This window comes from Streptomyces sp. HD (genome assembly GCF_028369295.1).
Classification (GTDB): Bacteria; Actinomycetota; Actinomycetes; order Streptomycetales; family Streptomycetaceae; genus Streptomyces.
The window spans coordinates 111,180-168,850 of sequence record NZ_JAQMYP010000002.1 but is presented as its reverse complement, the minus strand read 5'-3'; the positions used below and the strand labels follow the sequence as shown (position 1 = coordinate 168,850).

Genomic DNA, 57,671 nt, shown 5'->3' with positions numbered 1-57,671 from the left:
GACCGGCGCGGTCGCCCCCGTCCGCTTCCAGTCCACGTGCGCCGCCGGGATCTCCTCCAGGAAGCGGGACGGCGGGTTGTACGACGGCTGCCCCCAGGCGCTCCGCATCGACGAGCGCGTCAGATACAGCCGCTCACGCGCGCGCGTGATGCCGACGTACGCGAGCCGCCGCTCCTCCTCAAGCTCCTTGGTCTGGCCGAGGGCGCGCATGTGCGGGAAGACGCCGTCCTCCATGCCGGTGAGGAAGACGACCGGGAACTCCAGGCCCTTGGCGGTGTGCAGGGTCATCAGGGTGATGACGCCGGAGCCGTCCTCCTCCTCGTCCGGGATCTGGTCGGAGTCGGCGACGAGCGCCACCCGCTCCAGGAAGTCGGAGAGGCCGCCAGGGGCCTCGCCCTCGCCCGACTCCTGCTCGAACTCCAGGGCCACGGCGGCGAGTTCCTGGAGGTTCTCGATACGGGTCTCGTCCTGCGGGTCGGTGGAGGCCTGCAACTCGGCGAGATAGCCGGTCCGTTCGAGCACCGCCTCCAGGACGGTCGCCGGTCCCGCGCCGGACTCGACGATCGTACGGAGCTCCTCCATCAGCGTGTTGAACCGCTTGACGGCGTTGGTCGACCGCGCGGCCATCCCGTACGCCTCGTCGACGCGCTTCAGCGCCTGCGGGAAGCTGATCTTCTCCCGCTGCGACAGGGCGTCGATCATCGCCTCGGCGCGCTCACCGATGCCGCGCTTGGGCACGTTCAGGATGCGCCGCAGCGGCACGGAGTCCTCGGGATTGGCCAGCACCCGCAGGTAGGCCAGCACATCGCGGACCTCCTTGCGCTCGTAGAACCGAACCCCGCCGACGACCTTGTAGGGCAGCCCGACGCGGATGAAGACTTCCTCGAAGACACGGGACTGGGCGTTGGTCCGGTAGAAGACGGCGACGTCGCCGGCCTTCGCGTCCCCCGCGTCCGTCAGTCGGTCTATCTCGTCGGCGACGAACTGCGCCTCGTCGTGCTCGGTGTCCGCGACATAGCCGGTGATGCGCGCGCCCGCGCCCGCGTTGGTCCACAGGTTCTTGGGCCGGCGGGATTCGTTGCGCTCGATGACCGCGTTGGCTGCGGTCAGGATCGTCTGCGTGGAGCGGTAGTTCTGCTCCAGCAGGATCGTCGTCGCGTCCGGGTAGTCCTCCTCGAACTGGAGGATGTTGCGGATGGTGGCACCCCGGAAGGCGTAGATCGACTGGTCCGCGTCACCCACCACGCACAGCTCGGCGGGCGGGACGTCGTAGTCACTGGGCGGCACGTCGACGGGGTGCTCGCCGGTCCCGACGAGCTCGCGCACCAGCGCGTACTGGGCGTGGTTGGTGTCCTGGTACTCGTCCACCAGCACATGGCGGAACCGTCGGCGGTAGTGCTCGGCGACGTCCGGGAAGGCGCGCAGCAGATTGACCGTCGTCATGATCAGGTCGTCGAAGTCGAGGGCGTTGGCCTCCCGCAACCGCGACTGGTACATGGCATAGGCCTGAGCGAGGGTCTTCTCGAAGCCGTCCGTCGCCTGGGCGGCGAAGTCCTCCTCGTCGATCAGCTCGTTCTTCAGGTTGCTGATCTTGGCGCTGAAGGACTTGGGCGGAAACCGCTTGGGGTCGAGATCCAGATCACGGCACACGAGCGCCATGAGCCGCTTGCTGTCGGCGGCGTCGTAGATCGAGAAGGAGGAGGTGAACCCGAGTTTCTTGCTCTCCCGCCGCAGGATGCGCACGCACGCGCTGTGGAAGGTCATCACCCACATCGCGTTCGCGCGCGGGCCGACGAGCTGCTCGACGCGCTCCTTCATCTCGCCCGCGGCCTTGTTGGTGAAGGTGATCGCGAGGATCTGCCCCGGATGCACATTCCGCTCGGCGAGCAGATGGGCGATGCGATGGGTGAGCACACGGGTCTTGCCGGATCCGGCGCCGGCCACGATGAGCAGCGGGGTGCCGGAGTGGACGACGGCGGCACGCTGGTTGTCGTTCAGCCCTTCCAGCAGCGCGGCGGCGTCGATGACCGGCCGCGGGGCGCCGTCGCGGTAGTGGCCGTCCCGGTCCGGTGGCACGTCGAACTTCCCGCCGAACAGATCGTCCGGAACCGACTCCGGAGCGTGATCGTCCTCGGGCGGCGGCGGGGGTCCCTCGTCATGGCCGCGGGGGGCCTGGAGGTCCGCCAGGAAGCTGTCGTCAAAGAGGCTGCTCATCGCTCTCCGAGTCTAGGGCGCCCCACTGACAGCCCGCGGCCACCCCGAGAACATCGCCCGTTCCAAACCTCGACGATCTTCGACTCCCGCCCACCGAGCCACCCCCTCGCCCTCCAGAACCACCTGGTCACAGTCCGCAACGCTCTCCCGAGGCACACCACCGACCGAGAACCCCATCTCTCCGAAGCCCGAAAAGAGACGCCCGAAGATCACTCGAAGATCACCCACCCCGCCCCGCCCACACTCCCCCCTTAACTGAACGGAAACCCCATCTGCCCCAAAACACCCTCATCCCCCAAGACCCCACAGAAACCCATGAATAGATGACCTCCCACAGCGCCCTGACTCAAGGTCACGAAAATGTATCGGGCATATCGAACATCAACCTTCACAGGGGCCACACGAGTTGGCTACCGTGCCGGACAGGCCGCACGACCCCCACCGGCGAACGACGCCGGGCCGCGCGGCCTCCGCCGAGTCCGGTACGCCACCGCGCAGCCGGAGCCGGGGACCCACCGACCTTTGGGGTGAATCGGCCCGGACCCGCCCAGGGACCGGCCGTAGGGCAACCCTTCCGGACCACCCGCCCGAACCCGACAGCTAACTCGGTAGGCGGAGCACGGAAGGAGTCGCCTCTCTTGGCGTCGCACCGCAAGTCGCGCCCCGCGGGGACGCGCGTCGCAGGCATACGGACCCCCGCCCTCGCCACGGCGGCCCTCACGTCCGTCGCCCTGCTGTCCCAGACGGCCAACGCGAGCCCGTCCACGGATGACAAGCCGAGCCTCGAAGAGGTCGAGAAGAAGGTAGACGACCTCTACCGCCAGGCGGAGACGGCGACCGAGAAGTACAACTCCGCCAAGGAGAAGACCGCCAAGCAGCGCAAGCGCGTCGACACCCTCCTCGACGACGTCGCCAAGCGCACCCAGGAACTCAACGAGGCCCGCGAGGAACTCGGCCGCTCCGCCGCCGCCCAGTACCGCACCGGCGCCGCGGCCCCCGACACGGCGACCTTCCTCCTGTCCGAGACCCCGCAGGACTACTTCGACCAGACCCAGCTGATGGACCGTATGACCGGCCGTCAGAAGGAAGCGGTCGACGACTACTTCACCCAGCAGTCCGCGACGATGAAGAAGCGTCAGGAGGCCACCCAGAGCCTCGAAACGCTCACCGAGTCGCAGAACGACCTGCAGACGGCCAAGTCCACGGTCCAGACGAAGCTGTCCGACGCCCGCGAACTCCTCTCCAAGCTGACGGCGGAGGAGAAGGCACGCCTCGCCGCGATCGAGAAGCGCAAGCAGGAGGCGGCCGCCCGCAAGGCCGCGGAACTGGCCCGCCAGCAGGCTGAGGCAGAGGCCGAGCGCAAGCGCCAGGAAGCCGCCCAGCAGCAGGAGACCACCCAGCCGCCGGCCGACTCGGGCTCATCCTCCTCGGACCCCTCGTACGCCACCAAGGCCGAGAAGGCCCTGGCCTTCGCCCGCGCCCAGATAGGCAAGCCGTACGTATGGGGCGCCACCGGCCCCGACTCCTACGACTGCTCCGGCCTCACCCAGGCCGCCTGGAAGGCCGCCGGCGTCGACATCCCCCGCGTCACCTACGACCAGGTCAACGCCGGCACCACGGTCTCCCTCGCCAACGCCAAGCCCGGCGACCTGGTCTTCTTCTACGACGACATCACCCACGTGGGCCTCTACATAGGCAACGGCATGATGATCCACGCCCCGAAGCCCGGCGCCTACGTCCGCGAGGAATCGATCTACTACGACGGAGAGTCGGCAATCCACAGCGTGCTCCGCCCCGCCTGACACACCCACACGCGCGCGTGGCCCAGAAATCCCCCACGCGCGCGTACCCCGCGCCCGCACGCGCGTGCCCGCCACACCTCCGCGGCGCCGCACCCGCGCACGGCGGGAAGGGGACGTGCCGGGGGGTGTCCGCCCGCAGTGGCCGGCGTCAAGAACACAACCTCCAGGCCAGGTCCAGCCGCCGGTCCGAGGACGGACACCCCCCCGGCGCGGCCCCGACCCACAACACACCCGCAGGCGCTACACGAACCCCCACCGATCACCAGCAGGCCGCCGCAGGCATGGACGCGCACCCCCACCACCCGCATCCCGGCCCAACCGCCGGAGGCACCCGGCGCGCCCCACCCCCAACCCCCACCCCGCTCCCTAGCATCGGCCCCATGCCCGCCAGCACCACGACCACCCCCACCTCCCTCTTCCGCACCTGGTGGTCGCAACCTCCCCCCACGGCCGGCGCCGCCGTCATGGCGACGGGCATCCTGTCGGTGGCCCTGCACCAGACGAACTACGAAACCCTGTCCCGGATCACCCTCGCCCTGGCCTGCGCAGCCTGGCTGGCACTCGCCGGAGACTTCGCCGCACGCCTCCTCTGGGACCGCTCCAGATGGCTGAAGGAGGCGGCCACCCCGGCCGCCCTGACCGCCATCGCCGCAACGACCGTTCTCGGCACCCGCTTCAGCGACCTCGGCCGGCAACACCTCGCCCAGGCCCTGCTGGCCCTCGCCGCACTGCTCTGGCCGGGCCTGCTCATCGCCGTGGTACGCCACTGGCACCGCCACATGCCCGGCGCGGTATTCCTCGGCTGCGTGGCCACCCAGGGCCTGGCCGTCCTCGCCGCCACTCTCGCCGCGACCGAGTCCACGGCATGGCTCGCACACGCCGCACTCATGCTCTTCTGGCTGGGCCTGGTCCTCTACGTCATCGCCCTGACCTGCTTCGACCTGCGCCAGGTGACGCAAGGCTCCGGCGACCACTGGGTGGCCGGCGGCGCCCTCGCCATCTCCGCGCTCGCCGGCTCGAAACTCATCGCCGCCGACAGCCCCGGCCAGTACCTCTGGAACGACGACGACAACGGCGTCCTGCACGCGGTGACCGCAGCCCTGCTGGTACTCGATCTGGCCTGGTACGCCGTCCTGACCGTCGCCGAGATCGGATGGCCACGGCCGCACTACGACGTACGCCGCTGGGCCACGGTCTTCCCGATGGGCATGACGGCGGCGGCGACACTCTCCGTCTCCACCGCCATGGACGTCCCGTGGCTCAGGACTCCGGGCGAAGTACTGCTCTGGATCGCGGTGGTGGCATGGCTGGCGGTCGCCGCGGGCGCGGTGCGGACCTACCTCGACGTCACGTCCACAAAACGGCGATGAAGATGTTCGCCATGGTCAGCAGCCCCACAAGCCCGAACAGCCGCTTGTCCACCGCCTCCTCGTCCCGCTGCACATAGACGAGCCCGAGGATCACGATCAGCAGCGCCAGCTTCACACCGATCTTGATGTTGTTGACGGGCTGATCGTCCGCCTGGTTGAGCCCGACCAGGATCACTCCGGTGACCAGCATGGTCAGGGCACCATGCAGCATCGCGGGGACGAACCGGGCGGTGCCCTGGCCCATCGCCTTCATCTGGGTGAAGAACCCGCCGAGCAGCGCGGCGATGCCGATGATGTGCAGGCCGACGAAGAGATGGATGAGTACGTCCATGGACCGGGAGCCTAATCAGCACCAACCGCACCCCTGACAGCAGCCCCACTCCACCCCCCTCCCCGATCTTGCATATATGCGCCCCATAGCACCCCGGCGTCCCCGCGAAGCCCGAAACCGCCACATCGGTCATCACCCCGCGTGAACACGACGCCCCCATTCCGGGATCACGCTCACTTACGGTCATCTCGCGGTCCGCTCCCGGCACTTCCGCACAACGCGTTACCGACCAGACACAGTGAGGTTTAGCGTCCTCCACCAGGTGACCGGCTCCCCACCGCCGCCCGGGCCAGGGGCGGCAGTCGGACACCACCGCCGAGAAAGGTCCGGCGGCGGCCCGCTCCCCCTGTGTGGGCCGCCGCCGGACGCGTAACCCGCCCCGGGGCGGTCGTACGTCCGCTCCCCCCAGGCGTTCCTACGGTCGCCGCTCTCCCGGGGCGGTCATACGCCCCCTGCCCCGGCGGACTCAGCGGGACCAGGCGGTCGGACGAAAGGACGTGCAGTCCAGGTGGCAGCGCACCGAAAGCCCCGTCAACGCTCGCTCGGCGGCAACACGGCCCGCACGGCATGGACGATCGCCCTGGCGGGCGCGGCGAGCGCGACGGGCTTCGACGGCACCGGCCACGCCGAGCCGCAACTGACCCCGGCGCAGGTCAAGGCGAAGGTGGACAGGCTGTACCAGGAGGCGGAGGTCGCCACCGAGAAGTACAACGGCGCGAAGGAGCAGGCGGACTCGACCGAGCGGCGGATCAGGACCCTGCAGGACGAGGCCGCACGCAGGACGGAGAAGCTCAACTCGGCACGGGAGGCGCTGGGTTCGATGGCCGCGGCACAGTACCGCGACGGCGGGATCGACCCGGCCGTCCAACTCGCCCTCTCGAACGACCCCGACCGCTACCTCGACGGCGCGGAGTTCGCCGAACGCGCCGGCAAGCGGCAGGCGACGTCCGTCGCCGGCGTCCGCCGACAGCTACGGGAGATCGAGCAACTGCGCGGCGCCGCACGCATCGAACTGGCCTCGCTGAAGTCCCGCCAGGCCGAACTACGGCAGCACAAGACCACGATCACCGGCAAGCTGGACTCGGCCCGGGGCCTGCTCGCCCGGATGACCGCCGAGGAACGCGCCCGGCTCCAGGAGAGCGCGGACCGCGCCGCACGCTCCTCGACAGGCACCCGCGACGCCCTGACGACCCCCGGTTCCGCAACCGCCCAGGCCCCCAACTCCCGAGCGGCGTCGGCCATTTCGTACGCCTACTCCAAGCTGGGCAGCCCCTACGTCTGGGGCGCGACCGGACCGGACGCCTTCGACTGCTCCGGCCTCACCCAGGCCGCCTACCGGTCGGCCGGCCTCTCACTGCCCCGCACGACGTACGCCCAGATCGACGCGGGCCGCCGCATCTCCCGCTCCGAACTGCTCCCGGGCGACCTGGTGTTCTTCTACTCCAGCATCAGCCACGTGGGCCTCTACATCGGCAACGGCCAGATGATCCACGCCCCGAACCCCTCGGCACCGGTCCGGGTGGCCCCGCTCGACGAGATGCCGTTCGCGGGGGCCACGCGAGTGGTGTGACCCACCGGGTCTGAGCCGGAACCGGGCCCCGGCTCAGACCAGACGCCGGGCCGTCGCCCACCGTGTCAGCTCATGCCGGTTCGACAACTGGAGCTTCCTCAGCACCGCCGAGACATGCGACTCGACCGTCTTCACGGAGATGAAGAGCTGCTTGGCGATCTCCTTGTACGCGTAGCCCCTGGCGATCAGCCGCAGCACCTCCCGCTCGCGCTGGGTGAGCCGGTCCAGGTCCTCGTCCACGGGCGGCGCGTCCGTCGACGCGAACGCGTCCAGGACGAACCCGGCGAGGCGAGGCGAGAACACCGCGTCGCCCTCCTGGACCCGGAAGATGGAGTCGACCAGATCGGTTCCGGTGATCGTCTTCGTCACGTACCCGCGCGCACCACCCCGGATCACGCCGATCACATCCTCCGCCGCGTCCGAGACGGACAGCGCGAGGAAGCGGACGGGCTGCTCGGTGTCCGCCATCAACGGGGCGCAGCGGCGCAGCACTTCGACCCCGCCGCCACCCGGGAGGTGCACGTCGAGGAGGACGACCTCGGGCCGGGTCGCGGTGATGACCGTGACCGCCTGGTCGACGTCCGCGGCCTCGCCGACGACCTCGACGCCGGTCTGCTCGGTCCGGCCGATCTCGGCCTGGACTCCCGTGCGGAACATGCGGTGGTCGTCGACGAGGACCACGCGCACATGCCGCTCGGCCGTGCTCCCGCCGGTCGACTCCACAGGCTCGTTGGCCTCGGTCGCGTCGCTCATGACGTCTTCTCCGCCCTCTCCATCTCCAGCTCGACCTCCGTGCCGCCGTCGGGTACCGCCCGAAGCCGGGCCGTACCGCCGTTGCGCTCCATGCGGCCGATGATCGATTCTCTGACGCCCATGCGGTCGGCGGGTATCGAATCCAGGTCGAAGCCCGGACCGCGGTCCCGGACGGAGACGAAGACGGTCTTCCCCTCCACCTCGGCGTAGACCTGCACGGCGCCGCCCTCGCCACCGTACTTCGCGGCGTTCACCATCGCCTCGCGCGCGGCCTGCATCTGCGCGCCGATTCTTTCGTCGAGCGGGCAGTCGCCGACCACCACCACCTCTATGGGGACGCCGTGTTTGTCCTCGATCTCGGCGGCGTTGCGCCGGACCGCTTCGGCGAGGCTGGCGGGTTCGTCGGCCTCGTCCTTGCCGGTGCCCTCGGGTTTGTAGAGCCAGGTGCGCAGGTCGCGCTCCTGGGCGCGGGCGAGGCGGCGGACCTCGTTCGCGTTCTCCGCGTTGCGCTGGATCAAGGTCAGGGTGTGCAGCACCGAGTCATGGACATGCGCGGCGACCTCGGCGCGCTCCTGGGCGCGGATGCGCATCAGCCGCTCCTCGGAGAGGTCCTGGGTCATCCGGACCAGATACGGACCCGCGAGGAGCGTTATGCCTACGAGGACCGCCAGGGCCGCCTGCAGGACGGAGCCGAGGTGGGCGGCGGAGCCCTGCAGGACGAAGATGCCGGAGACGCCGGCCGTGACCAGCACGACGCCGCCCGCGGCACGCAGCAGAGTAAGGGTGCGCCGACGCCGCCCGGCCTCCATCCAGCGGGCCCGGCGGGCGTTGTCCGCCTGTCGCCAGACCAGGGCGACGCCCGCGCCGACGAGCACGGCGGGCAGGAGGTAGGCCTTGGCGCCGTTGCCCAGGTCCACGCTGCCGACGAAGACCATCGCCACGACGACCATGAGGAGCAGCGCGACGATCTGGCCCCTGTCCGGCTTGCGGGCGACGAGTCTGCGGCGGCCGTCGGACGCGGTCTCCGTGGCGAAGGGAGACGGCCGCTGCGCGTCGACCCCGCCGACGCCGAGCGGCACGAAGAACCAGAACGCGGCATACAGCAGCGCCCCGAGGCCGTCCGCCATGAACAGGCCCACGAAGACGAGCCGCACCCAGATGACGGGCAGCCCGAGATGCCCGGCGAGCCCCCGCGCCACGCCCCCGAGCCAGCGTCCGTCGCTGCTGCGGTAGAGCTTGCGCGGCGGCCGCGGTTCGGCGAGTGGCGCTGCTGCGGCTTCCGGCATGCCATCGATGTTCACACGCCCGGACGACCAGGGCATCAGGGTCGACCCCCGAGACTCCCCTGATCTTCGAGGCCCGCCGCCTCGAACGCTTCCCCCGTCCCCGCCTCAGGGCCGATATCAGGGTCCGACCAGGGTCATTCCGACTCCCGCCGAGGCGGCCCGCCCGTCACCATGGACACATGACTGATCACCAGCACGCCGCGGACTCCGTGCCCGGGCCGGACGGCGTGCCCACCGCGGGCACCCCGTCCGGCCCGGCACCCGCGAGCGCCGCGGGTGAGGAACCGCGCGCACCCGCGGGCGCGGAAACAGAAGCGTCCGCGGCAGCGGGCGTCCTCGACCCACCACACAAGTTCCGGCGCGACCGGCGGCACAAGATGCTGGCCGGCGTGTGCGCCGGGCTCGGACGGCAGTGCGACATGGACCCGGTGATCTTCCGGATCACCCTCGCCGTGCTCTCCGCGACCGGCGGCATAGGCCTCATCTTCTACGGCTTCGCCTGGCTCTTCGTCCCGTACGACGACGAGGAGCAGAACGAGGTGCGCAAACTGCTGACCGGCCGCGTGGACGGCCACGCGCTGACCGCGGTGCTGTTCGCGCTGGTCGGCTGCGGCGTGTTTCTGACACTGCTGAGCAACGGCGGCGTGCTGGCCTTCGCCGTCGTCCTCTCCCTCCTCCTCGCGGGCGCCGGCTACTGGTCACGGCACCGCAGCACCCCCGACCCCGACCCACTCGCCGCCCAGGCCGTCGCCGACGCCCCGCCCGAGGCCCAGGCCCCACCGGTCCCCGCCGCCTACTCCTGGTGGCGCGACCCCATCGTCAAGGACGGCACCCACGAGGGCGGCACAGGCTACCTCTGGGGTCCCCGCGACTCCCAGGACCGCGACATCGCGGCAGCGGTCAACATCGGCCTCGGCACCAGGTGGACCAGCCGCGAGGACATACGAGGCCACCGCCCCCAACAGCCGAAGCAACGCGGCCCCCGCTGGATCGGCGGCTGGGTCTTCCTGCTGGCCCTGCTCGCGGGCGCCCTCGGCACCGGCGCGACCTGGGAGGACCACGCCCTGGGCACCAGCCTGCAGATGGGCCTGTCCTGCGCACTGCTCGTCCTCGGCCTGGGCATAGCGACCAGCGCGTTCCTGGGCCGCACAGGAGCGGGCTCCGTCTTCCTGGCGATCATCACCGCGGGCCTGCTGGCCGCCTCCGCGGCACTGCCCAAGGACATCAGCGCCCACTGGATCGAGAAGGACTGGCGTCCGGCGACGGCAGCCGACGTGCAACAGCACTACGACCTGGGCACCGGCGTCGGCACCCTGGACCTGACCGGGGTGAAGTTCACCGAGGGCCGGACGGTGACCACGAGAGCCGACGTGGGCGTGGGCCAACTGAAGGTGATCGTCCCCAAGGACGTGACCGTGAAGGCGAGCATCGACGTGGGGGTGGGCGACATCCAGTTGCCGGGCGACGACGAGCAGGACGTGGACGTGGCACCGGGCAAGCACAAGGAGCTGACCCTGAAACCGGCCACGGGCACCAAGAACACGGGCACGCTGGACCTCGACCTCAGCGTGGGTGTGGGACAGGCGGAGGTGAGCCGTGCTACGTCATGAGTTCCAGCCCGGCAGACTGATAGCCGGCACCTTCCTGACCCTCGCGGGCATCATCTACGCCGGCGACGCGGGCGGCGCCTGGGAAACACCGTGGTTCGCGGTCATCCCCCTACTCGTGGTCGGCCTGTTCCTGGCCGGCACGGCGGCGGCGATAACGCGCGGCATACGCAAACGCCACCGATCAGCCTCCAAGCACACCCCTGCCAACCCCACCACCCCCACCAACCGGAGCTAAGGGAGCTAACGGAACCAGCGGAGCCAACGGGGTTAGCGATAGCCCCCCAGCCGCTGCCGCCGCCGCGCCCGAATCGCAGCGTCCACGGAAAACATGGAGGCACCCGCGAGGACGAGGGGCAGCCAGGCCATCAAGTAGGCCAGGTCATTGCCGTAGTAGTAGGGATCGGAGGCCCAGCTCACCGTCAGCCACAGACTCAACGAGATGAGCGCACCGCCGAGCGCCGCCAGACGGGCGAAGAGCCCGATGAGGGTGCCGATACCGACGGCCAGCTCGCCGAAGGCGATGGCATAGCCGAACGCGACCGGGTTGTTCAGAGCCATGTCGACCATCGCCGGGATGGCCGACGAGTCACGAACGGCACGCATCATGTCGCCGATCGACCCCGAACCGGAGTCCTTCATGAAGGCGCTGTCGGTGAGTTTGTCCAGGCCGGCGTAGATGAACGTGACGCCGAGAAAGACGCGGAGAGGGAGCAGTGCGTAACGGGTGGCGGTATCTCGCCAGTCCCGGCCGCCGTCGAGGTAGGGGGAGTGCGTGTCCGTGTGCATACCGTGAGTCATCGCCCGTAGCCGCCTCTCGCCCGCCGTGCCGTGACCCCTCGAAAACGATACGTACGCATTGCCTGCGCCGCTCAATCCAGCCCCGCCCGTATTTTCTGACCCACCCGCCCTGAGCGGAACCCCAAGGGGTGATTGCGTCGCCTGAACCGTCCCACGAGTTGGCCGTCTGCTGCGGCAGGACCCGGCGTCGGTGCCGGGCGGGCGTGGGTGCGCAGCCCGGCGCGACGGGGTGCCGCCGCGCCTCACCCACAAACCGCAGGGGCTACATGCACCCCCACCGGACAGCAACATGCGGCCGCAGGCATCCCGCCCGCCCAACGGCCGGAGGCAACCGTCACTCAGTCACGTCAATCGCATACCGATTCGTCTCCACCCCCACCGCAGTAACCACCTGCACCTCCACCCGGCCCGGCTCCACATCCGCCGGCACAGGCACCCTCAACACCGCATCCGTCGGATTGCTGAAGCCCCCGGCCACCGGCACCAACGGCACATGCGCATGCACCGCCCCGATCCGCACCACCATCCGCGACAACCGGTCCGCCCCCTGCGCCCCGGGCGGCACGAACCCGGCCCCCCGGATCTCGATGTCGTCCCCGGTACGGATCGGCGCATCCAGATCCCCGGCTTCCCGCGCCCGCACCACGGACAGAATCACCGGCCGCCCCCCTTCCGCATACTTCCCGGCCACATAGGTCGCCGCAGAAACCAGCACCACCACCGCCAACCCCCACGGCAGATCCGGCAACTGATCCGGCCGCCGCCCCAACCGCACCGCCGCGAACAACAACGCGACCCCACCGATCACGACGTACTGAATGTCCGCGAACGTCCCCCGCCCCGCGTCATCCGTCAGCAGATCAGCCGCCCGAGGCCGATCCGCCCGCACCTTCTGCAGCCGCTGCCCGAGCACCCGCACCCCGACGACCCGCCGCACCAGCACAGCGATCGCGCACACCACGGCGAGCACGGTCACCACACCGGCCCCCCGCCCGAGCTCAAGCCCGGCAATCAGCGCATCGCGCTCCGCGTGCCCGGACGCCGCCGCGAGCCGCCCCACCAGGACCAGCACCGCGTACGCGACGAACAGCACCCACGCCCCGGCCACCGCCCGCGACGTGGACAGCCGGTTGTCCTCGCCGATGACCGGGGCAAGCGCCCCGCCCCGAGCCCGGTGGAACCAGGACGCGGCGGTCAGCGCACCGGCCGTCACCAGCGCCGCCAGCAGCCCGGCCGTACGGGCCACCGTCCACCCCGCCCCGATCGCCGTGAACGCCTGCACCAGCAGCAGCACTACGACCAGAGCCCAGACCCCACACGTCGTACGCCACCACAGCCGCGCCAGCCAGGCCGCACCCTCGGCCCGCCCACGCTCGGCGACGGCCTCCGCCGACTGCGTCAACTCCTCGGAGACCCACTGTCGGGAGGCCGAGGCCGAGTGGGCGACGGCCGCGGGCAGCCCCTTCCCGGCGGCGAATTCGTCCCGTTTCAGCAGGAACTCGGCGATGGCCCGCCGATGCCCCGCAAGCGCCCCGTGCAGACAGTCCCCACAGGTGCAGCCGCCTCCGTGCGCGCCCACCATCGCGCTGCCCTGCCCAGCCTCCTGCACCGCCACGCCCGATGCCCGCCTTCCAAGTGACCGAATGCCCTCAAGGCCTTATGACCTCAAGGCTTTATGACCTCAAGGCCTTATAACCCCACCAGCCCACGACCGGCAGTGGTATCTCAGATACCGGCCACCACGGATTTCGGACACCGCGCCGGCCACCCACCACTGCCGCCGCAACTCCCTTACGACGCAGGCGAATTGTGCCGCACACGTCCCGCCACCCAACGACCGGTCCCGGTCGGCCCGGGTGATGAGCGGCCCCCCGTGTTGACCCGGCTGCGAGAATTTCCCTATGGCCGAGATCATCCAGCGCGACGGGACCTGGGCCTTCGACGGCACAACGGTCCGGATCACGCCGGGACTCCACCGCTCCGTGCCACTGTTCCGGCAGACGTACGGAGAGATCGCCGTGCCCCTCGAAGCCGTCGCGAGCATCGTCTTCGAACCCGAACGCAAGCGCGGCCGGCTGCGCATACGGCTGCGGGAGGGCGCCGACCCGCTGCTCCAGGCGACCGGCGGCCGACTGCCCGACACGGCGGACCCGTACCGGCTGACGGTGGACGTCGACCGGGCCGGGGTCGCCGAGTACGTCGCCGAGGAGATCCGCCACGCGCTGCTCCTGGACCAGATCCCCAAGGAGCCGACCAAGGCCTACCTCCTCCCCGGCCCGCCGGTCCCGGTCTCCGTCCGCTCCTCCGACGGCATGGTCTCCTTCGACGGCACCCAGGTGCGGATCGACTGGTCCGACACCTCCGACCGGGTCAAACGGGCGACCGGCCCGCGCATCATCCATGTCGGCGACCTCGTCCAGGTGGAGTGGCTGCCCAACTCCGGCTACGAGGACGGCTTTCTGCGTTTCGTGACCCGGGAGACGGTGTTCTCGAAACTGCCGGCGGAGAAGGACCCGTACGCCCTGGACCTGTGGGGCAGCGCCCGCCGCGACCTGCTCACCGCCCTGGTCGCCACCGCGGTCACCGCCCGTCTGCCGCACCCGTCCACCCGCACCGGCGTCGACCACGCCGACCGCCCCCGGCTGACGGCAACCGTCCCGCCCCCGGCCGACCACCACGACGTACTGCTGCGCAGGCTGCGCGAGTTGGGCGAACTGCACCGGGACGGCGTCCTCACCGACGAGGAGTTCGCCATGACGAAGGCCGTGGTCCTCCGAGGCTTCTGACCACGACGCCACCGAACCGTCCGAACCGTCCGAATCCCCCGCCCCCCGAACCGTCCGAACCACCCGCCCTCGAACCGCTCGCCCCCCCCGAAACGCTCCGACCCCTCCGAACCGTCAGCTCAAGAGATCCGGTTCACTCCGGCTGACGTCCTGCCACAGCGGCTGATAATTGATCCACCCCACCAGATCCCCGCCCAGCTGCTCCCACGTGGCCACCGCCTGCCGATGCTCGATGAGTACCGGGCGCCCCGCCGCCTTGGCGGTCAGCTGCACCTGGCAGGACCGTTCCATGGACACGAACCACCAGGCCGCCGCGTCCACCGAGTCGCCGACGGTGAGGAGGCCGTGGTTGCGCAGGACGAGGGCCTTGCGGGAGCCGAGGGCGTTCGCGATCCGGCGGCCCTCCACGGCGTCGACGGCGACCCCGGAGTAGGCGTCGTAGAGGGCATGATCCTCGTAGAAGGCGCAGCTCTCCTGGGTGATCGGGTCGAGCAGCTCGCCCAGCGCCGCGAGCGCGCGGCCGTGCACGGAGTGGCAGTGGGCGACCGCGACGACGTCGGGGCGGGCGGCGTGGACCTGGGAGTGCACGGTGAAGGCGGCCTGGTTCACGTGGTAGCGGCCGTCGATCACCTGCCCCTCGGAGTTGGCGAGGACCAGGTCGCTGACGGTGACGTGCCTGAACGGCATCCCGAACGGGTTGACCCAGAAGCAGTCGCTGAACTCCGGATCACGCGCGGTGATGTGCCCGGAGACCCCGTCCTCGAACCCGAGCCGCCCGAAGATCCGCAACGCGCCCGCGAGCCGTTCCTTACGGTGTCGGCGCTCGTCCTCGACCGACTCGTGCATCGGCGGCATCGCGAACTGCAACCGGTCGGTCGGCAGCGGTGCGGGCGGAGTGGGCCCGAGGGGCGTCCCGTGCATGTGTCCTCCAGCACTGGGTTGCTTACGGGGCGGAAGTTACCCTCGGTCAGCGCAGGAGAACAGACATGTTCTGTAAAGATCCGACGCCCACGCACCCGGAAGCCGGATGGAATCCGGACAGCGGATGTCGGGTATCGGCGCGACACTCACCGTATGACAGCGAACTGGGCATCGTTCACCGAGGCCGAACCCGACCTCGCCCGCACCACCGAGGAACGCTTCGGCGCCTTCACCCACCACATCCTCGCCACCCTCCGCAAGGACGGCTCCCCGCGCACCACCGGCCTGGAGGTCCGATTCCTGAACGGCGAGCTGTGGCTCGGCATGATGCCGAACTCGCTCAAGGCCCTGGACCTGCGCCGCAACCCGCGCTTCGCGCTCCAGGCGAACCCCGGGGAGGGACAGTCGATGGGCGGCGGTGACGTACGGATCTCGGGGCGGGCGATCGAGGTCGAGGACCCGGCGCTGAGGGCCGTGTACGCCGAAGAGGTGGAACCCCCGGAGTCACCGGAGCCGTTCCACCTCTTCCGCACCGAGCTGACGGAGGTCGTCAGGACCTACATCGAGGACGAGAAGTACCTCGTCGTCCAGATCTGGAAGCCCGGCGAGCCCCTGCGCACCCTCAAGCGCACATGAGGCCCATAAAACCCAGAGGGCCTACTCCCACTCGATGGTGCCCGGGGGCTTGCTGGTCACGTCGAGGACGACCCGGTTGACGTCCCGCACCTCGTTGGTGATCCGCGTCGAGATCCGCGCCAGGACGTCGTACGGCAGTCGCGACCAGTCGGCGGTCATGGCGTCCTCGGACGAGACGGGGCGCAGGACGATCGGGTGGCCGTACGTCCGGCCGTCACCCTGCACACCCACGCTGCGGACGTCCGCGAGCAGGACCACCGGGCACTGCCAGATGTCCCGGTCGAGGCCGGCCGCGGTCAGCTCCTCGCGGGCGATGGCGTCGGCCTCGCGCAGCAGGTCGAGACGCTCCTTCGTCACCTCGCCGACGATCCGGATGCCGAGGCCGGGACCCGGGAAGGGCTGGCGCTGGACGATCTCGTCCGGGAGCCCGAGCTCCTGGCCGACCATCCGCACCTCGTCCTTGAACAGCTTGCGCAGCGGCTCGATCAGCTGGAATTCGAGGTCTTCCGGCAGGCCGCCGACGTTGTGGTGGGACTTGATGTTCGCGGTGCCGGTACCGCCACCGGACTCGACCACGTCGGGGTACAGGGTGCCCTGGACGAGGAACTCCACCGCCGGACCCGCGTCCGCGATGATCTCGGCCTGCGCCTGCTCGAAGACCCGGATGAACTCGCGGCCGATGATCTTCCGCTTCTCCTCGGGGTCGCTGACCCCGGCGAGCGCCTTGAGGAACCGCTCCTCGGCGTCCACGACCTTCAGCTGGACGCCCGTCGCGGCCACGAAGTCCTTCTCGACCTGCTCGGTCTCGCCCTTGCGCATCAGGCCGTGGTCGACATACACGCAGGTCAGCTGGGCGCCGATGGCCTTCTGGACCAGCGCCGCCGCCACGGCGGAGTCGACGCCGCCGGACAGGCCGCAGATGGCGCGCCGGTCACCGACCTGCTCGCGGATGGCCGCGACCTGCTCCTCGATGACGTTGCCAGTGGTCCAGTCCGGCTTCAGGCCCGCACCCCGGTACAGGAAGTGCTCCAGCACCTGCTGTCCGTGCGTGGAGTGCATGACCTCGGGGTGGTACTGGACGCCGTACAGCTTCTTCTCGTCGTTCTCGAAGGCGGCGACCGGGACGACGTCCGTGGAGGCCGTCACGGAGAAGCCCTCCGGGGCGGCGGAGCAGGCGTCGCCGTGCGACATCCACACGTGCTGCTCGGCCGGGGTGCCCTCGAAGAGGGTGGAGGACGACCGGGAGACGTGGAGATCCGTGCGGCCGTACTCGCGGGCGCCGGTGTTGTCGACCGTGCCGCCCAGGCTCTGCGCCATCAGCTGGAAGCCGTAGCACATGCCGAAGACGGGGACGCCGGCCTCGAAGAGCGCGCGGTCGATACGGGGGGCGCCCTTCTCGTACACGGACGAGGGGCCGCCGGAGAGGATGATCGCCGCCGGGTTCTTGGCGAGCATCTCCTGGACCGGCATGGTGCTCGGCACGATCTCGCTGTAGACCCGGGCCTCGCGGACACGACGGGCGATGAGCTGGGCGTACTGCGCACCGAAGTCGACGACCAGGACGGTGTCGGGGGCGGCTGCGGGGTTCGCTGATGACACGGGTTGCCTTCCGGCGGTGAGCGAGGTGTGTGTGGGGCCGAGTCTACCGGGATCCCCGGGACCACCCTCGGGGCAAGCCTCGTCTCAGGATGCGAACCGGGTTGGACGCCCCCGGAAGGCGCGGCATACTGACCCCATGCTCACGCACCAGACCTTCCTCTTTACCTATGGCACCCGGCCCGCCGGCTGCCATGGTCGTGCTGCTTGAGCAACTGACAAGCGACTTCCCAGGCGCCCCGGGCCGACAAGGCCCGGGGCGTCTGGCGTTTTCCGGGTCCTGTCGCTCCGGGGCACCGACCGCCGAAACAGACGAGGAGCCCCCATGACCGCCATCGACGTGACCGGTGCCCGTACCCCCGAGGCCGCGGACGTGATCACCGGCGCCCGTGAACGCATCGACGCCCTGGACGACCGGATCATCGGGCTGATCCAGGAACGCATGGCCGTCTCGGCCGTCATCCAGGAGGCGCGGATCACCTCCGGCGGCCGGCGGGTGAATCTCTCCCGCGAGATGGAGGTCCTCAACCACTACAGCGAGGCGCTGGGCAAGCCGGGCACGTCGCTGGCGATGACGCTGCTCGAACTGTGTCGCGGTCGCATCTGAGTTCGAGACCCTCTCTCACCCGTACGGCGCGTGACGCCTCCCCCACCCCTTCGTTGGTACCGGTGTCCGTGCCAGCCAGGGGCGGGCCCGAGAGAACCACGCGTGGCTCACTGGAGCGATGAGGCGTTACGGATCGTGCCGGCGCCGTGGGACCTCGCTCCAGGTAAGTGACCGGACGGCAGGGGACAGCAGCCCGGTCACCCAAGAGGGTCGGCTCCGGGGACGCCCGGGGCCGGCCGGCGGTTACTGCAGGAAGACGTACGAAGACGTACAGGGGTGGGTCGAGCGGTTGCGGTGGAGGCGTCCGTCCAGCACGATGCGTTGAGACCCCCGAGTTCCCGCCACCGAAGTCCCGCGACAGACCACTGCACTGCCAGAGGTCGAGACCAGGACCACCAGACCACAACCAGCGGCGCACCCCCCGGCGCCGCTCCCGAAGCACCGACGCTGCCCTGACGTCGGTGCTGACGAAAGAAGGGCCCCGCGGCTACTGCCTGCGGGGCCCTTCTCATGCCGTTCGGGCGAGCATCGTTCATGCCGGTCCGGGCTGAGCCCCCGTCACGTGCGCGAGAGGGTGCCGCATTCCTTTCCGGCCCCGCTCAGTCCCCTGCTGCGGTCGTACGGGTCGACCACGTCGCCCGAGGGTTCGGGGGCGGCCTGGATATCGGCCCGGAACCTCGGATGGATGAAGCCGTCACCCTGTCGGCAGAGGTCGTTGCCGATCTCGCTGCTGAGCTCGCGCACCCAGATGCGGCCATCGGTCGTCCGGTACTTGGCGGGGTCGGCGACAGCCACCTCGACGACCCGACGGACGATCACGCGCGTGACCTCGTCGCCGCCGTCGCCCCTGGCCACGGGGTAGACGAAGGTGTAGTCGGCCCGGATCAGCGGTCTGCCCCGCTCGCCGTCGGGTTCGACGGTCATCCGGCCGCGCACCTTCACCTCGGTGCCGACGAGCTCGATCTCGTCCGGGTCGAAGCGGGTGAACTTCCACTTGGGGTCGTTCTCGACGGTGGGGTGGCGCAGGCCCTCGCGCAGCCGGGTGACGTACTCCTCGGCCATCGGGTCGAGGAGCGTCAGCGCCGTCTTCGGTTCGGCGCCGTACAGCACGTCGCGGTCCAGGTTGGAGGCGACGAGGAACTTCTTCGTGAGGCTCAGGGCCGTCTCGATCCGTGCGGCGGGGACGCCTCCGACGGCCTTGGCCTTCGGCACCTCGATGGCGTCCGCGCCGGCGGCCCAGCGCTCGGCGGGCGAACCGGCGAACGGCTGCTTCCGTGTGGGCTGACCTGCGACGTCGGTGGGCGCGCTGGTGGGCCGGCCGGTTTCCGCCGACAGCGGCGAGGCGGACGGTGCGTCGGTGTCCGGACCGCCGGGCAGCCAGGACAGGGCGGCGGACGGCTTGAGGGCGATCACGGCCACGGCGACGGCCAGCAGCACACCGAGGACGCTCCACACCCTCCGGCGACGCACGGCCCGACCGTTCGCCTGCTGCCCGGCGGGGCGGGTTCGCCACCCCGGCGGCTGCTCCCCCAGGGCGTCCTGCCGCCGCAGGCGCTCGGTGACCATGCGGGCGCGGGCGGAGGGTTCCTTCGGGGCGGAAGCCTGGTCGCGCTCGGCGTCCTGGACGAACTTCTCCCATTCCTCGTCCGATATGGACGAGCCCTCGGACGGCTTGTCGGTCACGGCGGCGTGCGCTCCCTCTCGGTGGCTGTCGAATCGCCGGGCTGTCGAATGGCTGGGCTGTCGATTCGGCGGGTCTGTAAGGCGGCTGAGCGTACGTCAGCTTCGGACCACCACACGGAGCCCCCCATATGTGACGTAGACCACATAAGAAATCCGTTAGTGAGCGTGCAACCTTTCACAGCTGTCGCCGATCAAACCCTGCGTATCTAGGGCCACACCCGCGCCCCACACGCGGAGGCCTCCCTGTAGACGCGTGCTGCGATGTCGCGGCACTACGGACTTACGAGGTCTTCATGAAGCTTCGCCGTGCACTGGCCGCCGCAGCGACGACGGCAGTCATAGCACCGATCGCGCTGCTGTCCGCGCCGGCCGCGTTCGCCACGGACGAGATCACCCCGGCGCCGACGGAGAGCACGTCGGCTCCCGAGCCGCCGGCGCCCACCGAGGACGAGACCATCCCGGCCACCGACGAGCCGACGCCCACCCAGGACGAGGTCACGCCGACCGCCGAAGAGCCGGCGCCCACCGAGGACGAGACCACCCCGGCCACCGAGGACCCGACGCCCACCGACGAGCCGACGTCCTCCGCCTCTCCGACGCCGAGCGCCAGCGAGAGCGCCCCCGAGGAGGTCGACTTCTGCGAGGACGCCGAGGACGAGGAGGTCGGCCTCAGCGAGGACCTGCACAGCGGTCTGTCGGGTCTGCCCGAGACGATCGTCGCCGGCAGCGGCTGGACGAACTTCTCGTTCGACGTCTCCAACTCCGGCGACCAGGACATCAAGAACATCAAGCCGCTGATCGGCGTCGCCGCGATCGGCTGGGACTCGGAGGACTACTCCGGCCAGATCAAGGTCCAGGTCTTCAACAAGGAGACCGGCTCCTGGCAGACCCTCGCAGACGCCGCGGGTGAGGGCGCGACCTTCACCGCGTTCGGGCTCGGTGCCGGTCAGTCGACGTCGTTCAAGCTGCGGCTGAGCGTCAGCGGCAAGGTGCCGGACGCCATCGGTCTCACCGGTGGCTTCGCGCAGTACTCGGACGCGGACGGCTGCTGGGTCGCCGACGACCCGAACGGCTGGGTCTACTTCTTCGACATCCTCGCCGCGGGCTCCGACCCGGGCAACCCGGGCGACGCCAAGCCGCAGACGGGTGGCCAGAAGCCGATCTCCGACGTCAGCGAGGTCGACGTGGACGGCTCGCTCGCCGAGACCGGCTCCAGCTCCGGCCTGCCGGTCATCGCGACCGTCGGCGGTGTCGCCATCCTCGCCGGCGCCGGTGTCGTGTTCGCCATGCGCCGCCGCAAGGTGGGTGCGGAGGCCTAAGGGCCTCGACAGCTTCACGCAAGACAGAGAAGGACCTGCGCTCGGAGGGGGGTGCAGGTCCTTCTCTGTTGGTGGCTCGGCCGCGTCGCCCGCTTCATCGGCCGCGTCGCCCGCTTCATCGGCCGCGTCGCCCGCTTCTTCGAACGCGTGGCCAGCTTCTTCGACCGCGTGGCCTGCTCCTACTTCTTCGGCGGCACCGCCGGTATCCCCAGGAACGGCAGCTTCAGCGCGCCGAAGGCATCCGCCGGGACCGCCGGGGACTGCGGCTCGACCGGCTTCAGGCGCTCGTACGCCGTTCCCTGCGCCGGACGCGGATCCGCCTCGCCCTTGTTCGGCCAGTACGACATCGCCCGCTCGGCCTGCGCGGTGATCGTCAGCGAGGGGTTCACGCCCAGGTTGGCCGAGACCGCCGCCCCGTCGACGACCGAGATGCCGGGGTGGCCGTACACCCGGTGGTACGGGTCGATCACGCCGGTCTCGGGCGAGTCGCCGATCGGGCAGCCGCCGAGGAAGTGGGCGGTGAGCGGGGTGCCCATGAGCTCGCCGACGTTGGAGCCGGCGAAGCCGTTGATGTCGGCGGCTATGGCCGACGCGGCCTCCGAGGCGGCCTTGATCTGCTTGGGGTTCGGGGCACCGTGGCCCTGGCGGGCGGTCAGCAGGCCCTTGCCGACGCCGTCCGCCTTCAGGTACGTCGTCAGGGAGTTGTCCAGCGACTGCATCACCAGGCCGATGATGGTCCGCTCCGACCAGCGCCGGTTGGACAGGGAGCGCAGGACCAGCAGGGGGTGCCGGACCGCGTTCGCCAGCCAGCCCGCGACCCGCGACGAGCCCTCCGCGTACGGCACCTGCAGGATCGACAGGCCGCCCATCGAGTTGGAGCCCTTGCCGTAGCGCACCGGCTCGATGTGGGTGTTCTCGTCCGGGTGGATCGAGGACGTGATGGCGACGCCGCGGGTGAAGTCGACCTTCGCCTCGCCCGTGGCCCGGCGGTAGCGCCGGTTGTCGGTCTGCGCGCCGACCAGGGCCTCGGAGTTGGTGCGGGTCAGCTCACCCAGCTTCGGGGAGAGGTACGGGAGTTGGCCGCCCGCCTTCATGCGGTGCAGGAGGGTCTGGGTGCCGTAGGTGCCGGCCGCGATCACCACGCGGCGGGCCTTGAACAGCCTGCCCTCGTCCGCGTTCTTGCGGTCGGTCGGCAGCGTCGCCACCGCGTATCCGCCCTGCGAGTCGTCCGTGACGGAGACGACCGTCGTCATGGGGTGGACGACCGCGCCCGCCTTCTCGGCCAGGTAGAGGTAGTTCTCGTTGAGGGTGTTCTTGGCGCCGTGCCGGCAGCCCGTCATGCACTCACCGCACTCGGTGCACGCCTTGCGCGCCGGGCCCGCCCCGCCGAAGTACGGGTCGGCGACCTCCTGCCCCGGCTCGACCCTGGCCTCGCCCTCGGCGTCCTTGCCGTCCCCGAAGAACACGCCGACCGGCGCCATGTGGAAGCTGTCGCCGACGCCCATCCGCTCGGCGGCCGCCTTCAGATGGACGTCGGAGGGGGTCATCGTCGGGTTGAGCCGTACGCCGAGCATGCGCCGGGCCTGGTCGTAGTACGGCTTCAACTCCTCCTGCCAGTCGGTGATGTCCCGCCACTGGGGGTCGTCGAAGAAGGCCTTCGGCGGTACGTAGAGGGTGTTGGCGTAGTTGAGGGAGCCGCCGCCGACGCCCGCGCCGGCCAGCACCATGACGTTGCCCAGCAGGTGGATGCGCTGGATGCCGTACATGCCGAGTTTCGGCGCCCAGAGGTAGTTCTTGAGGTCCCAGGAGTTCTTGGGCAGGGCCTCGCGGGTCCATCGGCGGCCGGCTTCCAGGACACCTACGCGGTAGCCCTTCTCGGTGAGGCGAAGGGCGGTGACGGAGCCGCCGAAGCCGGAGCCGACGACCAGTACGTCGTAATCGTAGGTGTCCTGAGGCACGTGTGCTCCTCGTTGAGTGTCCGTGCGGGTTGTCTGTGGCTGGTCGCGCCCTCGTGGCGGAGCCGCATGTCGATACAGCCCCTCCGCCCCTGAAAGGCCTCTACCGGAACCGGAATGCCTTCATCAGCCGCAGGCTGCGGCTCATGAACTGCGCGTACTTCTCGTCGTCCATGCCCAGCGACGGCGCCATCGGCAGCAGCCGCTGCTGGGCGACCGTCTGGGCCTCCGTGTACTTGAGGATGCCCTCGGAACCGTGGCGGCGGCCGAGGCCGGAGTCCTTCATGCCGCCCATCGGCGACTGGACGCTGCCGTACGCGGGGGCGTAGCCCTCGTTGACGTTCACCGTGCCGGTGCGCAGCCGGGCGGCGACCTCGCGGCCACGCCGGCCGTCCTTCGTCCAGACCGACGAGTTGAGGCCGTACGGCGTGGAGTTGGCGTGCTCGACCGCCTCGTCCTCGGTCTTGAAACGGTAGATGGAGACGACCGGGCCGAAGGTCTCCTCGGAGCAGACGGTCATCTCCGGCTCGACGCCGTCCAGGATCGTCGGCTCGAAGAAGTACGGGCCGATGTCCGGGCGGGCCGCACCGCCCGCGACGAGCTCGGCGCCCTTCGCGACGGCCTCCTCGACATGCCGGGTGACCGTCTCCAGCTGTCGTTCGCCGACCAGGGAGCCCATGTCGGCGCCGTAGGCGAGGGACTTGCCCAGCCGCATCGCCTTGGTGCGGGCGGCGAAGCGCTCGACGAAGGCGTCCGCGACGGACTCGTGGACGTACAGCCGCTCGATGGAGATGCACAGCTGGCCCGCGGAGGAGAAGCAGGCGCGGACGGCGCCCGCGGCGGCCTTCTCGATGTCGGCGTCCTGCAGGACCAGCATGGCGTTCTTGCCGCCGAGTTCGAGGGAGACGCCGACCAGCCGGGCGGCGGCACCCTGGGCGACCTGGCGGCCGGTGCGGGTGGAACCGGTGAAGGAGACGTAGTCGGCGTGCTTGACGACCTCGGGGCCGACGACCGGGCCCTCGCCGAGGACGACCTGGAAGACGTCGGCGGGCAGTCCGGCCTCGATCAGCAGGTCACGGGCCCAGAGCGCGGTCAGGCACGTCTCCGTGTCGGGCTTCATGACTACCGCGTTGCCCGTGACGAACGCCGGGAGCGCGTCGCCGACGGACAGCTCCAGGGGGTAGTTCCAGGGGGCTATCTGGCCGACGACGCCGCGCGGGTGGCGCAGTTCGGTGACCTTCGTGAGGGTGGGCATGGCGCCCGCGTGCCGCTTCGGCCTGAGGTAGGCGGGTGCCTTACGGCCGTAATGGCGGGCCGCGACGGCTACGGCCTGCACCTCCTCGTGGGCGTGCAGCCGGGCCTTGCCGGTCTCCAGCTGGATGAGGTCGAGGACCTCCGCCTGGCGTTCGAGGACCAGGTCGTGGAAGCGGAGCAGGACGGCTGCGCGCTGCCGCACCGGGACCTGCGCCCAGACCGCCTGCGCCGCGCGGGCCGCCTCGAAGGCCTTCTCCACGTCCTCGGGCGTGGATTCGGGCAGGTCGGCCAGCTTCTCGCCGGTGAACGGCGTGTGGTTGGCGGTACGGCCGGAGCCGACCACGCCCTTGGTCAGCTGGGCCACCAGCTCGGGGGTCACCACGTCGGCTGCGGTACGGGCGCCCTCCGGGGCGGGGGCGAGGGGGTTCGTGCCGGTCTTGGCCGGGGCCTGCGCGTCCGTCATGAGGCGCAGGGTATGCCGGAGCGGGGGCTTTGTGTACCCGTCGGTAACGGGGATTCACCGAGTGCTCACACGCCGCCAGTGTCCACTGGCAACAAACGCGCTGATCAGGGCGTTGCCGAGTCGCTTCCAGGCGTTGCCCGGTCACTCGATGTCGAGTCGGTCACGGGCGCCCTTGAAGACCGCGGTGCCCTTCTTCTCGGAGGGCGTGCCCTTGGGCATGTCGACGCGCAGCTCGTACATGCGGTCATCGGCCGTGGCGATGAACAGCTGCATGACGCGGGTCGGGGACTCCTCCTTGTCGTACGTGGTGTCGGCGAGGACGGCGTCGTAGCCCTTGAAGCTCGTACGGGTGTACTGGCTGCTCGCGTCGTGGTTGTAGCTGTCCCAGGTCTCCTGCGCCTCCTCGGCCATGTCCAGCAACGGGCGGGGCGACTTGTCCCACTGGGTGAGGCGGACCTGGACGAGGCCGGCTTCGATGTCGTAGACGACGAGCCGGGGCTGGTCGGTGGCGCTGCCCTCCCGCGCGGCCTCCTTGTACTCGGCGGGGAGGAAGAGGACGGCGTTCATGTCCTTCTCGCGGTGCTCGGTCCAAGTGCCGGGGGTGGGGCTGGGGGTGGAGGTCGGGGTGGGGGTGGTCGCCGGGGCCAGGGGGGCCGAGCTGTAGGTGGGGTTCATCTCCTTGACGTCGTCGCCCTTGTCGGCCCGGTCGACCAGGAAGGAGGAGGTGGCGAACCAGGTCCCGGCGACGAGGAGCACGCCGAGGACGGCGACGGGGACGGGGCGCAGCAGCCGGGAGCGGCGCTGAGGCTCGGCGGCTTGGGACCTGACGGCTGCGGTGGATCCGGTCACCGCTTCGCCGGATGTCCCCGTGGAGGGTTCGGGCGCGGTTTCGGAGCTCGGCTCGGGACCCGACTCGGGCTTGGGCTCGGGCCCCGGCTCCCCCGTCGCTCCGGACGACGCCGCCCCGCGCGTCAGCCGTACCGTCCCCGAGTCCTCCGCGAACTCCCGCAGCCCCGAAGCGTCCTGAGGCCCGGCCATCACCGACCCCCCGGCGGGCTCCGGTACCGGCCACCCCTCCGCCACCGCCTCCAGCACCGCGGCGGCCTCCTCCGCGTCGGGCCGTCGCTCGGGGTCCTTCGCCAGCAGCCGCACGATCAGCGACGACAGCGGTCCCGCCTGCTTCGGCTCGGGCGGGTCGGCGGCGAGGATCGCGGCGAGCGTGGACTCCAGCGTCGTACGGCGAAAAGGCGACCAGCCCTCCACGGCGGCGTACAGCAGGACGCCCAGCGACCACAGGTCGGAGGCCGGGCCGGCACCGCGGCCCGACATCCGCTCGGGGGCGATGAACTCCAGGGAGCCGATGAACTCGCCGCTGACGGTGAGGGATTCCTCGCCCTGGATGTGGGCGATGCCGAAGTCGGTGAGGACGACGCGTCGGTGCGGGCCGAGCAGGACGTTGGCGGGCTTGACGTCGCGGTGCACGATGCCGACGTCGTGCGCGGCGCGCAGGGCGTGCAGGACGGCGAGGCCGATGCGGGCGGACTCGGCGGGCCGCAGCGGTCCGCGCTGGAGGACCTCGTGCAGGGACTCGCCGCGGATCAGCTCCATGACGATCCAGGGCACTCCGTCCTCGACGACGACGTCATGGATGGAGACGGCGGCCGGATGGTCGACGCGGGCGGCGGCCCGGGCCTCACGGTGCAGCCGATGGGCGGCGCGCTGATGCGCCGCGTCCTCCGGATCGCCGGGCAACCTCGGCTGTTTGACGGCGACTTCACGCTCGACCAGTTCGTCGACGGCCCGCCAGACGGTACCCATCCCACCCGAGCCGATGCGCTCGACCAGCCGGTAACGTCCTCCGATCACCCGCTCCTTGTGGCCGGTGCCGCCCCCGTCATCGCTCATGTCCCATGACTACCTTGCGGGAGCGACCCTTGGCCAGTTCAGAGTTTGTCGATCTCCAGGTTGTCGATGGCCGTCTGCGCCACTTCACGTCCCCGGTCGCTGAAGTCGCCCTTGCTCGGGTAGCCGACGGTGAGCTTGTACATGTTGCCCGCGGAGGTCCTGTAGTAGAAGATCCGCAGCTCGCGGGGGCGGGGGTTCTGGGTGTCGGTGGTGATGAAGGTGATGGTGTTCTCGGCGGACTTGCGGCCCTGGTACGTGGTCTCGTCGGGATTCGTCCTCGGGTTCGCCGGCATGCTCGCTTCGTAGTAGCCGCTCTGCTTGTAGTCGCCGTCGTCGTCGTACATCTCGGCGGCCGCCGAGCCGGCGATCTCGTTGTTGGTGTCCTCGGCCTTCTTGTCGAGCCTCAGGCCGATCGAGATGGCGCCGCTCTCGTCGGTGTACGTCACCCAGTGGCCGTCGTCCGTGTCCTCGGGCACACCCCGCTTGTAGCCGTCGGGCACCGCCAGCGAGGCGTCGAGGGTCTTCTCCTCACGGATCTTCCAGTGGTCCGGCAGCGGCCCCGCGAACGGGTCGGCGATCACCAGGTACGCCGCCACCGCACCGGCGACGACCGCCGCGCCGATGCCGAGCAGCGCCTTGGGCCCGAGCCGGATGCCGGCCTTGACGCCCTCCGGTATGCGTACGACCTGTGTGGCGGCCGGCACCGGCGGGCTGGCGGCCTGTTCCAGCAGCGCACGCGTCTGCGCGGCGTTCGGGCGGTGGCCCGGGTCCTTCTGGAGCAGGCCGTTGATGACTTCGGCGAGCGGGCCCTGGGCCGAAGCGGGCGGCGCGGGCGTGGCGTTGAGGACCGACTGGAGGGTCGCCGGGGTGTTGCTGCGGCGGAACGGCGAGACACCCTCCGTCGCCGCGTACAGGACGACGCCCAGGGACCACAGGTCGCTCGCCGGGCCGGGACGCTGGCCCAGCACCCGCTCCGGCGCGATGTACTCGGGCGAGCCGACGAAGCCGCCGGTGTCGGTGAGGTTGGTCTCGCCCTCGATCTGGGCGATGCCGAAGTCGGTGAGGACGACGCGGTCATGACGGCCGAGCAGGACGTTGTCCGGCTTCACGTCACGGTGCAGGATGCCCGCCGCGTGGGCGGCCTCCAGCGCGCCGAGCACTTCGAGGCCGATTCTCGCCGCATCCCGGACCCCGAGGGTGCCCTCCTGCAACGCGGCGCCCAGCGAACGGCCCTGCACCAGCTCCATCACGATCCAGGGCCGTCCGTCCACGACGGCCACGTCATGGACGTTCACGACCGCGGGATGGTCGAGCCGGGCCGCGGCGCGTGCCTCGCGGCGCATCCGCTCGAAGGCGTTGTCGCGTTCGCGTTCGGGAAGGTGATCCGGTACGCGGGGCTCCTTGACGGCGACCTCGCGGTCCACCGTCTCGTCCTTGGCCCGCCAGACCGTACCCATGCCGCCGTGCCCGAGCTTGGCGAGCAGCCGGTAACGGCCTGCGATCAGGCGACCCGTGCCGGGGTCGGGGGCGGGGGCGGGGGCGGGCTCAGGGGTGCTCGGCCGGGCGGGGGCGACGGGCTGCGACACGACCTGCGTGGGCGCCGCGTACGGATTGTCCGGGTGCGGCGCCGGCGCCCCGGGCGGGTTGGGCCGCGGCGGTTGCAGGTCGAAACTCGTCGGCTCGTCGGGCCGATAAGGGGCTCCCCCGTTGTTGCTCATGGCTCCATGCATATCGCGGCAAGCGCTTCGGCATCCAGCGAGAACCCTTTCCGGTCACAGAGCCGTGACTCGCGGTGCTACTTATCTCCCCTTTATTCGGAGTTGGTGGGTTCGGGGGCCGAAGGGGATGGCGTGCGGGAGGGAGACGGGGTGAGCGAAGGGGACGGAGTGCGGGAGGGCGACGAGCTGGACGAGGGAGATCCGCTGGGCGTACTGGAGGTGGTCGCCGTCATGGAGGTGGTCGCCGTGGCGGAGCCGGTCGCCGTACTCGGCCGCCCGACCGATGTGTCCGGTACCGAACTGGTCGGCACGACACCCCCGTCCCCACCCCCCTTCACCAGCAACGCCGCCGCCGACACCCCGGCCACCGCCATCGCGGCGACCAGCACGGCGGTGGCCAGCACAGTGCGGGGCGAGTACGTGCGCTCTCCCCTGCTGAACCGTTTCGGCACAGGTGCGAGACCCGTCACCAGAAACTCCCGCAGCATCCGCTCGGCCCCCGCCGCATCCAGCCGCAGCCCCGGATCGCGCTCCAACAGCCCCTGTACGACGGGCAGGATCGGCGCCGCCTGCGCCGGCGGACGGATGTCGTCGGACACCACGGCGAGCACGATGCCGCTCAACGAGTCGCGCCGGAAAGGCGATTCGCCGCTCAGGGCCGCGCACAGCAGCGCGCCCACCGACCACAGGTCGGCAGCCGGGCCGGTCCCGGCGCCTGACATTCGCTCGGGCGCGGTGTACTCGGGCGATCCGACGAAGGACCCGGACTCGGTGAGCGTGCTGGCCCCCGGCATCTGGGCGATGCCGAAGTCGGTGAGGACGACGCGCTCGGTGCCGTTCTCGATGAGCACGTTGTCCGGCTTGATGTCCCGGTGCAGCACTCCGGCCGCATGGGCCGTGCGCAGCGCGCTGAGCAGGTCGACGCCTATCCGGGCGGCCTCCGGCGCGTCGACGGGCCCGTGTGTCGCGAGCCGGTCGGCGAGGGAGTCGCCGTCGATCAACTCCATGACGATGTACGGGCGTTCGGCGTCCTCGACCACGTCATGGACGACGATGACGTGCGGATGGCTGAGCTGCGCGACCGCCTGGGCCTCGCGCAGCGTGCGCTCACGCTGGCGCCGGGCGTCGGCCGCGGAGAGCCTCTCGTCGAGTGGGAGCTCCTTGACGGCCACCCTGCGCCCGAGCAACTGGTCGGTCGCCCGCCATACGACACCCATGCCGCCCCGGCCGAGTTTCGCGTCGAGGCGGTAACGCCCCGCGATCACACGGAAGTTGGCCCCCTCGGTCCCCATGCGCCTCATCATGCCGCACCGGACGGACCGACTCCGGGGTGCCGATCGGCCAACTATGCAAAGTGGCAAAGCCTCTGCAAACCGGCAAAGGGCTTCGGGAACCGGCGCTTCACGAGCCGTCCGGCTGCCACCCCTGCAGCACCGATGTGAACTGCTCTCGCGTCGTGCTCCAGCTGCTCACCGGCGAGGACATGTAGATCGCGTACTCGGTGCCGTCGCGGGCGATGTACGTCTCCTCGATGGCGCGCCGCGGCCCGGGGTAGGGCGTGTCCTTCGCCAGGGCGGTCCAGGTGTACTCCCACAGGGCGCCCTTGCGGTCGCGGTAGAGGTTCTCCTCCATGGTCACGCGCTTGTAGCCGACCAGCCGCTGGAGCTGTTCTTCCAGGTCACGCTGGTGCTCGTACGGGCTGGCGAAGTCGGGCGACCTGTCGACGGCGATCCGGACGAAGTGCCGACCGTTGTCGGGCGAGTAGTCGATCTGCTTGAGATCGCCGTCGTCCTGGACCACTTTCCGCTTCCAGCCCTTGGGCAGATGCAGGCTGAATCCCAGCGGGTCGTCGACGTTCTCCCAGACGACACCTCCCGGGCCCTTCGACTCCGTGACGCTCGGTGCGGGCGCGGCCGAGGCGGACGTACCGCCCCTCTGCGGCCCCCACTTCTGCAGTACGACCGCGGTGCCGCCGCCGACGATCGCGGCGAGGGCGACGACGAGGACGACCGTGCGCAGCCGCCGCCGCTTGCCCGGCCGGGCGCCCGTGCCGGTGCCTGCCCTGTCGTGCGGCGGGCCGATGGCCGTCGGGCCGGTCATCGGGGGATACGGCGTGCCGGTGGGCGTGTCCTGCCCGGTGCGGGCCGTGGCCCCGGTGTGCGCAGGGCCGGTGTGCGGGGTCCCGGTGTACTGGGAGCCCATGTACTCGGGCCCGGTGCGCGCCTCCGGCTCGTACCGGGTGTGCTGCGTCGGCACGAACGCCTGGGCCGTGCTGGGTCTGCGCCCCTCCGCCGCCTCGGCCAGCATCTGCTCGGCCTCGGCCGCGCCGGGGCGGGTGGCCGGATCCTTGCGCAGCAGGGCGGTGATCACGGGCGTGAGCGGGCCGCCGTGCTGCGGCGCGGCGGGCTCCTCGTCCACGACCGCCTGCATCGTGGACAGCGGCGAGGTGCGCCGGAACGGCGAGCGCCCCTCGACCGCCGTGTACAGCGTCGCGCCGAGCGCCCACAGGTCGGAGGCGGCGCCCGGGTCATGGCCACGGACGCGCTCGGGGGCGAGATAGTCGACCGAGCCGACGACCTCACCGGTGCGGGTGATGGTGGTGTCGCCCTCGATCTGGGCGATACCGAAGTCGGTGAGCAGGACCCGGCCGTCGTCGGCGGAGATCAGGACGTTGCCGGGCTTGACGTCCCGGTGCAGGACCCCGGCGGAGTGCGCGGCGCGCAGGGCCCGCAGCACCCACAGGCCGATCCGGGCGGCCTCGGCCGGCTCGACGCGCCCGCGCTCCTTGACCGCGTCGGCCAGCGAGTATCCCTCGACCAGCTCCATCACGATCCACGGCCGGCCGTCGTGCTCCAGCACGTCGTGGACGGTGACCACGGCGGAGTGGTTGATGCGCGCGGCGGCGCGGGCCTCGGCACGGGTGCGGGCGAGCAGCCGCTCCTGGTCGCTCTCGGAGACGTAGAGCGCGGCGGTCAGTTCCTTGATCGCGACGGCCCGATGCAGCACCTCGTCGTGCGCACGCCAGACTCGGCCCATACCGCCGCTGCCGATCGCGTCGGCGAGCCGGTAGCGCCCCGAAACGAGCTGGCCCTGCATCTGATTCACGTTGCCCCGCAATGCTCTTGACAGGGTCAGACTAAGGACCGGCCGACACTACTGGAACCACGGGGGTGCCAAGGAGACCGCACTGTGATGGTTGTCGCTTTCGCAGCGCTGAAGCAACCATCACCCAGGGTTTACGCCCGGAACCAACCGGTGACTTGATACGCCCGTCGGCCGACGACTTGATACATCCGTCAACCAGTCACCTGATACGTCGCCGACGCCTGCTCGAACAGCCGCGTCACCTCGTCCCGCTCGGCCTCCGGACCGCGTACCTGCACCACGTGGTACCGCCCGCCGATCAGGATCGCGAGGTTGCGCACGAACAGCTCGCGCCCCTGGTCGTCGGTCCAGGTGAACTGTCCCTCGGCCATGCTCCGCTCGCCGACCTGGATCGACTTCAGCCCGCTGGAGGCGGCCCAGCTGGAGTCGCGGTAGGGCTGCAGCTCCCGCTCGTGCTCCCGCTGGTAGACCATGGGGTCGCTGCCGTACTGGTCCGCGGTGTCCCGCCCCGGTACGACGATGAGGTCGAAGTCGCCGTGCGCGTACACCACCTGCCCGCGCCCGTTCTTCGGTGTGCGGTCCCAGCCGTTGGCCACGGCGACCTGGAAACCGGCCGAGTCCTCACGCAGGGTGAAACCGTCGGGAAGCTCGGGGTTGCTGGTCTGCGCCTCGGTGGAACCGGCCGACTCGGAAGGGCTGTTGCCGGACTCCGGGGACGTCTGGTCGGGCCGCGGCTCGCTGCTCGCCTCCGCGGACTGCTCCGGCGTCGCCTGATCGGCCTGGCCGGCGGCGCCGGTGCGATCTGCGTCCGCCGTGGCGCCGTCGCCCTGGTCGGCCTTCGGCATGAACAGCATGGCGTACGCGATCGCCGCGGCCATGCCCAGCAGGACGAGCAGCAGCAGCGTACGGCCGAGTCTCCGCGGCGAACGCTCCTCCTGCCTGGCCCGCTTGTGCCGCCCATGATGCGCGGGCAGCCCGGCCCGCCGCCGGCGCACCAGCTCGCCGCGGCGCCGCACGATCGGCAGCCGGTTGGGGTCGACCGGCGGCGCGGCCACGACATGCGTACCGGCGTCCGGTTCGGGCGCCGACCGCACCAGGGACCGCAGCCAGCCGCCCAGCTCCTCGAAGTCGAGGCGGTCGGTGGGGTCCTGACGCAGCAACGACTCCACGACCGGCCGGAGCGGCCCGCACTCCTCGGCGAAGGCGGGCGGCTCCGCGCACACCATCTGCACCAGCTCGGCCGTCGACTCCTCCGGGTACGGCGCATGTCCCTGCACGGCCCGGAAGAGCAGCGCCCCCAGCGCCCACAGATCGGTCGCGGGCCCGATCGGCGCGGCCAGCTGCCAGTTCTCATGCACCGGCCCGGCCTGCTCCGGCGCCCACCGCTCGGTCACGGGCCCGACCACAGCCATCCGCGCCTGCCGAGCCCGCTCCGCGGCAAGCGCGGTGGCGGGCCCACGGTGAGCGGGAGTACGCGACACGAGGTCGTCCCAGCGGGCCGGGGAGTGGGTGGCACCGCCGGGGGTGGAGGGCGTGGTGGGGGTGGAGGGCGTGGTGGGGGCAGAGGGCGTGGGGGCGGTGCCGCCCGGCACCGGGAAGCCGGTGGGGATGGGCGCGCCCTGAGCGGGGAAGCCAGCGGGACCGGCACCTCGGCCGGCCTGGGCGGGGAAGGCACCGGCGCCTGCAGCGGGGAGGCCCTGCGTGGAGGAGCCGTCTGCGCCGGGGGCGGGGAAGCCCTGCCTGGGGAAAGCTCCGGGAGCTGGGGCGGGCAGGCCCTGCGTGGGAGAACCGTCTACGCCGGAGGCAGGAAGCCCCGTCGCGGAGGAACCCATGCTGCCAGGGGTCGGGAGACCCTGCGCAGGGAAGCCATCAGTGCCTGGAGCAGGCACGCCCAGCGCGGGAGAACCGTCTACGCCGGGGGCAGGAAGCCCCGTCGCGGAGGAACCCATGCTGCCAGGGGCCGGGAGACCCTGCGCAGGGAAGCCATCAGTGCCTGGAGCAGGCACACCCCGTGTCGGGAAGCCGTCGGTGCCGTCGGGCTGGGTATCCGGGACCGACGGAGGCAGTGCCGTCTGGTCACGGCTCTCGTCCGTCGGTATGCCACCGGCCGCACCGCTTCGGGGCGCCGCACCGTGCCAGGGCGGGGCCTGTACGCCGTACGGGTCGGCGATCTGGCCCGGAGGTGTGGTGGCACCGTTGGTGGCGGGGTGGGGCTGGGAGGAGTACGGCGGTGCGGGGTACGGCTGCTGCGCCGAACCGTTGGCCTGGGCGGCGGGGCCGCCCGAACCGCCGGCCTGGGCGTGGGGGCCGCCTTCGGGCGCCGGGCGAGCCCCGGGCAACGCGGCCCGTCCGTTCTGCTGCCCGTCCTGGACCCGGGCCGCGGCACGCGCCCCCGCCCGGTACGCGGCGATCGCTCCGGCCCGCGCGGCCCTGATGTCCCCGCCGGTGTCGAGGGCCCCGCGCGGTGCCACGTCGGCCCCCCCGGCCCCGGTGCCCGCATCGCCCCCGGGCACCGGCAGCCCACCGGCCGCACGTGCCTCGATGGCGGCACGCCGGGCAGCCTCGGGGTCCGCGTCGCCGGGACCGGGCCCACCGATCCCACCGGCCCCGCTCCCGCCCGCAAGCTCACCGGGACGGCCCGCACCACCGGAAGCGGGCCCACCACCGAACACCTCGACCGCCGCGGCCGCCCCACCGGCGCCGTCCTCGGCCGGCACCGGGTCATACCCGCACAGCGCCTCCTCGGCGGCCCCGACCGCGAGCCCGGTCAGCATCACCCGGCCGTCGTCGCAGACGAGCACCGTGCGCGCGGTGATGTTCCGATGCACCCAGCCATGGGCGTGCAGCACCCGCAGCGCCATGAGCACGTCGGAGGCGACCTCGGCCGCCCGGTACGGCGTCAACGGCTTTTCGGCGAGCAACGCGGCCAGCGGACGCGCGGCCACCAACTCGCTCACTATCCACAGCGAACCGCCCTCGGCGAACACGTCGAAGACCTGGTCCAGCCGCGGATGGTCGGGGATCCGCGCCGCGGCCTGCGCCGCCTCGACCGCCCGCCGGACAGCGGGATCACTGGGCCGACGCGCATTCGAACGCCCCGAGGGCCGTCGCCCCGCCCCACGGTCCCGCACCTCCCGTGCGGTGAAACCGTCGGGCAGCCCCTCGGCGTCGAGCACCTCCGCCTCGACGACCTCCGGCAACGGCACCTGCCGGACCAGGACTTCCTGCCCGCTGTAGGTGTCGAAGGCCCGGGACTCGGTGAGTTCGTACTCGTCGGAAGGCGGCAGCGGCAGGCGGTAGCGGTCGGCGAGTACCCGACCCGCATAGTCGTCCACGTTGCCTCCCCCGGCAGCCCGGTTGGTCAATCCCGTTCGCCTTGCGTCCCGTTCCGGACGCAGGACTGGATGCGTACGGTCCGCAATCATTCACGATACGTGCCGGAGGCAACCCGCAAAGAGGGGTTGCCGTATCTCACGGCTCAAACCCGACCGCAACCCCGAACCGAGACCAGGTCAGTTCACGACTTCGGCTTGAACGAAACCGTCAGCGTCCGCCATGTCTCCTTGCGCAGGTCGCTGTCCCAGTTCGCACCCTTCGCGGTGTACATCAGTGCATATCCGAGTTGCCCGTTCACCACGAAGCCACGGTCGATCGTCCGGTACTTCGTCCCGCCCTCGACATAAGTGAACTCCCAGTCGGCCGTGTTCCAACCGCGGTAGTCCACCTCCTCTATCCGGATCAGCTTGTACTGGGAGCGCTCCATGTACCGCTCCTGGTTCTTCCAGTCCGCGACCGGGTCGCCCTTCGGCGTGGACGTCCAGGCGACGAGCAGCTTCTGTCCGTCGGGCCCGGTGAAACGGTCCCCCGCCGACCCCGAGGACTGGTACTTCCACCCGTCGGGCAGCCCGATCGAGTACCCCTGGCTGCCGTTGTGCGTCGACTTGGCCCCGCTGTCGCTCCCGGACCCGGCCTCGGCACCGCTCTCACCGGTCGCGCTCGCACCGGCACTCGGCGTGCTCCCGCCCTTCGCCCCGGTGGTCGCGGACGCCGTTGCCGCGCCGTCCGTGTGCGTACCGCCGGCCTTGTCCTGCTTGGTGTCGGCACTCCCGCTCGCCCGGGCAGAAGCCTTCGCGCCCCCGCCACCGCTCGCCGACGCCTTCGAATCGTCACCGCCGTTGAACGTGATGGCCAGCACCACAGCGACCACCGCGAGCACCACGACGAGCGCGATGATCACCATCGTCCGCTTCGGCACCACATCGCTGAGCGGCGCTCTCGGCACAGGACGCGGCGGCAGATCCGGCGGCGTCATCACAGGCCACCCCGAACTCCGCCCTCCGCTCTGCATCTTCGCCGTCTCGGCATCCCGCTGACCGACACCCGCACCGGACCCGGGCCCGGCGCCGGAGCTCCCACTTCCAGCGGAGCTCACACGACTGACTTCGGAACCGGCAGCAGCCTTGGCCCCGGCACCGGAATCCCGCTCCGAAGCCGCCGACGACGCCTTGGCGCCGCCCACACCCGTGGACGCCGCCCCACCGGCCGCACCACCGGACTCGACCGCATCGGCATCCGCGCCGGCTCCCGAACCAGCGGCCTCGCTCCCGGGCTTGGCCCGAGACGCAGCCGCCGCCCCGGCCGCCCCCGCGCTCACCGCGGCCTTCCGCACGGACCGCAGCGCCCCGCGCAACCGCTCCCCGGCCTCCTCGCCCCGCTTGCCACCGGAGCCGAACCGGGACCCGGCGCCCGAACGGCCCTTGCCCTCGGGCGAGCCGGGCTGCGGCGGCAACGGAACGACCCTCGTCGCGTCCAGCGGCTCCGGCTCGTCCTTGGGCTCGGGCGCGTGGATGACGGCCTTGAGCATCGCCCGCGCACCGGCGTCGTCGAGCCGCTCGACGGGATCCTTGGTGAGCAGGCCGTAGATGACGTCCTTCAGCGGCCCCGCGTTCTTCGGCTCCTCCATCGGCTCGGTCATCACCGCCGTCAGCGTGGCGATCGCGGAGCCCTTGTCGTACGGCGGCACACCCTCGACCGACGCGTACAACAGCCCGCCCAGCGACCAGAGGTCGGCCGCCGGACCCGGCTTGTGGCCGCGGGCCCGTTCCGGGGAGATGTAGGAGGGGGCGCCGACGAGCATGCCGGTCGAGGTGATGGACGGGTCGCCCTCCACCTGGGCGATGCCGAAGTCGGTGAGCACGACCCGGTCGGTGTCGGACTCCAGCAGGACGTTCGACGGCTTCACGTCACGGTGCAGGATGCCCTCGCGGTGCGCGGACCGCAGCACGTCGAGGATGGCCAGGCCGACCTCGGCCGCCCGCTTGGGCTCCAGGAGGCCGTCCTCCCGGATGACCTCGGCGAGCGACTTGCCCTCGACGAGCTCCATCACGATCCACGGCCGGTCGTCCTCCTCGACGACGTCGAACACCGTGACCGCGCTGTTGTTGCGGATCCGCGCGATCGCCTTGGCCTCACGCAGGGTGCGCGTGATGAGGCGACGCTTCTCCTCCTCGTCGATGTTCGACGGGAACCGCAGCTCCTTGACGGCGACCGTCCGCCCCAGAGTCTCGTCCACGGCACGCCACACCGTGCCCATGCCGCCTCGGCCGAGTACTCCTCCCAGCCGGTACCGCCCCGCGAGGAGACGCTCGCGGTCGTCCTGACGAGTGTCCTGACGGGATGTCCCCGCCCGCTCCGCCTCCGACATGCGTCCCCTCATACAACCCGCCCTGACAGAGCCTCCATTGTCTCTCACCCGACAAGTGCCCAACGCCCAGGGTGCCCGTCGTGCCGCCACACAGCCGCACGACCCGAACCTCCTCACCACATCACACCCGAGCCCCGCTGAATGACACATTCCGCCGCCCGGCATGATGGGCCGCGACAAGGGAAGGAACCCGCAATGGCACGACCGGCGACGCCGCTGTTCCGGACGCTACTGGGCGTTCCCGTGTGCCTGTCCCTTCTGGGTCTGATGTCCGTGACACTGCTCGGTCTGGCCCCTATCGCCTCATCGGCGCCCCCGGCACGGGCGACGGGCGCCCTCCTTCCTCTGCTCGTCTCTCAGGGCAAGGCCCCCGCCGCGGTCCTGCTCGCCCGCGAGGAGACCGGCACCCGCTACGCCCAAGCCGGCCAGGGTCTCGCCCTCACCGACCACTTCCGCGCCGGAAGCATCACCAAGAGCTTCATCGCGACGGTGGTACTGCAACTGGCCGCCGAAGGACAGCTGTCCCTCTCCGACACAGTCGAGAGGTATCTGCCGGGACTGGTGCGCGGGGCGGGAAACGACGGGCGCGCGCTGGCCCTTCGTTCCCTGCTGACCCACACCAGCGGCCTGTACGACTTCACCGCCGAGACCAGGGGCACCGTCCCCGTCACGCCGCTTCAGGCCCTGCGCATCGCACTCACCCACCCCCCTGCCGAACGCGGCAGCTTCTCCTACTCGAACACCAACTACGTCCTGCTCGGCCTGGTCATCGAGCGGGTCACCGGCCGCTCGTACGCCGCCGAGGCCGAGCGGCGCATCATCGCTCCGCTGGGTCTGACCGGCACCTCCTTCCCTGGGTCCCGTACCTCTCTTCCCTCGCCGCACGGCCGCGCCTACGCCACCGACGGGACCGACGTCACCGAGCTCGACCCGCGGGTGGCCGGCGCCGCGGGCGAGCTGGTGACCACGCTCGCCGATCTGGACCGCTTCTACGCCGCACTGCTCGGCGGGCGGCTGCTGCCCCCGCGCTGGCTGCGCGAGATGCTCGACACCCGTGCCGCGCATGGCTCGTACGGCATGGGGCTCTTTCCCGTGAAACTGCCGTGCGGCACCGTCGTATGGGGGCACAGCGGGCGCATCTCCGGCAGCTACGTGCGCTCCGCGGCCACCGTCGACGGTCGTCGTGTCCTTACATTCCGGGTGAACACGACGGCGATCGCAGATCCCGGCCTCGAACCCCGGCTGCTCGCCGCCGAGTTCTGCCCTCGCACCAGGTAGAACGGCCGGGGTTCGAGCAGATATCCCAACTTCCGCCACCCGTTCGGGTGACGTTCCCGGTTCCGAGCCGCCGGAGTCCTACAACGGCACGATGTCCGGCGCCCCCAGCCGCGCCGCGTCCGCCGTCAGGTCGTCCGGCTGCCGCTGCGACTCCCGCTCGGCCTCCACCCGCTTCTGGTAGTGCTCGATCTCGCGCTCGATGTGGTCCTTGTCCCAGCCCAGCACCGGCGCCATCAGCTCGGCCGCCTCGCGTGCGCACCGTGTCCCGCGGTCGAACGTCTCGATCGAGATGCGCGTCCGCCGTGTCAGCACGTCGTCCAGGTGCCGCGCCCCCTCGTGCGAGGCGGCGTACACGATCTCGGCGCGCAGATAGTCGTCGGCGGAATTCAGGGGCTCGCCCAGCGTGGGATTCGCGGCGATGAGCTCCAGCACCTCCTCCGCCAGCGATCCGTACCGGTTCAACAGGTGCTCCACCCGCACCACATGAAGGCCCGTACGCGCCGCGATCCGCGCCCGCGCGTTCCACAGCGCCCGGTACCCCTCGGCACCCACGAGCGGGATGTCCTCCGTCACGCACTCGGCGACCCGCATGTCGAGCCCGTGCACCGCCGCGTCCACCGCGTCCTTGGCCATCACCCGGTACGTCGTGTACTTGCCGCCGGCCACGACGACGAGCCCGGGCACGGGGTGGGCCACGGTGTGCTCGCGCGACAGCTTGCTGGTGGCGTCCGACTCCCCCGCGAGCAGGGGCCGCAGTCCGGCGTACACGCCCTCCACGTCATCGCGCGTCAGAGGCACCGCCAGCACCGAGTTCACGTGTTCCAGCAGGTAGTCGATGTCCGCGCTGGACGCGGCCGGGTGGGCCTTGTCGAGGTCCCAGTCGGTGTCGGTGGTGCCGACGATCCAGTGCCGGCCCCAGGGGATGACGAACAGCACGGACTTCTCGGTGCGCAGGATCAGGCCCGTCGACGAGTGGATGCGGTCCTTGGGGACGACCAGATGGATGCCCTTGGAGGCGCGTACGTGGAACTGCCCGCGCTCCCCCACCATCGACTGGGTGTCGTCGGTCCACACGCCGGTCGCGTTGACGATCTGCTGGGCGCGGATCTCGTACTCCCCGCCCGCCTCGACGTCCTGCACCCGCGCCCCGACGACACGCTCGCCCTCGCGCAGAAACGCGGTGACACGCGCGCGGTTGGCGACCTTCGCGCCGTAGGCCGCCGCCGTGCGCACGAGAGTGGCCACATAGCGGGCGTCGTCCATCTGCGCGTCGTAGTACTGCAATGCGCCGACCAGTGCGTCCTTCCTCAGGGCGGGGGCGACGCGCAGGGCGTGACTGCGGGTCAGATGGCGGTGCAGAGGCAGGCCCCGCCCATGGCCCCGGGCCATCGACATCACGTCGTAGAGCGCGACGCCCGAACCGGCGTACAGGCGCTCCCAGCCCTTGTGCTGCAGCGGGTACAGGAACGGCACCGGCTTCACCAGGTGCGGTGCGAGCCGCTCCAGCAGCAGGCCGCGCTCCTTCAGTGCCTCCCGTACGAGCACGAAGTCGAGCATCTCCAGATAGCGCAGGCCCCCGTGGATCAGCTTGCTGGACCTGCTGGACGTGCCCGAGGCCCAGTCGCGGGCCTCGACCAGGCCGGTGGACAGTCCGCGGGTCACCGCGTCGAGGGCGGTGCCCGCGCCCACGACGCCGCCGCCCACGACCAGTAGGTCCAGCTCGCGCTCGGCCATCGCTGCCAGTGACTCGGCGCGCTCCGCCGGCCCCAGTGTCGCTGTCCTCACCGCTGCCTCCCGCTTATCGGTCGCGTAGGCCGCACCCGTCGGGCGAAGCCCGCTTCGAACCCCTCATGCCCAAATTCTGACCGGCTTGCCCAACTTCAGCCACTACGCACCACCACCCTGTGGACAACACTCAAGGAAACGCGATCATTCAATCCCGCAAATCGGTCATATTTACTCCTAGTCTGACATTGCGCCCCCTCGTTCTGTCCACAGGGCTTGCGCACCTGCCCCGCTTCGGTTACTGGGAAGGACGGCCCACGCCATGCCCGCAGATCTCGCCGTCATCGGACTAGGCCCGTACGGCCTGCCGCTGGCCAAGGCCGCCATCGCCGTCGGCATCCCCACGCTCGGTTACCGAACCGGGCCCGAGCCCGGCTCCCTCAGTCCCGCAGAACTGCGCCGGATGCTCTCGGGGGGCTTCCGGCACGCCACCAACCCGGCCGAACTCGGCCGGGTACGGACCGCCGTCATCTGCCCGCCCACCCCGCGCGGCACGGACGGCGGGCTCGACCTGAGCCAGGTGGAGACGGCCGCCCGCACCCTGGCGGCCCAGCTGCGCCAGCACACCACCGTCATCCTGGAGTCGCCCGTGCCCCCGGGCACCACCGAGAACGTCCTGCGCCCGCTTCTCGAAGAGGGCTCGGGGATGCGCGCCGGCCGCGACTTCCACCTGGCCTACTCCCCCAGTCGAGTCGACCCCGGCAACCGCCATTTCACGCCCGCCAACACCCCCAAGGTGATCGGCGGCCTCACGCCCGCGTGCACCGAGTCGGCGGCCGCCTTCTACGGCCGCCTCACCGACAAGGTGGTACGCGCGCGTGGCCCGCGTGAGGCGGAGACCGTGCAGGTGCTGGAGACCAACTTCCGGCACGTCAACATCGCCCTCGTCAACGAAATGGCCGTGCTCTGCCACGACTTGGGCGTCGACATCTGGGACGTCATCCGCTGCGCCGAGACCAAGCCGTTCGGCTTCGAGGCCTTCCGCCCCGGCCCCGGCGTCGGCGGCCACGCCGTCCCTCAGGACCTCACCGGCCCCGCCGGCCGCACCCTGCGCATGGTCGAACTGGCCGAGCAGGTCAACAGCCAGATGCCGCGCTACGTCGTCCAGCGCGCCGCCGCCCTCCTCAACGAACACGGCAAGTCCGTGCGCGCCGCCCGCGTCCTCCTCCTCGGCGTCACCTACAAGCCCGACCTCGCCGACCAGCAGTCCACCCCCGCCCAGGAGGTCGCCATCCGCCTGCTGGAGCTGGGCGCCTCCATCAGCTACCACGACCCCTACGTCGCCTCCTGGAGCATCCTCGACCGCCCGGTCCCGCGTGCGGACGCCCTGTACGAGGCCGTCGCGGAGGCCGACCTGACGATCCTGCTCCAGCAGCATCGGACGTACGACCTGCAAGGGCTGTCGGTGAAGGCCCAGCTGTTGCTGGACACCCGGGGCGCGGCGCCTACAGGGGCGGCACATCGGTTGTAACACCTGAGGGGCGCTCCCCTCCCTCGCAACATGCCGCCCCGCCCAACCCCACTTGGGCACACGAAAGGGCCGGCCACCCCACCCGGAGTGACCGGCCCCTCCCTGACGCAGACGAATACGTAGACGTAGACGAATACGTAACGGCTACCGCATGTGCTGCGAGTCGGCGACCGTGACCTCGACCCGCTGGAACTCCTTCAGCTCGCTGTACCCGGTCGTGGCCATGGCCCGCCGCAGCGCACCGAAGAAGTTCATCGAGCCGTCCGGGGTGTGCGACGGACCCGTCAGCACCTCCTCGATGGTGCCGACCGTGCCCAGGCCCACCTTCTTGCCGCGCGGCAGCTCCTCGTTCACGGCCTCCATGCCCCAGTGGTGGCCCTTGCCCGGCGCGTCCGTGGCGCGGGCCAGCGGGGAGCCCATCATCACGGCGTCGGCACCGCAGGCGATGGCCTTGGGCAGGTCGCCGGACCAGCCGACGCCGCCGTCGGCGATCACGTGCACGTACCGGCCTCCGGACTCGTCCATGTAGTCACGGCGGGCGGCCGCCACGTCCGCGACGGCCGTGGCCATCGGGACCCGGATACCGAGCACGTTGCGCGTGGTGTGCGCGGCGCCGCCGCCGAAGCCGACCAGGACGCCGGCCGCGCCGGTGCGCATCAGGTGCAGGGCCGCGGTGTACGTGGCACAGCCGCCGACGATCACCGGGACGTCGAGCTCGTAGATGAACTGCTTAAGGTTCAGCGGCTCGTGCGAGGACGAGACGTGCTCCGCGGAGACCGTCGTGCCGCGGATGACAAAGATGTCCACGCCCGCGTCGACGACCGCCTTGGAGAACTGGGCCGTGCGCTGCGGGGAGAGCGCGGCGGCCGTGACCACGCCCGAGTCGCGCACCTCCTTGATGCGCTGCCCGATCAGCTCCTCCTTGATGGGAGCGGCGTAGATCTCCTGGAGGCGGCGGGTGGCGGCCTCGGTGGGCAGCTCGGCGATCTCGTCGAGAAGCGGCTGCGGGTCCTCGTAGCGCGTCCACAGTCCTTCGAGGTTCAGCACGCCGAGGCCGCCGAGCTCGCCGATGCGGATCGCGGTGGCCGGGGAGACGACCGAGTCCATGGGGGCGGCCAGGAAGGGCAGCTCGAAACGGTAGGCGTCGATCTGCCAGGCGATCGAGACCTCCTTCGGGTCCCGCGTACGGCGGCTGGGGACGACGGCGATGTCGTCGAAGGCGTACGCCCGGCGGCCGCGCTTGCCGCGCCCGATCTCGATCTCAGTCACGTCTGTGGCCTTTCCCTGATGCGTTCAGCGTCTTCCAGTATCGCCGACGGGTACGGCAAGGGCGGCCCCGGAGGTTCCGGAGCCGCCCTCGGGAAGCCTGGCGTCTACTTGTTACGGCTGTAGTTCGGCGCCTCGACCGTCATCTGGATGTCGTGCGGGTGGCTCTCCTTGAGGCCCGCGGAGGTGATCCGGACGAAGCGGCCCTTGGACTCCATCTCCTCGATGGTGGCCGCGCCCACGTAGCCCATGGTCTGGCGCAGACCCCCGACGAGCTGGTGCAGGACGCTGGACAGCGGGCCGCGGTAGGGCACCTGGCCCTCGATGCCCTCGGGCACGAGCTTGTCGTCGGAGGCGACCTCCGCCTGGAAGTAGCGGTCCTTCGAGTACGACCTGCCCTGGCCGCGGGACTGCATGGCGCCGAGCGAACCCATGCCGCGGTACGACTTGAACTGCTTGCCGTTGATGAACTGCAGCTCGCCGGGCGATTCCTCGCAGCCGGCCAGGAGGCTGCCGAGCATCACGGTGTCGGCACCGGCCGCGAGCGCCTTGCCGATGTCGCCGGAGTACTGCAGGCCGCCGTCGCCGATCACCGGGATGCCGACCGGGCGGGCGGCGAGGGAGGCCTCGTAGATCGCGGTGACCTGCGGGACGCCGATACCGGCGACGACACGGGTCGTACAGATGGAGCCGGGGCCCACGCCCACCTTGATGCCGTCGACACCGGCGTCGATCAGGGCCTGCGCGCCGTCGCGGGTGGCGACGTTGCCGCCGATCACGTCGACGCCCACACTGGACTTGATCTTCGACATCCAGCTGAGGGCGTTGCTGTTGTGGCCGTGCGAGGTGTCGACGACCAGGAAGTCCACGCCGGCCTCGGCGAGCGCCTGGGCGCGTTCCAGGGCCTCGGGGCTGGCGCCCACGGCCGCACCGACGAGCAGGCGGCCCTCGGCGTCCTTGGCCGCGTTCGGGTACTTCTCGGCCTTGACGAAGTCCTTGACCGTGATCAGGCCCTTGAGCACACCGGAGTCGTCGACGAGCGGCAGCTTCTCGATCTTGTGCTTGCGCAGCAGCTCCATGGCCTCCACGCCGGAGATGCCGACCTTGCCGGTGACCAGCGGCATCGGCGTCATGACCTCGCGCACCTGGCGGCTGCGGTCGGACTCGAAGGCCATGTCGCGGTTGGTGACGATGCCGAGCAGCTTGCCGGCCGGGTCCGTGACGGGGACGCCGCTGATCCGGAACTTGGCGCACAGGGCGTCGGCCTCGGCGAGGGTCGCCTCCGGGTGCACGGTGATCGGGTCGGTGACCATGCCGGACTCGGACCGCTTCACCAGGTCGACCTGGTTGACCTGGTCCTCGACGGAGAGGTTGCGATGCAGCACGCCGACGCCGCCGAGGCGGGCCATCGCGATCGCCATGCGGGACTCGGTCACCTTGTCCATGGCGGCCGAAAGCAGGGGGATGTTCACCCGGACGTTGCGGGAGATGCGGGACGAGGTGTCGACCGCGTTGGGGAGCACCTCGGATGCGCCCGGCAGCAGCAGCACGTCGTCGTAGGTCAGCCCGAGAGTCGCGAATTTACCGGGCACTCCGTCGACGTTGGCAGTCATGACACCTTCCCCAAATGGCCTTGATCGGTGCGGATGTCCATGCTAACGGGAAGCACAGCCAGCAAATTCCACGGTTCCGTGTGGTTCCAGGCTTCGTATGTTCGTACGGAATCGAGGCGAAGCCCGTTCATCCGGGGGCGCACCCAAGGGAGCGTTACTGCTCGGCGAGTGCGCGCAACCTGCTCAGGGCCCTGTGTTGTGCCACCCGGACCGCTCCGGGTGACATTCCCAACATCTGACCCGTCTCTTCCGCGGTCAACCCCACCGCGATCCTCAGCAGCAGCAGCTCCCGCTGGTTCTCGGGCAGGTTGGCCAGCAGCTTCTTGGCCCACTCGGCGTCGCTGCTCAGCAGCGCCCGCTCCTCCGGGCCCAGGGAGTCGTCCGGGCGCTCGGGCATCTCGTCCGAGGGCACCGCGGTGGAACCCGGGTGCCGCATCGCCGCCCGCTGCAGGTCAGCGACCTTGTGCGCGGCGATGGCGAACACGAACGCCTCGAAGGGGCGGCCGGTGTCCTTGTAGCGCGGCAGCGCGAGCAGGACCGCGACGCAGACCTCCTGGGCGAGGTCCTCGACGAAGTGCCGGGCGTCGCCCGGGAGGCGGGACAGCCGCGTGCGGCAGTAGCGCAGGGCCAAGGGGTGGACATGCGCGAGCAAATCGTGCGTGGCCTGCTCGTCGCCGTCCACGGCGCGATGGACGAGTGCACCGATCGCCCCTTGGGCATAAGCCGCCTCGTCGTCGCGCATCGGTCCATGGTGCCTTGTGGCCGTTTGGTCCGTGGCATCGCGCCCGATGTTGTGCACCGAAGCGTTATGAGCAGGTGCGCCGGCACTCATCCCCTGCGCCCTCCCCTTCCGCTCGACCGACTCGTCCCCGAGAGACTCCACACCTCAAGGATGCGGCATCCGCGCCGAAACGAGCAGCGGGCACCCGGCGGGCCCCGTTGCCACCCCCGCTCACCATGCGATAAGCACGCCGGCCCGGCCCGGGGAAAGCAGCCCCGCCCACCACACGGCGGGCGGGGATCCCCGTGCCCCCGCTGAGGTCCACCTACCGGACCAGGCCCCACCGGAACCCGAGCGCCACCGCGTGCGCCCGGTCCGAGGCGCCGAGCTTCTTGAAGAGCCGCCGGGCGTGGGTCTTGACGGTGTCCTCGGAGAGGAACAGCTCACGGCCGATCTCGGCGTTCGAGCGGCCGTGGCTCATGCCCTCCAGGACCTGGATCTCACGCGCGGTGAGTGTCGGCGCGGCACCCATCTCGGCGGAGCGCAGCCGCCGCGGGGCGAGCCGCCAGGTCGGGTCGGCGAGGGCCTGCGTGACGGTCGCCCGCAGCTCCGCGCGCGAGGCGTCCTTGTGCAGATAGCCACGGGCACCTGCGGCGACCGCGAGGGCCACGCCGTCCAGGTCCTCGGCGACCGTGAGCATGATGATGCGCGCACCGGGGTCGGCGGACAGCAGCCGCCGCACGGTCTCTACGCCGCCCAGACCGGGCATGCGTACGTCCATCAGAATCAGGTCCGAGCGGTCGGCGCCCCAGCGGCGGAGGACTTCCTCGCCGTTGGCCGCCGTCGTCACGCGCTCGACGCCGGGCACGGTCGCGACCGCACGGCGAAGCGCCTCTCGGGCAAGCGGGGAGTCGTCGCAGACGAGGACGGATGTCATGGCCGCCCTCCGCAGCTGATGCACGTCACCTTGAGCCTCCAGGCTGGTACGAAATCGTCACCTGTGCGGTCGACCGTCTCGGACGCCTGCCCGAGCGCTTGTTGCTTCAACCGCCTCCGCCCTCTCAACGACGGTCACTCGAAAGAGTTACGGGGGCATGTGCCGTCTTCGGCACTCTACGTGAGGGGGCGGACACGGTGCAGACATGCACGACGGACCCACAACGTTTCATCACAACCCATGCCCCATTCAGCCCTTTTTCTTCCCATTTGTTGGCGTCTGAGGCTAGATTCGCAATGAGTCATATTTTCATCTCCTTAGATCGTAGATGTACGGTCGTGGACACCGTATCCGCCCAGAACGGCTACAAGGGGTCACGCAATGGCAGATTTCTCCCGCCTTCCCGGACCGAACGCGGACCTGTGGGACTGGCAGCTGCTGGCTGCCTGTCGCGGGGTGGACAGCTCGCTCTTCTTTCATCCGGAGGGCGAGCGCGGTGCGGCCCGGAGCGCTCGTGAGAACTCGGCCAAGGAGGTCTGTATGAGGTGCCCGGTGCGCGCGCAGTGCGCGGCGCACGCGCTGGCGGTCCGCGAACCGTACGGCGTCTGGGGCGGCTTGACCGAGGACGAGCGCGAGGAACTCATGGGGCGGGCGCGCAACCGGCTGGTGTCGGCGTCGACGACCAGCGCGGAGTCCGGCTCCACCAATTGAAGGAACGTTTCTTCAAGTAAGGGCACGCGCAGGCGTGCCCTTACTCTGCGTCAGCGGGCAGCGGCTCGCGCCAACTGCTGGAGCGTCGCCGCCACCGCGGGCACCTGCGCCAGGTCGGGCAGGGTGAGCGCGACGATCTCCCGCCGCACCGCCGGCTCCAGCGCCACCATGCGCACACCTCGCGGCCGTACGGACTCGACGGCGAGCTGGGGCAGGACGGCCACGCCCAGACCGGCGCCCACCAGGCCGACGACCGCCGGATAGTCGTCGGTGGCGAAGTCGATACGGGGCGTGAATCCGGCTCCCTCGCACACCTCGATCAACTGCCCTCGGCAGCGCGGGCATCCGGCGATCCACGGCTCGGCGGCGAGGTCCCCGATGGCGAGGGACCCGGTGGGCGCGGTGCGCGCGAGGCGGTGCCGCTCGGGCACGAGGGCGATGAGCCGGTCGGTCAGCAGGGGGCGTACGACGAGGTCGTCCCACTCCCCTTCCTGGGCCGCGCCCTCGTAGCGGAAGGCGAGCGCCACGTCGTAGTCGCCCTCACGCAGCAGTTCGACGGACTTCGGCGGCTCGGCCTCCTCCAGGGAGACCCGGGTGCCGGGGTGTGCGGCGCGCAGGGCGGCGAGGGCGGTCGGGACCAGGGTGGAACTGCCACTGGGGAAGGAGACGAGGCGGACGCGGCCGGCCCGCAGTCCGGCGATGGCGGCGACCTCCTCCTCGGCGGCGGTGAGGCCGGCCAGGATCCCGGCGGCATGCCGCACCAATGCCTCACCGGCCTGGGTCAGCCGCATCTCGCGCCCGCTGCGGATCAGCAGGGGTGTGCCGACGGACGCCTCCAGGGCCTTCATCTGCTGGCTGACGGCGGGCTGGGTGCAGCCCAGTTCACGCCCCGCCGCGGAGAAGGAACCGGTACCGGCGACGGCGCGCAGCACACGGAGATGACGGGCCTCGATCACAGATCAAGCATAAGTGATCCTTGGGAAAGGCGCCGTATAACACATGGACGCTTTGAGTGTCGGTCGCCTACCGTGCGGTCATGAAGCTTCTGTCTGTGAACCTGGGCCACCGGAAGTACGTGCCGTACTCGGATCACCCGGATGGCGTCACCGGGATCGACAAGCAGCCGGTGGACGGACCGGTACGGGTGGCGGCTCCCGGACCCAAGGGGACCGGGGGCAGTGGCGTGGCCGGCGACGAGGTGTGCAGCCTGCGCCACCACGGCGGCGACGACCAGGCCGTGTACGCGGTGGCGCGCGAGGACCTCGACGACTGGGAGCGCGAACTGGGGCGGCCGCTGGCGAACGGCGGGTTCGGCGAGAACCTCACGACCTTCGGCCTGGACGTGTCCGGCGCGCTGATCGGTGAGCGCTGGCGGATCGGTTCCGATCTGGTGCTGGAGGTCACCTCCGGGCGGATTCCCTGTCGCACCTTCCAGGGCCATGTGGGTGAGGAGCAGTGGGTGAAGCGGTTCACCGTGAAGGGGGCGCCGGGTGCGTATCTGCGGGTCATCGAGCCGGGCGAGATCCGGGCGGGCGACGCGATGGAGATCATTCACCGGCCCGGTCACGACGTGACGGTGGCGCTGCAGTTCCGGGCGGTCACGACGGAGCGGAAGCTGCTGCCGCGGCTGCTGGCGGCGGGAGAGGCGCTGCATCCGGAGTCGCTGGAGGCGGCGCGGAAGTACGCGGCGAAGAACGAGGCCTGACCGGGCGTCAGCAGTGAGGCGGCGTCAGTAGTCGGAAGGCGTCGGCCCGGGCGCCCGGAACGTCCGGGCGCCGCACGGCTCCTAGGGGGAAACCCCGTACGAGCGGCGGGGGTTGACTCGGGGTGGGCCGGGGGACGACCCGGATGTTCGGCGGGCGGCGATCAAGGACGCTCGATCCATGTCTCGCTTCAAGCGCGTCCTCATCGTTCTCGGCACCCTCGTCACGGTCGTCGCGCTGACGGTCGGTGCCCTGTTCGCCTGGCTGTGGACCGGCGCCGACGTCAGCACGGTCGGCAAGGCGTCGTTCGACAACGCGCTGGCGATACCTCCCCTGGCCGGGTCGACCGTCGACAAGGACGGCACGCGCGTCTTCGACCTGCGTATGCGCGCGGGCGAAACGGAGTTCAAGAACGGGGTGAAGACTCCGACCTGGGGGTTCAACGGCTCCTACCTCGGCCCGACACTTCGCGCGGCCCGTGGCGAGAAGGTCCGGGTGCGCATGGCGAACGGGCTCGCCGAGGCGTCCAGCGTGCACTGGCACGGCATGCACCTGCCCGCGCGCATGGACGGCGGCCCGCACCAGATGATCGCCCCCGGCGGCACCTGGACCCCGCACTGGACCGTGGCCCAGCCGGCCGCGACGCTCTGGTACCACCCGCACCCGCACGGCGCGACCGAACGGCATGTGCGCAAGGGCCTGGCCGGCATGTTCATCCTGGACGACGCGAAGTCCGGGGACCTTGACCTGCCGAAGCGGTACGGCGTCGACGACCTGCCCGTCATCGTCCAGGACGTGCGCTTCGACGGCGCCGAACTCGGCGGCGGCCACAGGATGATGCAGAACGTCGGCTTCCTCGGCGACCAGACGATGGTCAACGGCACACTGCGCCCCTACCGGGAGGTCGGCGACGAGCTCATACGGCTGCGGCTGCTCAACGCCTCGACGGCACGGACGTACGCCTTCGGCTTCCCCGACGACCGCGCCTTCTCGCTCATAGCCACCGACGGGGGCCTGCTGGAGCGGCCCGAGTCCATGGACCGGGTCCAGCTGTCGCCGGGTGAGCGCGCCGAGATCGTCGTACGGATGCGGACGGGTGAGCGGGTGATGCTGCGCAGCTTCCCGCAGGACAACTACGGGGACGGCTGGCAGCGGCGGTTCGGCGGGGGCGACGACTCGTTCGACGTACTGGAACTGCGGGCGGCGGGAGCACTCCGCGCCTCGCCCGCGATACCGGCCGCGCTGGGCAAGTCGGAGACACCGGACGGCACGGATGCGGTGCGTGGGCGGCACTTCGACCTGAAGCGGTCCGGCATCAACGGGCGGGCGATGGCCATGGGGCGCGTCGACGAGACGGTCACTCGGGGAACGACGGAGGTGTGGACGGTCCGCAACAGCAACGGCATGCCGCACAACTTCCATGTGCACGACGTGCAGTTCCGGGTGCTGGAGGTGAACGGCGAGGCGCCGCCGGCCGCGCTGCGCGGGCCGAAGGACACGGTGTTCCTGCCGAACGGCACGACCATGAGGCTGGCGCTGCGCTTCACCGGTCCGGCGGATCCGGACACGCCGTACATGTACCACTGCCATCTGCTGTACCACGAGGACGAAGGGATGATGGGTCAGTTCGCCGTGGTGGAGAGGGGACAGCGGGCGAAGGTCCCGTCGGCCCACTCGGCGCACGGGCCCGGGCACGGGCACGGCTGAGCGGGGAGCGGAGGCGCGCAGTCCAGGTCACTAATCTTGCGCCATGACAACGGCATTGATTACGGGATCGACCGCGGGCATCGGCGCCGCGTTCGCGCGGCGGCTGGCGGCTGACGGGCACGACCTCGTCCTGGTGGCCCGGGACACCAAGCGGCTGCGGGAGCAGGCGACCGAGTTGCACGACCGGCACGGCATCGAGGCGGAAGTGCTCACGGCCGACCTGGCGGAGGACACCGGCATCGAGACGGTCGCCGCCCGCCTCGGCGACCGCCGGAACCCCGTCGACCTGCTGATCAACAACGCCGGCTTCGGCAACAAGGGCCGCTTCCTCGACGTCTCCATGGCCGACGAGCTGAAGATGCTCAAGGTGCACTGCGAGGCGGTACTGCGCCTGACGTCGGCGGCCACGGAGGCGATGCGGGAGCGGGGGCGCGGCGGCGTCGTCAACGTCGCGTCGGTCGCGGCCTTCGTACCTCGCGGGACGTACGGCGCGTCCAAGGCGTGGGTCGTGCAGTTCACCCAGGGCGCGGCGCGGGACCTGGCGGGGAGCGGGGTGCGGCTGATGGCGCTGTGCCCGGGGTTCGTACGGACCGAGTTCCATGAACGGGCCGGGATGGGGACGGACAACATTCCGGGGTGGATGTGGCTGGACGCGGACAAGTTGGTGGCGGCGGCGCTCGACGATCTGGCGCGGGGGAAGGCGGTGTCGATCCCGGATCCTCGGTACAAGGCGTTGATGGGGGTGGTGAAGGTGGTGCCGCGCGGGTTGCTCGGCGGGATCAGTTCGAGGACGGGGCGGAAGTACGGGCCGCAGTAGCCGCTTTGCGGTCGCCCGTGCAGGCGGCCTTCAGAGCCTCCGCCGCCGCCACGACCAGCTCCACCGACTCGGTGTGCCTCAGCAGCCCGGGCAGCGCCGGTACCCAGCCTCCGCTGCGCAGCGCCAGTGCCGTCAGGTCCCGGGCCCGGGCGGGATCGTTCGTGACCGCGGCGACGTGCGCGCAGGCCCGAGCGGCGTACGTGGGGGCCGCGATGGTGCGGGCTACCTGCTCGGCGCGGACGAGTTCGCCCGCGTCGGCCACGGCAACGGAGATCTCCGCAAGGGTTTGGGCACGTTCATGGGGGTGGGTGAGGCAGTCCGCCCGGGCGACGGCTTCGTCGTACTCGCCGATGGCGATGAGGAGCAGCGCATCGGCGCTCACCTCGGGCCGGGGCCGACGGCGGAGTGCGTCGTCACCCATCGGGAGTCCCCGGACCGCCAGACGCCTCGCCTTGTCCTGTTCCCCCGCACAGGCCAGGGCCCTGACCAGAAACACGATCTCGGTGCGGTGCCAAGCGCTCCAGCGGTGGATCTGCCGGTACGCCTCGTTGGCGAGCGCCTTGGCCCTGACGTGCTGGCCCGCTGTGTACAGGGCCCAGGCCAGCAGGCCCAGATCCACTCCCAGCCGACCCGGGTTGGCCGACTGCCGGACCACGGACTCGGCCCGGTCGAAGTGGCCGCCGGCTGCCAGTCCGCGAATCACGGTGTGCAAAGGAGAACCGCTCGCCCCCGCGAAGCGGTAGGAGCCCACGAGAGCGATCGCAGCTTCGGCTCGTCCGGCAGCAGCATGCCACCCGGCCAAAAGGTGCATGAGCTGCGACCGTTGTTCGCCGAAGGGTGCGCGCGCGGCCAGGCGCTCGGCCCGGCCCATGGCTCCCGCGGCGGCCAGCGCCACGACGGCGTCCATCAGCGCGGTGGACTCAGCGGTCGCCCCGTCGGGTAACTCGCCGCGTGGGATCAGTTCCTCAAAGCCGTCGAGCAGGCTCAGGGCCTCGTCCCGGTACCCCGCCAAGGCCAGTGCCTTGGCCGCCCCGCTCACTTTCCGAGCGACGGTCGGGACTGCCGGGACACGGGTGCGGGCCTCGACGTCCAGAAGCATCCGTTCCGCCGTTTCGCGTCGGCCGCCGCGTGACATCGCGAGGGCCAACTCGACGAGCGTGCGCGGACGGTCCTCGCTCCCCTCCAAGGAGTGGACGAGTTCGACTGCCCGGTCCTGCTCGCCCGCTTCGGCCAGCAGAAGGGCGAGCCGACGGAGCGCCTCGGCTCGCAGCCCGGTGTTCCCGATGCCCCGCGCCAGGCGCTCGGCCCGGTCGTACTGGCCGCCCTGTGCCAGCACGATCACCTCTTCCCCCAGCGTCAGACCGGCTTCCGTCGGGTCCTTGATACGCCGGGCCAGCGCCTCGGCCCGGTCGTGGCACCCCGCTCGCGCCAGCTCGGTCGCCACCGTGCGCAGCGCCTGCCAAGCGAGGGCGGGGTCCCGCACACGGCCGGCGAGTTCTTCGGCCGCGTCGTATTCACCCGCCTTCGCCCGAGCGATCGCGAGGTCCCGCAGGATGGCGGACCGCCCCCCGTCCCGAAGGTGGACTAGCCGGGCCTCGGCCTCCTCGTACCGGCCCGCCGCCACCAGGCTACGGGCGACGATCTCCCATGCCCGGACCTGCGCGTCGCGTTTGTGGATGCCGTCGGCGAAGATCTGCGCACGACGGATGTCGCCCGCCCCGGCCAGCGCCGCCACCACTTCCACGCGTCTGTCGGACGTGGGAGCCAGCCGCCTCACCGCATCGAGAAGCCGATGCCCACGGTCCCGAAGGCCCTCCCGGTCCCAGGCACGGACAACCAGGACCAGCGCCCTGATCCGGGCCGGGCGAACCGCCGCTCGGGCCACGCGTTCGGCGTCCTCGATCCGGCCGACCCCCAGCAGGGCCGGAACCAGGGCCAACGCTCCCTGCGCCGCACACTCCTCGTTCGGGGCGGTACGGACCAGCTGTTCCGCCCGGTCCGGGCGTCCGGCCTCCAGCCAGGCCGCGACGGCCGCCGTGTACGGGCCGCTCGCGAGACGTGATCCGGCGGCCGCACGCGCCAGGGCGGCCGCCCGGTCGTATTCGCCCGCCGCGACCAGGACGCCGGCGACTCGTACCCGGACCTCGTCTCCGAGCTGCTGTTCATCGCTGTGGTCCGCGCACTCCTCGGCCTCCCGCAACGTCTCCAGGACCCGGCCGGGATCACCGCCCCGCCGCTGCAACTCCTCGGCGACACCGGCAAGTTCCGCCCCGCGCCGGTCAGCGGCCGGATAGCTCCGCGCCAGGGCCAGGGCACGGCTCGTACTCCCCACGGCGACCCAGGCCCGGGGCAGGCCGTCCGGCAGGCCAGCGTTGCGGTCGCCCAGCCAGTCCCGGTGGACGGCCAGACGGAGGGCGTCCAGCGGATCCGGGCACCCCCGGTCGGCGAGCGCCTCCTCGGTGGCCCGTACCTCGTTGACCGCGGCGACATCGCCGCCGGTGAGCAGGAGCATGCGGTCGTGGCGGGCCGCGTCCAGGGCGCAGTCGAGCATCCGGTCCACGGCACGCGAGGCGCGCAGCATGCGGAAATAGCCGCGCAGCAGGTACTCGGGGGTGCCGTCGGGCCAGCCGCGCTCCCGCCATGCGTCGGCCCAGGCGTGCAACTTGGCCCGGTATCGGTCGAGTTCACCACTGCCGAGCATCTCCTCGGCCTGTGCCTGTAGTTCCTCGTGCCCCAGCAGGTACACGGACGCCCGCAGGCCGAACGTCCGCCCCGCGCGGGTGCGCAGGATGTCCCGCACCCGGTAGGGCACGGCGCCGGTCAGTTCCGCGAGGTCCTCGGCGCTCAGGCCCCCGCCCGCCGCCGTGACCAGCGCAAGCAGGTCGTACTCAAGCCCTCCGGCCTCGATGAGGTGCTTCAGTTCACGTTCCGCCTCGCCGCGGATCACCTGGGCGTATCGCGACGGCTCCAGGATCCGTACGATCCCGGGGTCGCGCAGCGGATGGACGTCCGGCACGTCCACCGGCAGGGGCGGGTTGAGCCGCCCGGACACCAGGACGCGCATACCGGAATCGGGCCGCGCCGGCAGCAGACCGGCGATGCTGCGCGCGGCCGCCCCCGTCGTCACGCCTCGGTCCTCGTCCAGCCCGTCGACCAGCAGGACGAGCCGCTCACCGCGCTCGGCGCAGGCCAGCGCCGCCTCCCGGTACAAACGCAGCAGATGCGCCTCGCGGGTGGATTCCCACAGGTTGGCGGGCAGCCCCTCACCGGCGATCTCGGCGAGCTGTTCCAGGACGACGTCGACGTACGCCGCCACGTCGTTCTGGGCGCCCAGCCGGGCTGTCACGAAGAACGGCACGAGACGCACGCCCTTCGGCGGATGCAGCGCGAACCACGACATCAGCGCGGTCTTGCCCGCCCAGGCTCCCGCGCGCCACCAGGCGTACAGGGGGCCGGAACCGGCCGTGCAGAAGTCGACCAGCGCGGCCAACTCCCGCTCACGGTCCACGAGTTGCGGTGGGGCGATCTTTCCCACCTGCTCCCGGTACGCCGAGCGCACGGGAGGTGCCAGTACGACCTGGTTGTTGTCGCCCGTGATGGCCCAGCCGATGTCGCCGCCCGCGGCCACCGACTGCTTCCCCCGCCCCTGCATGGCGCCATGGTGCCAAACCGCCGGATCCGGTGTCCCCCACCTGATGGTTTCCTTTCGGCGGGAGCGGCGGTTCAGGACCGGCCGTACCGCGAGGGTGACCGTTCAACAAGACCGATCGGGTCTGATTTTCCTAGAATGATGAGGTTCATCCGGAATAAGGAGCCGGGAGGCGACGGCGTCATGACCTTCGTACAGCTCATCGACTGCAGGACCAGCCGTTTCGACGAGATGAACCGGCTGATGGACAGGTGGGTCGAGCAGACCAAGGGGAAACGGACGGCGACGCACGACATCATCGGGAAGGACCGGTCCGACTCGTCGCACTTCATCGAGATCGTGGAGTTTCCGTCGTACGAGGAGGCGATGCGGAACTCCAACCTGCCCGAGACCGACCGGATCTTCCAGGAGATGGTCGCGCTCTGTGACGAGACGCCGACCTTCACCGATCTGGACGTCGTGCGGGACGATCAGCTGAACGTCCTGGCCGCGCGGGCCTTCTTCCAGGACATGGGCAAGATGGCGCCGGAGCGGATCGGGGAACACCTCACGGACGACTACGTGGATCACGATCCGTCGTATCCGCAGCCCGTGCAGGGCGTCGACGGGGTGCGCGAGCAGTACGCGGGATGGCGTGCCGCCTTCGACTTCACCTTCCGGATCGACGACCAGATGGCCCAGGAGGACCAGGTGTGCACGCGGTGGACGTGGACCGCGCGGCACAAGGGGGAGTTCCTCGGGATTCCGGCGACCGGGCAGGACGTGACCATGCAGGGCATGACCTGGCAGCGGTTCCGGGACGGCAGGATCTGCGAGAGCCACTGGCTCTACGACCGGGCCGGGCTGCTGGAGCAGCTCGGGGTGCTCGGTCAGTGACCACGTAGCCAGGTCAGTGGCCTGGTAGCTCGGTCAGCGACCACATGGCGCGATCAAGGACCAGGTCGCGCGATCAAGGACCCGCGAAGGGGGAAGGCCCCGTTCCGCACAGCTGTGCGGAACGGGGCCTTCGCTACGAGCGCTGCAAGCGCCGCCGGTCAGCGGCTGGGCTCAGTGCGCGTGCCCGTGGCCGTGGCCGCCGGCGGCCGCCGGCTCCTCCTCTTCCTTCTTCTCGACGACCAGGGTCTCGGTCGTGAGGAGGAGGGAGGCGATGGAGGCGGCGTTCTCCAGGGCGGAGCGGGTGACCTTGACCGGGTCGATGACGCCGGCCTTGACCAGGTCGCCGTACTCGCCGGTCGCGGCGTTGAAGCCCTGGCCCTTGTCGAGCTCGGCGACCTTGGAAGTGATGACGTAGCCCTCCAGGCCGGCGTTCTCGGCGATCCAGCGCAGCGGCTCGACGACCGCGCGGCGGACGACGGCGACACCGGTGGCCTCGTCGCCGGTCTTGCCCAGGCCGCCCTCCAGCACCTTGGCGGCGTGGACGAGCGCGGAGCCACCACCGGAGACGATGCCCTCCTCGACCGCGGCGCGGGTCGCGGAGATGGCGTCCTCCAGACGGTGCTTCTTCTCCTTCAGCTCCACCTCGGTGGCGGCGCCGACCTTGATCACGCACACGCCGCCGGCCAGCTTCGCGAGGCGCTCCTGGAGCTTCTCGCGGTCCCAGTCGGAGTCGGTGTTCTCGATCTCGGCCTTGATCTGGGCGACGCGGCCCTGGACGTCCTCGGACTTGCCGGCGCCGTCCACGATGGTCGTGTCGTCCTTGGTGACCGTGATGCGGCGGGCGGAGCCCAGCACGTCCAGACCGGCCTGGTCGAGCTTGAGGCCGACCTCCTCGGAGATGACCGTGGCGCCGGTGAGGACCGCCATGTCCTGCAGCATCGCCTTGCGGCGGTCGCCGAAGCCCGGGGCCTTGACCGCGACCGCGTTGAAGGTGCCGCGGATCTTGTTGACGACCAGGGTCGACAGGGCCTCGCCCTCGACGTCCTCGGCGATGATCAGCAGCGGCTTGGAGGCACCCGCCTGGATGACCTTCTCCAGCAGCGGCAGCAGATCCTGGATGGAGGAGATCTTGCCCTGGTTGATGAGGATGTACGGGTCGTCGAGGACGGCCTCCATACGCTCCTGGTCGGACACCATGTACGGCGACAGGTAGCCCTTGTCGAAGGCCATGCCCTCGGTGAAGTCCAGCTCCAGACCGAAGGTGTTGGACTCCTCGACGGTGATGACACCGTCCTTGCCGACCTTGTCCATCGCCTCGGCGATGAGCTCGCCGACCTGCTGGTCCTGGGCGGACAGCGCGGCCACGGCGGCGATGTCGGACTTCTCGTCGATCGGGCGGGCCGTCGCGAGCAGGTCCTCGGAGATCGCGGCTACGGCGGCGTCGATGCCCTTCTTGAGCGCGGCCGGGGAGGCACCCGCGGCGACGTTCTTCAGACCCTCGCGGACCAGCGCCTGGGCCAGCACGGTGGCGGTGGTCGTACCGTCACCCGCGATGTCGTTGGTCTTGGTCGCCACCTCCTTCACCAGCTGGGCGCCGAGGTTCTCGTACGGGTCCTCGACCTCGACCTCGCGGGCGATGGTGACACCGTCGTTGGTGATGGTCGGCGCGCCGAACTTCTTGTCGATGACGACGTTGCGGCCCTTGGGGCCGATCGTCACCTTGACCGTGTCGGCCAGCTTGTTGACGCCGC

General features: G+C 70.7%; 41 protein-coding genes and 1 riboswitch (2 of these 42 cut by a window edge). Of the genes, 16 read left to right on the top strand and 25 right to left on the bottom strand.

The features are described 5' to 3' along the window. A protein-coding gene (gene pcrA / locus POF73_RS02650) for a DNA helicase PcrA (RefSeq protein WP_272112746.1) crosses the window boundary here: on the bottom strand, positions 1–2,214 show its 5' portion. The gene continues 273 nt to the left of window position 1, outside the view; the window shows 2,214 of its 2,487 coding nt (coding positions 1–2,214); it begins with the start codon at positions 2,212–2,214; its stop codon lies off the left edge, out of view. Between the two features lie 461 nt (positions 2,215–2,675). Beyond that, positions 2,676–2,844, top strand: a riboswitch (cyclic di-AMP (ydaO/yuaA leader). An 8-nt stretch (positions 2,845–2,852) separates the two neighbouring features. Here pcrA and POF73_RS02645 point away from each other — a divergent pair. Next, positions 2,853–4,016, top strand: a complete 1,164-nt coding sequence (locus POF73_RS02645; protein WP_272112745.1) for a C40 family peptidase — start codon at positions 2,853–2,855, stop codon at positions 4,014–4,016. A gap of 380 nt (positions 4,017–4,396) precedes the next feature. After that, entirely contained in the window at positions 4,397–5,386 is a 990-nt protein-coding gene (locus POF73_RS02640) for a tellurite resistance/C4-dicarboxylate transporter family protein (protein WP_272112744.1), read from the top strand. Here the strand turns inward: POF73_RS02640 and POF73_RS02635 are convergent. Next, positions 5,364–5,717, bottom strand: a complete 354-nt coding sequence (locus tag POF73_RS02635) for a hypothetical protein (protein ID WP_272112743.1) — start codon at positions 5,715–5,717, stop codon at positions 5,364–5,366. The genes POF73_RS02640 and POF73_RS02635 overlap by 23 nt on opposite strands. Positions 5,718–6,225: 508 nt before the next feature. Here POF73_RS02635 and POF73_RS02630 point away from each other — a divergent pair. Further along, the gene (locus POF73_RS02630) at positions 6,226–7,287 is read left to right on the top strand and encodes a C40 family peptidase (protein WP_272112742.1); all 1,062 of its coding nucleotides are present in this window, start codon (positions 6,226–6,228) and stop codon (positions 7,285–7,287) included. Positions 7,288–7,320: 33 nt separating this feature from the next. On the opposite strand, the gene POF73_RS02625 is transcribed toward POF73_RS02630, so the two are convergent. Together POF73_RS02625 and POF73_RS02620 are read right to left on the bottom strand one after the other, a co-directional pair. Next, positions 7,321–8,040, bottom strand: coding sequence for a LuxR C-terminal-related transcriptional regulator (locus POF73_RS02625; RefSeq protein ID WP_272112741.1), 720 nt, complete (start codon positions 8,038–8,040; stop codon positions 7,321–7,323). Beyond that, positions 8,037–9,362, bottom strand: coding sequence for an ATP-binding protein (locus POF73_RS02620; RefSeq protein WP_272112740.1), 1,326 nt, complete (start codon positions 9,360–9,362; stop codon positions 8,037–8,039). Before POF73_RS02620 ends, POF73_RS02625 begins: the two co-directional genes overlap by 4 nt. A gap of 143 nt (positions 9,363–9,505) precedes the next feature. On the opposite strand from POF73_RS02620, the gene POF73_RS02615 reads away from it, so the two are divergent. Together POF73_RS02615 and POF73_RS02610 are read left to right on the top strand one after the other, a co-directional pair. Further along, complete coding sequence (locus POF73_RS02615) at positions 9,506–10,936, top strand: PspC domain-containing protein (RefSeq protein WP_272112739.1); 1,431 nt, start codon at positions 9,506–9,508, stop codon at positions 10,934–10,936. Further along, positions 10,923–11,171, top strand: coding sequence for a hypothetical protein (locus tag POF73_RS02610; RefSeq protein WP_272112738.1), 249 nt, complete (start codon positions 10,923–10,925; stop codon positions 11,169–11,171). The genes POF73_RS02615 and POF73_RS02610 overlap by 14 nt, the downstream gene beginning before the upstream one ends. A 32-nt stretch (positions 11,172–11,203) precedes the next feature. Here POF73_RS02610 and POF73_RS02605 read toward each other — a convergent pair whose 3' ends face one another. Both POF73_RS02605 and POF73_RS02600 read right to left on the bottom strand, forming a co-directional pair. Beyond that, on the bottom strand, positions 11,204–11,734 hold the full coding sequence (locus POF73_RS02605; protein WP_272112737.1) for a DoxX family protein: 531 nt from the start codon (positions 11,732–11,734) through the stop codon (positions 11,204–11,206). Between the two features lie 334 nt (positions 11,735–12,068). Further along, on the bottom strand, positions 12,069–13,349 hold the full coding sequence (locus POF73_RS02600) for a hypothetical protein (RefSeq protein ID WP_272112736.1): 1,281 nt from the start codon (positions 13,347–13,349) through the stop codon (positions 12,069–12,071). A gap of 286 nt (positions 13,350–13,635) precedes the next feature. Here POF73_RS02600 and POF73_RS02595 point away from each other — a divergent pair, with 286 nt between their 5' ends. Next, positions 13,636–14,520 (top strand): DUF4429 domain-containing protein, encoded by an 885-nt coding sequence (locus tag POF73_RS02595; protein WP_272112735.1) that lies wholly within the window; start codon positions 13,636–13,638, stop codon positions 14,518–14,520. A gap of 114 nt (positions 14,521–14,634) precedes the next feature. Here the strand turns inward: POF73_RS02595 and POF73_RS02590 are convergent, their stop codons facing one another. Continuing rightward, the gene (locus POF73_RS02590; protein WP_272112734.1) at positions 14,635–15,441 is read right to left on the bottom strand and encodes a class II aldolase/adducin family protein; all 807 of its coding nucleotides are present in this window, start codon (positions 15,439–15,441) and stop codon (positions 14,635–14,637) included. Between the two features lie 153 nt (positions 15,442–15,594). Between POF73_RS02590 and POF73_RS02585 the strand changes: the two genes are divergently transcribed. After that, complete coding sequence (locus POF73_RS02585; RefSeq protein ID WP_272112733.1) at positions 15,595–16,077, top strand: pyridoxamine 5'-phosphate oxidase family protein; 483 nt, start codon at positions 15,595–15,597, stop codon at positions 16,075–16,077. A 21-nt stretch (positions 16,078–16,098) separates the two neighbouring features. Here POF73_RS02585 and guaA read toward each other — a convergent pair whose 3' ends face one another. Then, a complete protein-coding gene (gene guaA / locus POF73_RS02580) occupies positions 16,099–17,676 on the bottom strand; it encodes a glutamine-hydrolyzing GMP synthase (RefSeq protein ID WP_272112732.1) in 1,578 nt (525 codons plus the stop codon). Positions 17,677–17,998: 322 nt separating this feature from the next. Between guaA and POF73_RS02575 the strand changes: the two genes are divergently transcribed. Next, a complete protein-coding gene (locus POF73_RS02575) occupies positions 17,999–18,280 on the top strand; it encodes a chorismate mutase (RefSeq protein WP_272112731.1) in 282 nt (93 codons plus the stop codon). A 558-nt stretch (positions 18,281–18,838) separates the two neighbouring features. Here the strand turns inward: POF73_RS02575 and POF73_RS02570 are convergent. Continuing rightward, complete coding sequence (locus POF73_RS02570) at positions 18,839–19,963, bottom strand: hypothetical protein (protein WP_272112730.1); 1,125 nt, start codon at positions 19,961–19,963, stop codon at positions 18,839–18,841. 293 nt (positions 19,964–20,256) lie between these two features. Between POF73_RS02570 and POF73_RS02565 the strand changes: the two genes are divergently transcribed. Then, complete coding sequence (locus tag POF73_RS02565) at positions 20,257–21,282, top strand: LAETG motif-containing sortase-dependent surface protein (RefSeq protein ID WP_272112729.1); 1,026 nt, start codon at positions 20,257–20,259, stop codon at positions 21,280–21,282. 179 nt (positions 21,283–21,461) lie between these two features. On the opposite strand, the gene POF73_RS02560 is transcribed toward POF73_RS02565, so the two are convergent. The 8 genes from POF73_RS02560 to POF73_RS02525 all read right to left on the bottom strand — a co-directional run bounded on the left by POF73_RS02560 (position 21,462) and on the right by POF73_RS02525 (position 37,386). After that, entirely contained in the window at positions 21,462–23,240 is a 1,779-nt protein-coding gene (locus tag POF73_RS02560; protein ID WP_272112728.1) for a GMC oxidoreductase, read from the bottom strand. Positions 23,241–23,340: 100 nt separating this feature from the next. Then, positions 23,341–24,954, bottom strand: a complete 1,614-nt coding sequence (locus POF73_RS02555; protein ID WP_272112727.1) for a succinic semialdehyde dehydrogenase — start codon at positions 24,952–24,954, stop codon at positions 23,341–23,343. A 141-nt stretch (positions 24,955–25,095) separates the two neighbouring features. Next, positions 25,096–26,859 carry a serine/threonine-protein kinase gene (locus POF73_RS02550; protein WP_272112726.1) on the bottom strand — a complete coding sequence of 588 codons (1,764 nt, stop codon included), beginning with the start codon at positions 26,857–26,859 and terminating at the stop codon, positions 25,096–25,098. A 38-nt stretch (positions 26,860–26,897) separates the two neighbouring features. Next, complete coding sequence (locus tag POF73_RS02545) at positions 26,898–28,577, bottom strand: serine/threonine-protein kinase (RefSeq protein ID WP_272112725.1); 1,680 nt, start codon at positions 28,575–28,577, stop codon at positions 26,898–26,900. Positions 28,578–28,669: 92 nt separating this feature from the next. Beyond that, complete coding sequence (locus POF73_RS02540) at positions 28,670–29,869, bottom strand: serine/threonine-protein kinase (RefSeq protein WP_272112724.1); 1,200 nt, start codon at positions 29,867–29,869, stop codon at positions 28,670–28,672. A 109-nt stretch (positions 29,870–29,978) separates the two neighbouring features. Continuing rightward, positions 29,979–31,673: a serine/threonine-protein kinase gene (locus POF73_RS02535; protein WP_272112723.1), complete on the bottom strand. Its 1,695-nt coding sequence runs from the start codon at positions 31,671–31,673 to the stop codon at positions 29,979–29,981. Between the two features lie 200 nt (positions 31,674–31,873). Continuing rightward, positions 31,874–35,017 (bottom strand): protein kinase, encoded by a 3,144-nt coding sequence (locus POF73_RS02530; RefSeq protein ID WP_272112722.1) that lies wholly within the window; start codon positions 35,015–35,017, stop codon positions 31,874–31,876. Between the two features lie 182 nt (positions 35,018–35,199). After that, positions 35,200–37,386 (bottom strand): serine/threonine-protein kinase, encoded by a 2,187-nt coding sequence (locus POF73_RS02525; RefSeq protein WP_272112721.1) that lies wholly within the window; start codon positions 37,384–37,386, stop codon positions 35,200–35,202. A 195-nt stretch (positions 37,387–37,581) separates the two neighbouring features. On the opposite strand from POF73_RS02525, the gene POF73_RS02520 reads away from it, so the two are divergent. Then, a complete protein-coding gene (locus tag POF73_RS02520; RefSeq protein ID WP_443049395.1) occupies positions 37,582–38,664 on the top strand; it encodes a serine hydrolase domain-containing protein in 1,083 nt (360 codons plus the stop codon). 78 nt (positions 38,665–38,742) lie between these two features. On the opposite strand, the gene POF73_RS02515 is transcribed toward POF73_RS02520, so the two are convergent. After that, entirely contained in the window at positions 38,743–40,449 is a 1,707-nt protein-coding gene (locus POF73_RS02515) for a glycerol-3-phosphate dehydrogenase/oxidase (protein WP_272112720.1), read from the bottom strand. A 262-nt stretch (positions 40,450–40,711) separates the two neighbouring features. Between POF73_RS02515 and POF73_RS02510 the strand changes: the two genes are divergently transcribed. Further along, the gene (locus POF73_RS02510) at positions 40,712–41,920 is read left to right on the top strand and encodes a nucleotide sugar dehydrogenase (protein ID WP_272112719.1); all 1,209 of its coding nucleotides are present in this window, start codon (positions 40,712–40,714) and stop codon (positions 41,918–41,920) included. Between the two features lie 144 nt (positions 41,921–42,064). Here POF73_RS02510 and POF73_RS02505 read toward each other — a convergent pair whose 3' ends face one another. The 4 genes from POF73_RS02505 to POF73_RS02490 form a co-directional block, all read right to left on the bottom strand. Then, positions 42,065–43,189, bottom strand: a complete 1,125-nt coding sequence (locus POF73_RS02505) for a GuaB3 family IMP dehydrogenase-related protein (protein ID WP_272112718.1) — start codon at positions 43,187–43,189, stop codon at positions 42,065–42,067. A 104-nt stretch (positions 43,190–43,293) separates the two neighbouring features. After that, the gene (gene guaB, locus POF73_RS02500; protein WP_272112717.1) at positions 43,294–44,799 is read right to left on the bottom strand and encodes an IMP dehydrogenase; all 1,506 of its coding nucleotides are present in this window, start codon (positions 44,797–44,799) and stop codon (positions 43,294–43,296) included. A gap of 154 nt (positions 44,800–44,953) precedes the next feature. Further along, the gene (locus POF73_RS02495; protein ID WP_128433187.1) at positions 44,954–45,541 is read right to left on the bottom strand and encodes a sigma-70 family RNA polymerase sigma factor; all 588 of its coding nucleotides are present in this window, start codon (positions 45,539–45,541) and stop codon (positions 44,954–44,956) included. A gap of 304 nt (positions 45,542–45,845) precedes the next feature. Then, positions 45,846–46,457 (bottom strand): response regulator transcription factor, encoded by a 612-nt coding sequence (locus POF73_RS02490; protein WP_003948568.1) that lies wholly within the window; start codon positions 46,455–46,457, stop codon positions 45,846–45,848. 381 nt (positions 46,458–46,838) lie between these two features. Here POF73_RS02490 and POF73_RS02485 point away from each other — a divergent pair, with 381 nt between their 5' ends. Then, complete coding sequence (locus tag POF73_RS02485) at positions 46,839–47,168, top strand: WhiB family transcriptional regulator (RefSeq protein WP_272112716.1); 330 nt, start codon at positions 46,839–46,841, stop codon at positions 47,166–47,168. Positions 47,169–47,218: 50 nt separating this feature from the next. Here POF73_RS02485 and POF73_RS02480 read toward each other — a convergent pair whose 3' ends face one another. Next, positions 47,219–48,124, bottom strand: a complete 906-nt coding sequence (locus POF73_RS02480; RefSeq protein ID WP_272112715.1) for a LysR family transcriptional regulator — start codon at positions 48,122–48,124, stop codon at positions 47,219–47,221. Positions 48,125–48,204: 80 nt separating this feature from the next. Between POF73_RS02480 and POF73_RS02475 the strand changes: the two genes are divergently transcribed. The 3 genes from POF73_RS02475 to POF73_RS02465 all read left to right on the top strand — a co-directional run bounded on the left by POF73_RS02475 (position 48,205) and on the right by POF73_RS02465 (position 51,395). After that, a complete protein-coding gene (locus POF73_RS02475; protein ID WP_272112714.1) occupies positions 48,205–48,873 on the top strand; it encodes an MOSC domain-containing protein in 669 nt (222 codons plus the stop codon). Between the two features lie 178 nt (positions 48,874–49,051). Next, a complete protein-coding gene (locus POF73_RS02470; protein ID WP_272112713.1) occupies positions 49,052–50,578 on the top strand; it encodes a multicopper oxidase family protein in 1,527 nt (508 codons plus the stop codon). Between the two features lie 43 nt (positions 50,579–50,621). Further along, positions 50,622–51,395, top strand: a complete 774-nt coding sequence (locus POF73_RS02465) for an SDR family NAD(P)-dependent oxidoreductase (RefSeq protein WP_272112712.1) — start codon at positions 50,622–50,624, stop codon at positions 51,393–51,395. Here POF73_RS02465 and POF73_RS02460 read toward each other — a convergent pair. After that, positions 51,358–55,047, bottom strand: coding sequence for a hypothetical protein (locus tag POF73_RS02460; RefSeq protein ID WP_272112711.1), 3,690 nt, complete (start codon positions 55,045–55,047; stop codon positions 51,358–51,360). The two genes, POF73_RS02465 and POF73_RS02460, sit on opposite strands and share 38 nt — an antisense overlap. A 180-nt stretch (positions 55,048–55,227) precedes the next feature. Here POF73_RS02460 and POF73_RS02455 point away from each other — a divergent pair, with 180 nt between their 5' ends. Beyond that, entirely contained in the window at positions 55,228–55,920 is a 693-nt protein-coding gene (locus tag POF73_RS02455) for an ester cyclase (RefSeq protein ID WP_272112710.1), read from the top strand. 171 nt (positions 55,921–56,091) lie between these two features. On the opposite strand, the gene groL is transcribed toward POF73_RS02455, so the two are convergent. After that, positions 56,092–57,671 carry the 3' portion of a chaperonin GroEL gene (gene groL, locus POF73_RS02450; protein WP_272112709.1) on the bottom strand. Its footprint extends 49 nt past the window's final position, so the window shows 1,580 of its 1,629 coding nt (coding positions 50–1,629); its start codon lies off the right edge, out of view; its stop codon occupies positions 56,092–56,094.

What these genes read in the sequence shown, in the direction of transcription:
- POF73_RS02640 (WP_272112744.1), top strand. Translation starts at nt 4,397, where the DNA reads ATGCCCGCCAGCACCACGACCACCCCCACCTCCCTCTTCCGCACCTGG.
- POF73_RS02635 (WP_272112743.1), bottom strand. Translation starts at nt 5,717, where the DNA reads ATGGACGTACTCATCCATCTCTTCGTCGGCCTGCACATCATCGGCATC.
- POF73_RS02625 (WP_272112741.1), bottom strand. Translation starts at nt 8,040, where the DNA reads ATGAGCGACGCGACCGAGGCCAACGAGCCTGTGGAGTCGACCGGCGGG.
- POF73_RS02620 (WP_272112740.1), bottom strand. Translation starts at nt 9,362, where the DNA reads ATGCCCTGGTCGTCCGGGCGTGTGAACATCGATGGCATGCCGGAAGCC.
- POF73_RS02615 (WP_272112739.1), top strand. Translation starts at nt 9,506, where the DNA reads ATGACTGATCACCAGCACGCCGCGGACTCCGTGCCCGGGCCGGACGGC.
- POF73_RS02605 (WP_272112737.1), bottom strand. Translation starts at nt 11,734, where the DNA reads ATGACTCACGGTATGCACACGGACACGCACTCCCCCTACCTCGACGGC.
- POF73_RS02595 (WP_272112735.1), top strand. Translation starts at nt 13,636, where the DNA reads ATGGCCGAGATCATCCAGCGCGACGGGACCTGGGCCTTCGACGGCACA.
- POF73_RS02590 (WP_272112734.1), bottom strand. Translation starts at nt 15,441, where the DNA reads ATGCACGGGACGCCCCTCGGGCCCACTCCGCCCGCACCGCTGCCGACC.
- POF73_RS02585 (WP_272112733.1), top strand. Translation starts at nt 15,595, where the DNA reads ATGACAGCGAACTGGGCATCGTTCACCGAGGCCGAACCCGACCTCGCC.
- POF73_RS02575 (WP_272112731.1), top strand. Translation starts at nt 17,999, where the DNA reads ATGACCGCCATCGACGTGACCGGTGCCCGTACCCCCGAGGCCGCGGAC.
- POF73_RS02565 (WP_272112729.1), top strand. Translation starts at nt 20,257, where the DNA reads ATGAAGCTTCGCCGTGCACTGGCCGCCGCAGCGACGACGGCAGTCATA.
- POF73_RS02555 (WP_272112727.1), bottom strand. Translation starts at nt 24,954, where the DNA reads ATGACGGACGCGCAGGCCCCGGCCAAGACCGGCACGAACCCCCTCGCC.
- POF73_RS02550 (WP_272112726.1), bottom strand. Translation starts at nt 26,859, where the DNA reads ATGAGCGATGACGGGGGCGGCACCGGCCACAAGGAGCGGGTGATCGGA.
- POF73_RS02545 (WP_272112725.1), bottom strand. Translation starts at nt 28,577, where the DNA reads ATGAGCAACAACGGGGGAGCCCCTTATCGGCCCGACGAGCCGACGAGT.
- POF73_RS02540 (WP_272112724.1), bottom strand. Translation starts at nt 29,869, where the DNA reads ATGGGGACCGAGGGGGCCAACTTCCGTGTGATCGCGGGGCGTTACCGC.
- POF73_RS02535 (WP_272112723.1), bottom strand. Translation starts at nt 31,673, where the DNA reads ATGCAGGGCCAGCTCGTTTCGGGGCGCTACCGGCTCGCCGACGCGATC.
- POF73_RS02525 (WP_272112721.1), bottom strand. Translation starts at nt 37,386, where the DNA reads ATGTCGGAGGCGGAGCGGGCGGGGACATCCCGTCAGGACACTCGTCAG.
- POF73_RS02520 (WP_443049395.1), top strand. Translation starts at nt 37,582, where the DNA reads ATGGCACGACCGGCGACGCCGCTGTTCCGGACGCTACTGGGCGTTCCC.
- POF73_RS02510 (WP_272112719.1), top strand. Translation starts at nt 40,712, where the DNA reads ATGCCCGCAGATCTCGCCGTCATCGGACTAGGCCCGTACGGCCTGCCG.
- guaB (WP_272112717.1), bottom strand. Translation starts at nt 44,799, where the DNA reads ATGACTGCCAACGTCGACGGAGTGCCCGGTAAATTCGCGACTCTCGGG.
- POF73_RS02495 (WP_128433187.1), bottom strand. Translation starts at nt 45,541, where the DNA reads ATGCGCGACGACGAGGCGGCTTATGCCCAAGGGGCGATCGGTGCACTC.
- POF73_RS02490 (WP_003948568.1), bottom strand. Translation starts at nt 46,457, where the DNA reads ATGACATCCGTCCTCGTCTGCGACGACTCCCCGCTTGCCCGAGAGGCG.
- POF73_RS02485 (WP_272112716.1), top strand. Translation starts at nt 46,839, where the DNA reads ATGGCAGATTTCTCCCGCCTTCCCGGACCGAACGCGGACCTGTGGGAC.
- POF73_RS02475 (WP_272112714.1), top strand. Translation starts at nt 48,205, where the DNA reads ATGAAGCTTCTGTCTGTGAACCTGGGCCACCGGAAGTACGTGCCGTAC.
- POF73_RS02470 (WP_272112713.1), top strand. Translation starts at nt 49,052, where the DNA reads ATGTCTCGCTTCAAGCGCGTCCTCATCGTTCTCGGCACCCTCGTCACG.
- POF73_RS02465 (WP_272112712.1), top strand. Translation starts at nt 50,622, where the DNA reads ATGACAACGGCATTGATTACGGGATCGACCGCGGGCATCGGCGCCGCG.
- POF73_RS02460 (WP_272112711.1), bottom strand. Translation starts at nt 55,047, where the DNA reads ATGCAGGGGCGGGGGAAGCAGTCGGTGGCCGCGGGCGGCGACATCGGC.
- POF73_RS02455 (WP_272112710.1), top strand. Translation starts at nt 55,228, where the DNA reads ATGACCTTCGTACAGCTCATCGACTGCAGGACCAGCCGTTTCGACGAG.